Genomic DNA, 57,671 nt, shown 5'->3' on the forward strand with positions numbered 1-57,671 from the left:
TACATTGGTTGCGTTTGGCCAACACACTCAAAATGGCAATACGTGCAGGATGACTGATTGCTTTTGCAAAAGCCGCCAGGCTTTGCTCTTTGGTACTGAACTCTTCTTTTTTATGAACCGCCATTTTATTTATCGTTTTTTTACGATTAATCTAGTGAAAGAAAAAGACGAGTGACCCGTCTTTAAACTTATATCGCAAATATACGATTAATGATTTCGGATTTCCAAACAAAAAGCCGGAAAAATTTTTCCGGCTTTCGTTCTTTGTCATTTCGACGTAGGAGAAATCTGTTGAACTGTGGTAGTAATGTTGAGCAGTTCCCTCCTTCGTCGGGAAGACAACTCTTTTGAGCTTTTATCTAAATCCATCTCCATCCAATAAATTACCAATACCACCTAATAAGCTTCCTTCTTCTTTACGGTTGGTTGTACCGTAAGAAAGGATGCGGCTTGCCAAACGAGAAACAGGTAATGTTTGTATCCACACTTTACCCGGCCCACGCAAGGTTGCAAAGAACAAACCCTCGCCACCGAAGATGGTATTCTTAATACCGCCAACAAACTGAATATCGAAATCAACTGTATGTGTATAGGCTACCACACAACCGGTATCGATCTTTACCAATTCGCCGGGCTGCAGTTCACGTTCAAACACATGGCCACCTGCATGTACGAACGCCATTCCATCACCTTCCAGTTTTTGCATAATAAAACCTTCGCCGCCAAATAAACCTGTGCCTAATCTTCTTTGCAATGCAATACCTACACTTACACCTTTTGCTGCGCAGAGGAACGCATCTTTCTGACAAACAACCGGTCCACCTAAACGCAACAGATCAAGCGGAATGATTTTACCGGGATAAGGTGAAGCAAAGCTTACACGTTTTTTTCCATGTGCAATGTTGGTGTAAGCAGTCATGAATAAACTTTCGCCGGTGAGCAAACGTTTACCTGCACTGAAGAGTTTTCCCAACACACCTGTTGGAGCATTGGCGCTTCCATCTCCAAAAATGGTTTGCATTTGTATGCCTTCATCCATCAACATAAAACTGCCTGCTTCTGCAACAGCTGTTTCGTTGGGATCAAGTTCAATTTCTACGTATTGCATTTCTTCTCCTACAATACGATAATCAATTTCGTGTGCCTGTGCCATGATGATAATTTTTATGTGAAATTAGTTTGCTGTCATGATATCTGGCTGAATTATTTTGTTAAGCTGCTAAATAAAAAACCTCTCCGTTTGAGGGAGAGGTTTTGGTATTTGAAAAGGTGAGATATTAAATCTTCGAAGCAACTGTTTTGCGTTGCTGTCCAAGCCATACCCGTTTGCCCTGCAATCTTCTAACGAGGTACATAATTCCTACAAAGATGAAGAAGAACGGACCAAGGAAGCCAAACAATGCAATGTATTTTGTTCCATAGAATTGCTCCATTGGTCTTCTTAAACGTTCGGAAATGATGTACATACTTGGTACCATCATCAGTGTTAAGAAGAAAGCGAAGATCAAACCATAAATGATCGTCCAGCTTAATGGTCCCCAGAACACAACGCTGTCACCACCAAAGAAGATCTTTGGATTAAGGTGTTGGAAGAACGATACGAAATCGATATTGAAACCAACCGCCAGTGGTAACAAACCAAGCATGGTGGCTAATGCCGTAAGCAATACCGGAATGATCCTGATCTTACCTGCCTGAATGGCTGCTTCACGTGTTTTATAACCACGACCACGCAACTCATCGGTAAATTCAATCAACAGGATACCATTCTTAATTACAATACCTGCAAGACCTACAATACCTACCAGGAACATGATGGTGGCAATTGTTTGCCCGGTGATTACATAACCGATCAACACACCAATGATACTGAAGAAGATCTCCGTTGTAACGATGAACGGTTTACTCATACTGTTAAACTGCAGTACCAGAATGAGGAAGATCAATGCAATTGCAAGAATGAAAGCAGTTAAAAGGAATTGCGATGTTTCAGCTTCCTGTTCGCTTTGTCCGCTTTGACGAATGCTTACACCTTCGGGTAAACGTGTAAACGTTTTAAATGCATCGATCTTTGTTTTGAGCGCAGCATTAATAGGCACAGCCTGTGTAGGATCTGCAATGTTTGACTGCAACTGAATGGTGCGTTTAAAATTCTTACGTTTAACACCACCACTTGTACTGGTATAATCAAACTTTGCAATGGCCCCAATAGGCACTTGTTTGATCTGCCCTGTATTAAAATCACGGAAGGTGATCTTCATGTTCATCAGGTCGGTAATGTTATTACGCTGCAGATCACTGTAACGAAGCTGAATTTTGTATTCATCATCACCTTCTTTCAGTTTACTTATTTCACTACCGAACAATGCAGTACGTATTTCCATACCTACCTGCCCGGTGCTTACACCTTCAATTAAGGCACGCTCACGATCAATGCTGACAGTGATCTCCGGATTATGCAGATCAACATCCAGTTGCAGGTTTTCAATTCCTTCCACACGGTTCGTATCAAGATAGTTGTACAGGTTGGTGGCAACTTTTGCAATGGCATCAAAATCTTCACCTGTTACTTCAATGTTTACAGGTGGTTCAGTTGGAGGGCCGCCTTGTTCCTGCTCTACACTAATAGAAGCACCAGGAATATTTTTAATACTGTTTCTTATTTCTGCCAGGTAAGGAGCTGTTGATTTGCCATGCCGTTTTTCAAACTCAACAAATGAGATCTGTATACGACCAAGATGTGGTTGCGTACTACGGTTATTATCCATCGGGTTGTTAGCACTTACTGCAACGTTGGCAATAATACTTTCAACAATAGAACCTTCTGAGCCTGGTTTTTCTTTCTCCAGTATTTTAAACACCTTCTGCTCAAGCGAACGTGTAATGCTATCGGTATATTTTACATCGGTACCAATAGGCATCTTTAAATAAACATAAATAAAGTTTGGATCGCCGCTGGGGAAGAAGGTTGTTTTTGTACGACCGGATCCTACACTCATCACCAATGCAACAGCAGAGATGAGGAATAATACAAACAACGATACAAATGCCCACACCGGACGATAACCTTTTAATACCCAGCGTAACAGTTTTTCATAACGGTTCATGAGGCCGGGCAATACTCTTTCCTGGAAGAAGTAGATGGCATCACGCAATACAAAACGATTGAGTACACCAATGAGCGCCATAAAGAACAGGAGGTTACCGGTTCCATGATTTCCGATGACATGCATGAGGATACCAATACCCCAGAATGCCCACCAGTAAGGTTTGCGGAAGATGGCTTTCTTTTCATCATCATACTGTCTGCCTTCTGGCTTCATAAAGCTTACAGCAAATACAGGGTTGATGATAAAGGCAACGATCAATGATGCGGCAAGTGTAAGGATAAGCATTGTAGGTAAGTAGATCATGAACTTACCAATGATGCCTTTCCAGAACAGCAGCGGGAAGAAAGGTGCCAGCGTTGTTGCTGTACCTGCTAATACAGGAATAAATACTTCACCGGCTGCTTCTTTTGCACTTCTTACAATCGGTACACGTCCGTTGTGATAAATACGGTGTGTGTTTTCAATAACCACGATGGCATCATCCACAATAATACCGAGGCCAAAAAGCAATGCAAATAATACAATGAAGTTGAGTGTAACACTTGTGCCGATAATAAAATCAGCTACCGGTAAAAAGAGGAAGGCAACAAACACGCTCAACGGAACACTCAATGCCACAAAGAAGGCATTTGTTACACCCATGAAGAACATGAGAATGAGTAATACGAGAATGAAACCAATGATGATGGTGTTCACCAACTCGTTGAACGATGTTTTTGTTTGTTTACTCTGATCGCCGGTGATGGTTACTTTCAGGTCTTTGGGTAACTCATCATTTTCCTGCATTTGTGTAACCGTTGCTTTGATCTTATCGGCTGTATTGATCAGGTTTTCACCACTACGTTTTACAATGTTGAGCGTAATAACGTTCTTGCCATCTAAGCGTGCAAAACTTTCCAGATCCTTCATCGTGTCTTTCAGTGTAGCAATATCTTTCAGATATACCGGCGCACCGCTGATGTTCTTTACAATGATGTTGTTGAGATCATACACTGTTTTAAACTGTCCACGAATACGGATGGTCCGTTTCATTTCACCGCTTTCGATCTGGCCGGCAGTAATGTCGCTGTTTTCCCGTGCAATGGCATTTTGTATATCACCAAAAGTTACTTTAGCACCTGCCATGCGGTAAGGATCAACATTTACCTGTATTTCACGTTCAGGGGCACCCACAATATCAGCACGTGTAATTTCTTTCAATTCTTCAAATCGGTCCTGAATTTTATCGGCATAATGTTTCAGACGTACACCATCATACTCACCACTGATGTTTACAAACATGATGGGCATTTCGCTGAATGCAAACTCCTGCACATCGGGTTGCGAAGTAAGGTTCTGTGGCAGATCGGTCTTTGCCTTATCCACCGCATCTTTTACTTTTTGTTTGGCGAGGTCTGTTTTTACGTCTGTATCAAACTCAACCACAATCATGGAGTAATCCTGTTGTGAGGTGGATTGTACTTTAATAACACGTGCACCACTGATGCTTTTAATTTGTTTTTCAATGGGGCGTGTTACAAGGTTCTCAATATCGGCCGGAGAGTTACCTACATAAACTGTAACAACAGAAATAGTAGGTACTACAATATCCGGGTATTGTTCTTTTGGAAGTGTATTAAATTTAAACAGGCCATAAAGTGTTACAAGGATGGTAACGATATAAATAGCAGTGCGGTTATCAACACTCCAGCTCGTTGGTTTAAACTCCTTGAACTTTTTACTAAGCCCTTCTATTATGTTTGATTGCATATAATAAGATTATATAGTCAGCATTTGGTTATACAACAGCCCTGTTCCATTAGTATGGTCGCAACTAATTTGCTAAAGGCCGTTGTCATGTTTATTGTCCAATAGTTACAACCTGTTTGTCGTAAATTGATTGATAACCTTCAGAGATCAATTGCATGCCTGGCTGTAAGCCTGATTTGATCTCGATCTTATCACCATACGCTTCACCCACAACTACCGGCCGCTTAATTGCTACGCTGCGACCCTTGCTGTCTTTCTCCACGATATATACATACTTTCCTTTGTCATCTGTTTGTACAAGATTAACAGGAATCACCACAGCGCCTGGTGCACTGTAATCTTTAATACGTACAGCAGCTACTGAGTTTGGACGAACAGTACCACCTGGTATTGCAGCTTCAATAGTGAATGTGCGTGAGTTTGGATTAATGATCTGCGAAGAAAGCTTCACGGTTGAGTTGTACGTTTGATTCATATCAGGTACCGCTACAATAACGGGGCTGCCTATACGTACACGGCTCATGTAGTTTTCAGGAACTTCAACCACCGCTTTCAATGTGCTGTTGTTTACGATCCTGATCTGGAAACCTGCTGCATTTGCACCAATGAATAATTCACCTACTTTAATATTTACAATATCAGCAATACCGGCAACAGGTGAGTAAACAGTAAACAGTTTAATCTGTTCATTGGCTGTTGCAATCTGGCGTTCCAAACCTTCAACCTGTGCTTTTGCCTGCAGCAGTTGCACTTCTGTACCAATATTCTGATCCCACAGGTTTTTGGTACGGTTGTATAATTCTTTTGCAAGTCCTAATTGTGTTTCGTACACTTTTATTTGCTGGCGGAGAATTTTATCATCCATCTTCAACACCAACTGACCTTTCTTTACAAACTGTCCTTCTTTAATATAAATGTCTGTTACAACACCACCTTGTCCGTTAGGAGGAGCGATGTAAGAAATATTATCTGCATCAATTCTTCCCTGCAGATCGATGTAGTGCGAAAAGTCTTCTGTTGTTACCGGCAACACCGCAATCAGTTTTGCCTTATCATTTGCACCGGCAGCTGTATCAAGTTTCGCAATTTCTTCTTCCAGTGTTTTGATCTTTGTAGCAAGTGCTGTCTGTTCTTTTTTCAGGCTTTCCAACTGTACTTTTTTCTCTCCTAAAGAACCTTTCTTTTCTTTTGCACCAGCTCCGCAAGAAACCAGCAGCACTGCAAACCCTGCAATAATTGTGTATTGAAAAATCCGTTTCATAATCTTTTGTTTATAGTAATGGTTGATGATTAGTTTAATTGTCCGATGGCTTTAAAGTAGTTGATGCGTGCCACCACTGCATTGTACAAGGCATCGAAGTAGTTGCCTTGTGCACGTTGCAATTCTGTATCGGCCTGCAAAACTTCAAAACTGCTGCCAACACCCTGCTCATATTTTTTCTTAGTGGTGTTGTACACACGCTCTGCCAATTCAAGATTTTTTTGCTGTGCATCCATATTTAAAATGGCATTACGCAGGTTGATCTGTGCCGAAGTTTTTTCCAGATCGATGGCCTTCTTTACATTATCGAGTGTATTGGTTGTTTTATCCAGCGTGTACTTCGCCTGTTGAATTTTGTACTTGCGTTGCATACCATCGAAAATGGGAACGCTTAGGTTTAAACCAACAAGATTGGAATTAAACCAAAACCAGTTTTGCCCCGTAAAAGCAGAAAAGTTTTTGTTGAGCATTCCCTGTTGCTGAAACTGGTAGAAGAAAGCCAACGTTGGTAAATAACCCAGACGATGACGTTTTACATCAAGCTCCTGCAGCTTCTGTACAGTATTCAGTAAACGAACTTCGCCACGGTTGTTGTAGTTGAACGACCCATCATCGAGAATGTTTTCTTTTACTGTTTGGGTAGAAAGTTTTTCCGTCAACACGATTTTATCGCCCTGGCTTAAACCCATGCTGAATTTTAATGCAGCATAGCCAAGCTCGATCATATTCTTCAACTGTGTTTCGGTTGATTTGGTATTATTAAAGCTTACTGTTGTTTTATCAATATCCAGCTTTTCAATAAAACCGTTTTTAAAGAGTTGTTCCTGATCGCTGAGTAATTTTTGAAAACGCTGCAAACTTACCTGCAGTACTTCCAGTTGCTGTTCGGCAATCAATACCTGGTAGTAAGCTTTCTGTACCTGTTCACGTGTTTTATCTTCCTGTATCTTGATGTTTTCTGTTGCATACGCAATAGAAGTTTTGCGGGCAATCAAGCCCACAAATACATCGGGCTGAAACAACAGCTGGTTTAAGCTTACGCCTGCTGTTACGTTCCATGGTTGCACAAAGCTGAATTCCTGTACGCTGAACTCCTGCTTTGCAGCGATGGTATTACCGCTTCCGTCTTTAACACCTTCCTGGTTAAGTACAGTGTAAATATCTGTGCGGCCTGCACTGGGAAATAACACTTTGGGTAACGTAAGATAATGTGCTACCTGCGCACTGCCACTTACCTGTGGTAATGCCGAGCCAACAATTTCTTTGTTTTGTGCTTCCTGTTTTGCTGAATCGATGCGAAGGTTCTTAAGATCTGCTACATTCTTAAGAGCAAGATCAACTGCATCTTTTACGGTGAGCCTGTATTCTGTTTGCGCTTGTGTAGTTGTAAAACCAAGCAGCAGCAGTGCAAACACGAGCCACTTGTTCCTTGTTGTTTTTTTCTTCATCGCTTGTCTTTAGTTAGTGATAGCCATCTAACCGTTTGCCCGGCTTCTCAACAGCGAGAATGCATAAGCAGTGGGTTAGTTGAATGTTAAGGTTTGCTTTGTTGTTTCTTTTTATAATCTTCCCGGTATTTCATAATCAGTTTATGACCTTTTAATGTTGAAAGGCCAAACAGAAAATGTTCCATTGTTTCCCGGGTTAAATCAATCAAATTGAATTTGCCCGGAGTTGTAGCAGCCATTGCAAAAGGTATCATCATCGTTTCAACCCTGTAACGGCTCATAATTTCTACCGATATATCTTCTCTGTACAATTCTTCTTCAATGCCTCTGCGGATGTTGTGTGCAACAACTTCGTACAAAAACACTTCTTTCATCTTTCTGAATTTTTCAAATGCTTTTGGATGAAATTTTTCTGCATCGTACAACACCACAGGGTTCAGGTTGGCAAACTGTTCGTACATACGTTCCAGCGTAAGAAAAATTTCTTCAACAGCATTGCGGGCATTGATTTTACACGATTCGCATTTATGCTGGGTATAGCTTACCTCGTCGTCCATTACTGCCGTTACCAATTCGTCTTTCTCCGAAAAAAACTGGTAAATGGTTTTCTTGCTCATGCCCAATTGTGCAGCAATATCATCCATCGAAACCGAACGGATGCCGTACCGCAGAAACAGTTCATGCGCTTTTTTCTGTATTCTTTCTTTTGTTTCCATACCGAAAATCGGGGGCAAAACTATGGAAACTTTTATAGTTGCCAAAGTTTCCATCGGATTTTTTTACCATTGGTCACAAAAAATTAACCAAGGCGCACCGCAGCCGAAAGCTGTATTTTTGATACCGATAAATCAATGAACATGTTTAAATCCTTTAATTACAAGCGACTGTTTCAATATTTTCTGCAAGGCTTACTGGTGTTAGCCCCGGTTGTTGTTACAGCTTATGCCATTTACTGGATTGTTACGAGCATAGACGAACTGATACCTATTTTTACTTTTACGGATGAAGATGGAAAAGTAATTGTGCGCAATTTTGGTTTGGGTTTCCTGCTCATCATCGGTGCAATATGCCTGGTTGGTTACCTCAGTACCTTCTTTATCCAGAGCCGCATCTTTAATTTATTCGATCATTGGCTGGAGAAAGTGCCCGGCATCAAGTTTATTTATACCACGGTAAAAGATTTTTTTGAAGCCTTTGCCGGAGAGAAGAAGAAATTTAACCGGCCGGTGCTGGCCAACATCGACGATAACGATGTTTGGCGTGTTGGTTTTTTAACCCGTGATGAAGCTGATGAATTTGGACTTAAAGATTATGTGGCGGTATATGTACCCATGAGTTATTCCATTGCAGGTAATGTATACCTTATACCAGCTAGCAGAATTAAATCGCTTGAAGGCCATTTAACAGGAACAGAAGCTATGAAGTTTGCCATCAGCGGTGGTGTTACAAAAATGGATGAGGAAATTGAAGAGGAAATAATTAAGGAAGACGAAGCTGTTAAGAAATAACCCGCATGAAGAAAGCGTTGATTGTAGTTGTTCTCTTATGTATTTCGCAGCAATGTTTTTGCTGGGGCTTTTTCGGGCACCGTAAAATCAACTATCTCGCTGTATTTCTGTTGCCACCCGAAATGATCGGGTTTTATAAAACGCATATCGATTTTTTAACCGAACATTCTGTTGATCCGGATAAACGACGCTATGCAATACCGGAAGAAGGTCCACGACATTATATAGATATTGATCATTACGGCGAATATCCGTACAAAGATCTGCCACATAATTACGACAGTGCTGTTGCCAAATTTTCTGCTGATACAGTGAATGCTTATGGTATTGTTCCCTGGTGGGTGCAAACAATGCTGGGACGTTTAACCAATGCGTTTAAAGAAAAGAACCAGGTAAAAATTTTAAAGTTAAGTGCAGAAATCGGTCATTACATTGCCGATGCGCATGTGCCGTTGCATGCTTCGCATAATCACAATGGGCAGTTCACGAATCAAAATGGCATTCATGGGTTTTGGGAAAGTCGTGTACCGGAATTGTTAGCGGATAAGGAATTTGATTTCTGGATGGACAAAGCACAGCATATTAAAAACCCGGGACAATTTATGTGGGCAAGAGTATTGGAAAGTGCTGCAGCGGCCGATACTGTGTTGCGTTTAGAAAAAGAGTTAACGCAAACTACTCCTGCCGATCAGAAGTATTCATTTGAAAACAGGAACGGTATTACCATACGCACATACTCTACTTCGTTTACGACTGCCTATAATACAAAACTAAACGGCATGGTAGAACGCCGTATGCGGCAAAGCATTTTTGCTGTTGCCAGTTTTTGGTACACCGCATGGATCAATGCAGGGCAGCCCGATCTGAAAAAACTCAGTAACAAAGAATTTACTGCAGAAGAACTGAAAGAGTTTGAAGAATTAAATACAAACTGGCGCAACGGGAAAATTGTTGGGCGTGATCATGAGTAAAATTGCTGTGCAATCTTCTTATGCTGTACAGTGTGCGATAAATGATATCGAATGCCGGCATTCTTTTATCTGCATTAATCAGCAATGAACAAAGCTGTACATTTGAAGGCTCAACAGGCTGTTTATGTTCGAACTTCTTATTAAGAGTATACAGGATAAAGTACCTTCTACCGAAGAGGAACTGCATTTGTGTAAAACGCATTTCACTCCAAAGCGGCTAAGACGCAAACAATTTCTGTTACAGGAAGGTGATGTATGCAACCGTATGGCCTTTATTGAAAAAGGAGCCTTATATTCTTATACTACCGATGCAAAAGGCGGGCAACGTGTAATGCAGTTTGCTTTTGAAGGCTTCTGGATATCTGATCTGTATAGTTTTTTTACAAGAGAAGAATCGAAACTGAACATTGAAGCGCTGGAAGATTGTGAATTGTTACTGCTCGATCATGAACAACACGATTACCTGTTAAAAAACGTACGCCAGTACGAAACTTATATCCGCATTTTATACCAGAATGCATATGTTGCCTTACAGCAAAGAATTGAAGGCACTCTTGGTTTAACAGCCGAAGAAAAATATTCTCACCTGGTTGAACAATATGCTACTATTGTAAACCGTGTGCCGCAACATTTAATTGCATCGTACTTAGGTATTACTCCCGAAACACTCAGCCGCATACGCAAGCAAATGGCTTCCCGTTAATTTCTTCTTGACATATGTCAAGATTTCTCTTATCATATGTCAATACCTTTTCTTATCACATGTCATTGGAGCAGGGCCTGGACAGATGGTAGTTTTGCATTATCAAATTGATTGATATGCAAACAAAAAGAACCATCGCAATTTTAGGAGCTTCCGGTAACATGGGCTCTGCAATTGCAAAGGCGCTTGCAAAAGGCAACGATCGTTTACTGCTCATCAGCAAAGAAGAAGAAAAGTTAGAGGCGTTAAAAACAGTAATTACGAACGAATATCCTTTAGCAGATATTGAAGGAATGACCTGTGCGATGCATGGAAGTTGGGAAGCAGATATTATTATACTCGCCACACCTTACGAAGCACAAACCGATGTAGCAGAGAAGATACGTGAAGTTGCAAGTCAGAAAATTGTGATCAGTATTGCCAATCCGCTTAATGCAACATACGATGCGCTCGTAACCAATCCCGAAACAAGTGCTGCAGAAGAACTGCAGGCATTATTACCGCATTCGAAAGTGGTGAAAGCGTTTAATACAACCTACGCTGCAAATTTTGCACAAACAGTGATCGATGGTAAACAGGCCGATGCATTTATAGCAGGCAACAATGAATCTGCTTTGGAAACAACAGCTGAGCTTGTAAAAACAACTGGCTTCAATCCCATTATTGCAGGTAAACTTTCTGTAAGCCGCACATTGGAAGCAATGCAGTTGTTGCTGATACAACTTACCATGAAATACAAATATAACTGGCTGGCTGGTTGGAAAATTCTGCATCAATAGAAACGAAAACCCAAAACACAATATTCAAGACTTAAATCAAAAATCAAATAAACATAAACAAACAACAAACATGAAAAAGGTAGCAATTATTCTCTCGGTATTTTTTTTAGCAACTGCATTTACAACCGTTGCAGTATGGAAAAATGATAAAGCACACTCACAGCTTGCATTCACCGTAACACACTTAGGTGTTTCAGATGTATCAGGAACCTTCAACGATTTTGATGTGGAAGTAAAATCAGCAAAGCCCGATTTCAGCGATGCAGAGTTTACGCTGTCTGCAAAAGTTGCATCGATCGATACTAGAATTGAAATGCGTGACAACCATTTAAAGAGCCCTGATTTTTTTGACGCAACAAAATATCCTGAACTTACTTTCAAGAGCACCGGCATTAAAAACGTTGGTAAGAACAAATACAAACTCAGCGGTAACCTTACATTAAAAGGCATCAGCAAACCGGTTGTGTTAGACTTAGTGTACAGAGGTGTTGTTGAAAATCCAATGAGCAAAAAACAAACTGCAGGTTTCCAGTTATCTGGAGTTATTAAGCGTTCTGACTTTGCATTGGGTAGTGGTTTTCCTGCTCCAATGCTCAGCGATGAAGTAGTAATTAAAGCAGATGGCGAATTTGCACAATAATTAATTTAAAGAACTAAGTGTATGAAGAAGTTATTAAGTATTGAGGCCGGCGGAAACGCAGTAAACATTGCAGCATTGTTTGTACGTATTACAGCAGCAGCATTAATGTTATCACATGGATTACCTAAACTGGCTTATTTGTTTTCGGGCAGCCCGATACAGTTTCCTGAAGTGTTTGGTATGCGTTCGGATGTATCGTTGATGCTCACCGTATTTGCAGAAGTGATCTGTTCGTTTTTTATTCTGTTAGGATTGGGTACACGCCTTGCAGTTATTCCATTGATCGTTACAATGCTGGTGGCAGTGTTATTGATCCATTCGGCCGATCCGTTTGCAAAACAGGAACCGGGTATTCATTATCTCATTTTGTATGTAATACTTTTTATTACAGGCAGCGGTAAATATTCTGTCGATTATCTTTTACAACGTAAGCAACAGGCAGGAATGGTTTGGACAAACAGGTAAGGCAATCGTAAAAAGCAACGTAAGCAATCGTTCCATGCAACGAAAACATTTTATAACAACTATTTTAACAGGAGCAGCAGGTATGACAGGCTTGGCAGCGTTCAATCGCTTTACAGATGATCTTACGGAAGAAGACCAATTGATGCCGGTACTGTTCATTGGACATGGTTCGCCCATGAATGGAATTGAAAACAATGAGTTTAGCAGAAGATGGGCGAAGATGGCTACTGAAATTCCAACACCCAAAGCGGTGTTGGTGGTATCGGCACATTGGTTTACGAAAGGCACGCATATTACTGCAATGGATTTTCCTGAAACCATTCACGACTTTGGCGGTTTTCCACAAGCGTTGTTTGATGTTCAGTATCCGGCGCCCGGCGCTCCTGATTTAGCAAAAGAAACAAAGTCGTTGATCCATTCGGCAGATGTTGGATTGAGTCACGACTGGGGATTGGATCATGGTGCATGGACCATCATCCGTCATATGTATCCAAAAGCAAACATTCCGGTTTTGCAGTTGAGTATTGATTATACAAAAGGGCCGCAATACCATTATGATCTTGCAAAGGAGTTGTACAGTTTACGTAAGAAAGGCGTGTTGATCATTGGCAGTGGTAACATGGTTCATAATTTACGAATGGTGGCATGGGATAAATTGGATGCACCGGAATATGGTTACGATTGGGCATTGCAGATGAATAATACATTTAAAGAGCTGATCGCAAATAAAACACACGATAAACTCATTCACTATTCTTTGCTGGGAAGAGAAGCACAACTTTCTATTCCAACACCTGAACATTACCTGCCTTTGTTATATACGTTGGGTTTACAAAACAGTAAAGAAGATGTTTCATTCTTTAATGATAAAGCCGTTGGCGGATCGTTAACGATGACATCGGTTAAAATAGGTTGATGATGATAAGGTTTAATGAAAAGGAGTTGCAGTACTGCAACTCCTTTGTTTTTTAATGCTGTAATAGTTCAGTTTATCAATCCATATCGGGTAAATGAAAATCAAAAGGTTCATCACGGGTTGCTTCCAATGTACCATTTACAAATTTTAAAGGGGCTACCTGTATGCTTGTGCGATGGTTGGTATGAAACCATTGTCCATCAGGATCTGGTTTTGTTTCGCCATGAATTTTTCTGCCGGGATGTGTGAAGTAAAAGATGTAAGCTTTATCACCCACAACAACCACATCACCATGCGCACCACTTGGTGTATCATCTTCACGTTTACTTGGCTTGTCTAAAAGAAGTCCTTGTTTGTCCCAATGTTCCAGATCGGTTGAACGGTACAAACGCATGCCCTGCCACTCATCCGTTAACATCCAGTAATAATCTTTATAGCGAAAAACTTTTGGTCCTTCATGTGCTTTGCCACCAATAGCTGGCTCTCGTGCTGTTTCCCAATTTTTTAAGTCGCTCGATTCAGACATCATCGTAACAGAACCTCTTGTTTCATCTTTATACCAAATGCGGAAACGTCCATCCGGTTTTTTATAGATCGTTGCATCAATTACTTTATCCGATGAAAGTTTTAATGGCTGATCGTATTTCCAATCCCAAAGATCTTTGCTGGTAAAATGTACAATTTGTGAAGGGCCGCCCCAATGATTGCGTACTCCTTTTATATACACCACAAACATGTGGTACTCGTTATTGTGATAAATAATATCAGGAGCCCAGAATGTATTCATTCCTTTTTCAAACTCGAGATCAAGATAACCTCTGAACAACCATGTTTGCCCATGATTGGAAGAGGAAGCTACACCAATGCGTGTACCATAATAAGCGGCAACATCCTGTGTTGGCATATTTGCTCTTCTTGCAGAATAAAACATCCACCAGTTTTTTTCAATCTTATTCCAAACCAAAACAGGATCGGCAGCACCATCGTAAATAGGATCACGAAAAAGCGGAGCAGGTGCTTTGTGAAAAACAGAATCGGTTTTTTGTGCAAGACTGTTTACACTTGATAAAACAGATAAAGCTAAAAGAAGAATATGAATTTGTTTTCTCATAAAGAAAAGTTGTTGCTTTACCATCATTCTTTTTAACGCTGTTAAATTGAAATTAGTAATACAGCTATGTGCTCGTGTTAACAGTTAATTAAATCAACGGGTTTAATTCAGATGCAGCGAGGCTTCTCGGTTCTAAACCACAAAGCCATTTTTGTCTGTCGGCTTCCTGGTGTTCATTTTGTGGAGGAATAATTTTAGCACCATCAGCAAAATAAATAATGGTCATTACCTCTCTCGTGTTAGTAGATGTATTACCGGGAGCTGAGTGCAAAGTCCATCCATAATGCCAGGTAGCATCGCCTGCCTGCATTGCTGTTGCCCGTTCAATGGCAAACTGTTTATCGTGGATGTATTGTTCAAGTATTTTTTCTGATTGATCGGAGATCGCAATGTTTTCAACGAAACCTGCTTTATGCGAACCAGATGCAAACGTAAGCATACCCATCTCTTCGTTAATATCAATCAACGGCATCCACATGGTAATTGTTTGCGTTGTATCCAATGGCCAGTAATATTGATCCTGGTGCCAGGGAGTATAACCTCCGCCTGGTTCTTTATACAAAGCCTGGTCGTGGTAAATACGCACATGCTCAACACCTAACAAGTCGGCAGCAATTTTTGCAAAACGTTTTGCAAGTGTAAACTGTTTTACTTCTTCATCAACCATCCACAAATTCATGATCTGCAAAAAAGCTTTGCCATACGTATCTCTATCCTGCAACGCACGTTTTTCTGTATTGTATTGGTAAGCTGCTTTGTTAATGCTGTTGCGGTAAACAGCTATTTCATCTTTACTTACAATTGAAGGAGTGAGTGTGTGGCCTTTTCTTTGGAAATCGGCGATCTGTTCTTCACTGATGTTTATTTCAGTATCTAATGCAGGCAATTCGTTAATGAGCATAAAAAAATTGTTGAGTGATTGACAGGAATAGAATCATAGCAGAATTCTTTATAGCAACACAGGTTTATCTTTCTTCCAAACTACTTCACGTTTCGAAATAAACCAAGTTCTTCCTTTATCGTTATTTCCCTGGTAAAATAAATAGGTTCTTCCGTTAGTATCCGTAAAAATATCCGGGTGCCCCGATTCGCTTTCGTTCCAGCTTCCTTTTTCGCCATTTTTCAAAAAGGGTTCAGTAAAAACTCTTGTCCACTTAACACCATCTGTACTTCTTGCCAAACCAATTTGCTGTGGCTCGTTGTTGTAACCACCTGCGTAAAACATATAGAGATACTTTCCACGTTTTATACAGGCTGCTGCTTCAATACAATTCTTTTCCCATGGTAGTTCCGGTTTTAAAATGGAATAGTCGGTTAATTGCGTCCATTCATTTTGATTGAATGAAGTATTCAATGGTGTTGACGCTACACCCTGCATTTGAATTTTGTAGGAAGTATCACGTGTAGCGAAATAGAGAAAATATTTGTTGTTGAATTGTACCACTTCTGCATCAATGGCTCTGCCGCAGGTCCAATCACCTTTCGGACTGAAGATGGGGTTGGTTGTATTGCGGGTGAATGCTAATCCATCATCCGATACTGCATGACAAATGGCATCTTTCTTTCCATTGCCATAGGTTTGATAAAACAGATGCACTTTGCCATCTTTAATAATTGCACCGGCAGCACACAAACCATTCTTTTCATAATCTGCAGCAGGTTTCAGTTCGCCTACTTTTTTCCAGTGTGTCAGATCAGTGCTTGCTGCGATACCAATACTCCAATTCTGAAAACGTACACCCGGTACAGAATAGTACATGAGGTAACGATTTTGATGGAAAACAACTTTGGGATCTTTTGCATAAGGCACGCCAATAGTTGTGGTATCTGCAAAATACATTTCAGGTTTTTGTGCAGTAACATCAACATTGATCGTAGTTAGGAGAACAAGTAAACAAAGTTTCAAAACATGCTTACCCGTAATGCGGAAAAGGCCGGTAGAATTTACAGACATGTACACAATCGTTTTACCAAAGAAAGCAGTAATTGCAGGAAAATCTTGCTCTTTCAATATCAATCTTCATGCAATTTGTATCAAACAAATCGAAAAGCAGGGTTTTTCTAAAAGCAAAAAGATAGAATGATTACATTGTACGAAGAAACGACTCGGCTGAATGTTTGCTGCTCCGGAGGTATAAAAATTAGAACGAATGATCATGCTTGCAAGAAAACAACACTTGAAAAAAAGCGCTGCCACTTTTTTCTGCCTGATAATGTTTACATCTTTATTGGTGGCACAGGAAAATAAAACATACAAAAACATCAGTGTGTATTTTACTGCTGAAAAAAAGTTTTTGGTATTGCCTGTAAAGAACGGTACAGCTAAACGCAATTTTGAATTGTGGGTTGATGGCGTGCAAAAACGTTTTTGGGATATGGAGTTGGCAGAAGGCAAAGCAGACTGGTATGCCTATATGCAAATTGATGAATGGAAGGGGAAATCGATTGAGCTGAGAGTAGATAAAGTGAATACAACTTCAAAAGTATTTGATCCTGTTCAGCAGAGCGATCTTGATACAAACGCCAATGAATACAACGAATCGTTAAGAGCACAGTTTCATTTTTCACCAAAGCGTGGCTGGACGAATGATCCGAATGGAATGGTTTTTTTCAAAGGAGAATATCATCTTTTCTTTCAGCACAATCCTTATGGCTGCGAGTGGGGGAATATGACATGGGGGCATGCAGTAAGTAAAGACCTTGTGCATTGGAAAGAATTAGGTGAAGCACTTCATCCCGATCAGTTTGGCCCGGTTTACAGTGGGGGAGCAGTAGTGGATAGTAACAACACAAGTGGACTTGCTGCGAACGGAAACATGCCAATGCTGATGTTTCATACGGGTGCAAAAGCATGGGGACAATACCTGAGTTGGACGAATGATGGCAGAACATTCAAGAAGATGGATGAGAAAGCTGTTGTTCCAAGAATTAATAAAGACAACAGAGATCCGAAAGTTATCTGGCATGAACCAACAAAAAAATGGGTGATGGTATTTTGGGTGGAAAGAGGAAATGATGAACAGCATAGCATGCAATTTCTTACATCGCCTGATCTGATCAACTGGACACCTACTTCATCATTTAACGGAGGCAAAGGAGATGATCGTTATTTATTTGAATGCCCCGAGTTTTATGAATTGACAGTTGAAGGAACGAACGAAAAGAAATGGGTACTCACAGGTGCTAACAGTCAATATGCAATCGGAACATTTGATGGGAAAACATTTGTACCAACGCAGGAACGTTTACAAGGACAGTATGGAAGAGATTTTTATGCTTCACAAACATTCAGCGATGTGCCGGATGGCCGTCGTATCGAAATTGGTTGGTGGCGTACAAACACCAACAATGGTAAGATGTCTTTCAATCAATCGATGAGCATACCAATGGAGCATACGCTTATAAAAACCCCGGAAGGTATCAGGCTATCACGAAAGCCGGCGAAAGAGTTGGAAAGTCTGCGAACAAAAACATATCAGCAAAAACAGTTGACGATAAAGCCGAATGCTGTTAACCCGTTAAACAGTTTGAAAGTTGAATTGGCTGAAATACGTTTTACGTTAGAACCGGGAACAGCAAAAGAAATAATCTTAAACGTACGTGGTGTCGCTATTAAATACAATACAACTGCTCAGCAGTTAGAAGTAGATGGTGTGAAAGCACCTGCTCCATTAACAAATGGAAAAGTTGATGTGATCATTTTTGTTGATAAAGTTGGGTTTGAAATTTTTGCCAACAGTGGATTAACGTTTATGCCTGTTAACATTAATCTTTCTGCTGATGAGAATACGCTATCAATTTCTGCAAATGGCGGTACCGCTAAACTGCTGAATCTTTTTGTGTACGAATTAAAAAGTATCTGGAGATAGAGTAGGAAAAAATTTGACATAAAAAATCCCTGCCATTTTTTAATCGGCAGGGATTTTTAGTAGTAGCCTCGACAGGAATCGAACCTGTATCTGGAGCTTCGGAAACTCTTATACTATCCATTGTACTACGAGGCCGGGAAAGTTTGAAAATGGATCGATTTGAAAATTTGATAATTGTGAAAATTGCATTCTCAAATTATTTGATCAATCCACCTGCATTACCTGCAAATATTTTTACGGCAATAGCCAGCAATATTACGCCAAAAAATTTCCGCACAGCAAGTAAACCTGCAGGGCCAAGCAATTTTTCTATGTATTGCAATGATTTTAATACAATAAACACCACCACGAGGTTGAAAAGGATGGCTATTAGAATAACAAGGTTGGAATAGTTGGCACCAAGCGACATAATCGTAGTCAGCGTTCCACTCCCGGCAATGATCGGGAAGGCAATCGGAACCACTGTTCCGCTTTTTGCATTTTTATCGCTTTTGAAAAACTCATGACCTAATACCATTTCCAATCCCAGTACAAAGATCACGATGGAACCGGCCACTGCAAAGGAACGACGATCAACGCCGAGCATTTGTAAGAACGATTCGCCCACAAATAAAAACAGGATCATCAACGCACCGGAGATGAGCGTGGCTTTGAATTCACGGATAGCGCCCATCTTATCTTTCATGGCAATAAGCAAGGGGATAGAGCCGATGATATCAATTACAGCAAATAACGTAAACGAAACTGTAAGCAGTTGGCTGAGGCTGAAGTCGAAGTTCATGACGATTGTTTGCACAAAGATAACTTTTCTTTTGTGCCGCTTTGTTTAAGCAATCGTCAACTATTTAAAACTGGGTTTATGCTGCTCCGATGTGCTTTGAATATTGTGTAAAATTTCGTGTATAAACTGATCATCTTTTAAAGATAGTTTTACAACACAGCCGTACTGCAGCTTAAATACATTGAACGATTCGATTAAAGCAGTATTGGTAAGGTGGGAGAGAATGCTACGCAATACACCGCCATGCGATACAATGGCCGCATGTTCTTTCTGTGCAACAATTTTTTCAAAGATTGCCGTGGTGCGGGCCAATAGATCGAGATAGCTTTCGCCGCCGGGTATACGCACATTTACAAAATCATTCATCCAGGGCATTACGACTTCTTTCGGCAGATCATCCCATTTCTTTAATTCCCATTCACCACAATTGATCTCCTTTAATTCATCATGAAAAGAAATGCTGTGTGATGGAAATAAATGTTGTGCCAGTTTGCTGCAACGCTGTAACGGACTTGAATATACGTTTTGAATATGTGCAGGTAAATGTTCTTTGATGCGTGCAGCTTCGCTCAAAAAACTTTCTGTTACATCCAGATCGGCCTGGCCGTAACAGGTTCCTTTTTCTACATCGGGTGTGGTATGTCGTATTAAATAGATTTCTGTACTCATGTTAATTTTTTATCACCGCCAAGAAAAAAGAACGCTGAGGTGATCGCAGAGAAAACAACTCTTCAACAAACTCCTTTTCTTCATTCTCTGCGGTAAAGACTCTCACAAAAGTATGTATTCAATTTTCCAGTATGCTATCAGGCCAATGTAAAACAATACTTCAGTTACCTGCTGTGTTGCACCTAAACAATCGCCTGTATATCCACCGATCCATTTATGAAAATATCTTCTTAAGAAAAACGTGGCAAGTAAAGGAAGAATGAGTGCATATAAAATTTCAAAGCGCTGAAAAAACAATAAAGGCGCTAATCCAAACAGTACAGCCGGAATAATTTCATAAGCGGTGATTGATTTTGCCAATGGTTTTGCTTTGGCATCATCATTCTCCCGAACATATTTGCTTGTGACAACAATAAGCACTGCACACAAGCGGGAGAAACTATGTGCAGCCAATAATACCATCCACATTAAACTGAAAGGAATTGAACTCAACGAAGTGTACTTCAACAACAGAATCAGGATCATGCCAATAACACCGTAAGCCCCCACACGACTATCCTTCATAATGGTGAGGATCTTCTCTTTTGTCCAGCCACCACCGAAAGCATCACATACATCTGCAAAACCATCTTCGTGAAAAGCACCTGTTGTTAATACGCCTGCGATCATTGATAATAAAATGGCAATGGGTGCACCAAGAAAAAACTCTGTGCCCATGTACAGCAACGCACAAATGCCGCCAACGATCCAACCGATGAATGGAAAGAAACGTGTTGCTTTGTTGAGGTACTCCGGATCATGCGTTACCCATTCGGGGCAAGGAATCCTGGTGTAAAACATTAAGGCGGTGAAAAATATTTCGATCTGCTTTTTCATGTTGCTGCAAGATAAATGATTGTGCCGCTATTCGTATTAAACGCCGGGAAGACGGTAAGGCTGGAAGAAAAAATATAGATTCATCTTTCCGTCTCCTCGTCTTCCCGGCTAAGTAAATTATTCTTTTCCACTCACCCCTGCACTTTCAAAACTCGCCATTTCATTTAAGAATGCAACAGCACTTTGCAAGATGGGTATAGCCAATGCAGCACCGGTACCTTCTCCCAGTCGCATGCCTAACTGCAGTATAGGTTTTGCATAGAGATGCTCTAACATTTTACGATGACCGTTTTCATCGGAGCAATGTGCAAACACACAATGATCAGCAATCGATTTGTTGTATTGTTTGGCAACAAGCAATGCTGCGGTTGCAATAAAACCATCAACCACAATGATCATGTTTAACTCTGCTGCTTTGTGGTAAGCGCCGGCCATCATAGCAATTTCAAAGCCGCCAATGCGGCAAAGCAATTGATGCGGCGTAATATCATAACGATTGAGTTCATGCAACTTGCTTACATCTTCCAATGTATCCAGCTTGCGTTGCAGTTGTTCATCTGTTGAACCTGTTCCTCTTCCCACACAATCTTTCAATGGAAGATTTAATAAATGATGCATGATGAGTGAAGCAGAAGAAGTATTACCGATACCCATTTCGCCAAAGCCGATGGTATTGCATCCTTCATCAAACAATGTCTGCACAATGCTTCTGCCTTTTTCAATCGCTGCATTTACCTCATCAATACTCATGGCATTGTATTCACTGTAATCGGTAGTACCATGATTGATCTTTGCATGAATGATTGGGAGTGATACATCAAAATCAAAATTCACACCTGCATCAACAACTGTTAGACCAATGTTATGTTGTTTGGTAAATACATTAATAGCTGCACCACCGTTTACAAAATTCAAAACCATTTGTGCTGTTACAGCCTGCGGGTATGGATTTACTTTACCACTTGCTGCAATACCGTGATCACCTGCAAACACAACGATATGAGGTTTGCTGATGCGTGGTGATAAACTATGTTGTATTGTGCCGATTTTTAATGCCAGCTCTTCCAGCATACCCAATGCACCAACAGGTTTTGTTTTATTGTTGATCTTATGTTGCAGTTGTTGTTCAATTGTCATGATGATGGATTTTGTAAAACAAGATCGCAAAACCAGAAACCTTTCGTTCCAACATCTGCAATTGGAGTAGGATGATCGCTGGTTTTTATTTCTAAAGCTTTGTAGGTTTTTTCTCCGGTTGCAACAGGTATTGGTTGTTTAAAGACGGGGCCACTGAAACAAAAAGAATGAAACTCACCGTTCTCACCACACGGATCAACGTTTGATGGCAGTTCGTTGATGAATTGCTGATCGATGGTTCTGCCAACCCAGCTTTCATCTAAATAACCATCGTTGATGCAACACAAGACAGATTCAAATCCTTTTGTCACAAAATCGTTGATCATCCATTGTGTATCGGTTTTCCAGATGGGAAATACGCAATGCATATCGAGTTCTTTCATTTTGTTTTCACGGTAAGCACGCAGGTCTTCTAAAAAAAGATCGCCATACAACACATGGTTGATGCCTTCTGCTTTTGCCTGCAGCAAAATAGTTTTCATCTGTTGTTCATATTCAGCATTGCTTGCTTCGTACACGTATGCTTTCAGTAACGGAATACCAATGGATGCAGCCTGTGCTTCAATCAGCTCTTCCCGCACACCATGCATCGATAAACGTTTGTAATTGCCGTTGAAAGTGCTGAGCAAATATTTTACATCGTACACGCCTTCCTGCAACACTTTGTGCAACGCATAACTACTGTCTTTTCCTCCGCTCCAACAGAATATTGATGAGATCATTTTATGAGTGATGGATAATGAATGATGAGTTGTGAATGATGTATGATGAATAATGAGTGATGAGTGATGAATAATGAGTTGGTTGTCCGCACTGATCACTCATTACTCATCACTCATTTAATTTTCACTGGAATCCCGCTTACCATCAACACTACTTCCTCCGCTTTTGCTGCAATGTATTGATTGGCCCAGCCCTGCAGATCGGTGAACTTGCGACCGATCTCAGTATCGGCATGCACGCCCATTCCTATTTCATTGCTGATGATAAAAAAAGTGCCGGACTTTGTATGCAATGCATCAATTTCTTTCTTCAACAGTTCAAGCGATGCATGAATATCACTCTTTGTATCCACAAAAAAATTAGTGAGCCATAAGGTAACACAGTCGATCATAGCCACACGGTTATCGATGGGCAATGCACTTACGTTGCGTTGTTCTTCAAAGTTGGTCCAGCGTTCATCACGATCGTTTTGATGACGCTTTACACGTTGTTCAAAATCGTCGTCCCACACTTTGGCCGTTGCGACATACACAGGATTATTGCTGAGTGCCAATACACGTTCCTGCGCATACCTGCTTTTACCACTGCGTGCACCACCTGTAATAAAAATGATCATGCTGTTTGTTTTTTGAAACCGTAGGGACAATGCCTGCATCCGCTTTTGCAACAGTAACCTCTACGTAAATGATGCCAGGTTGTAAATACAAAATAACCGTTCTCCATATAATAATCGATTCCTTCCACCATCTGCTTGCCATTGCGTGGAAGATCTTTGGCTTTATTGTCGTTCAATGCTTTTTCAACCGTCATGTCTGCAACATACGCATCGATCTTTTCTTTTGTTGCCTGGTGAAGACATTGCGGACACATGCAATTGATCACCGGATCGGGAGTAAACAATGGCGGATAAGTATTGCACCAGCAACCTCCTTCGGATCCATCGGAACCACAACCAAACTCAACGCCACATTTGCTGCATGTTTTTACTCTTGTCATTTCAACGGTTACTGTATAGATCTTTCTGTTCTGTAAATAAAGTGTACCTGCTTTTTAATTGCTGCAGACAATTGCGGCATAAACAATCGGAAAATTGTTTGGTAATAAATGCTTCTTCATCCACACTCAATTCAATACCGTAGCATTGGCAGTTCGTAATATCGCCTACTCTGCATTCGAAAGGCGTATTACAACGTGGACAGTTTTTTTGTTCATGCTTGCACATGTTCCTGCGTGGTTGAAAAGTGAAAGTATTTTGTTTGCAAGTGTTTTGGTACTCGGAATAAGGAAGGATGAAACAATGCAGCTAATAATTCAATACCATCAACCAATGTAGATGCTGATGGTTGTGTAAACAGATCATAATCGCAGATGTACACCGCATTTGTTTTTACGGCTTCCAGTTGCTGCCATTCTTTTTTTGATGTAAGCAGGTGCAATTCTTCTTTTGTACGTTCAACAGTAAAACCACATGGAGCAATTACTAATACTTCAGGATTGTATTTCACAATTTTGTCCCACTGTGTAACTATGCTATCGCCACCGGGATTGCTGAGCATATCAATACCACCGGCCTGTGCAACCTGAAAAGGGATCCAGTGACCGCAATTGTAAATAGGTTGTATCCATTCCATCAGCAGCACACGTTTTAAGGGCATGTGATGGCGACGAAGTTTATCAAGAATATGTAAAGTACGTTTCTGTAAACCGGAGAGATAATGATAGGCTGCTGATTCATGACCGAGAGCTGTTGCAATGGTTACAGCTGTGTAATACACATCATCAAGTGTTTGCGGTGTAAGTGTAACCAGCTTTGGTTGTTTTTCAAGATTGGCAACCGCTGCAGCAGTACAGGCAGTATCGATCTGGCATACTTCACATACATCCTGTGTAAAGATCACATCGGGTTGTATGGTTTGAAGTATTTCTTCATCAACATAATACAGGCTTCTGCCTTCTGCTTTGCTGGCCGAAAATATTTTATCGATCTCATCGCTGCTGTAATTTTTTCCTTCCATGACACAACGCACTACTTTTTGTTTTTCTTCTAATGCAGTGTGAGGACATTCAAACGTTACGCCATGCAGTAAGTGTTGCAAACCCATGTCGTAGATCATTTGCGTAGCGGCCGGTAAAAAGGAACAAGCTTTCATGATGAGTGATGAATGATCAGTAATGAGTGTGAATACAATTAAGCTGTTTGCAACGATGGCTTGTTTGCTTTCATCCATTCAAATGCACCAAACATGATACCACTGTACACTAATGTGCCGATCAGAAAGTTTTTCATGTAAGGCGCACCTTGTGCATAGCATTTAATAAGACTTGCAAAACTGTGATCCATTGTTTGGCCCGTAGTAATATCGGTGCAGCCAAACAGGAAAACACCAAAATCAACAACCAACCAGTAAACCAATGTTCCTGCAATACCCGTAAGCACAACATTCTGTACACTTACTTTTTTCAGGAACAGTCTTGCCAATAAAACGATCAACACAAAACCACCATATACCCAATACCAGCTGCCATACATAATTCCATACTGTCCATCATAAACAAATATGTTAATGATGAGATCACTAAGCAATAAAGTAAGCAAGGGGAAACCAAATGCTTTCCAGTGTTTGCTGAAATAAGCACCGCCAAACAAGCCCATTGCACCAATAGGTGTAAAGTTGCTCAACGGTCCGAGTTGGGCTGCATTGGGAATACGTAAAGCCGCAACAGCAATCATAATGATTGCCAGGATTGCAAAACGGGGATTGATTTTTTGTGTTGACATATGATAATGAGTAATGAATGATGAGTAATGAGTGGGTTCAACTGATCACTCATTACTCATCATTGGTTATTAAAATTGAAAGCTTACGCCTCCTGTTACATTAAACTTGCGACTGTTATAGCCGGGAACATCATAATACACCTGATCTGTGATATTACGAAGATCAACAAATAAACGCAGGTTTTTTGTTGCCTGATAACCGGTGTAAAAATCGATCGTGTAATAAGACGGCATTTGCGCAGGTCCCGGATCATAAGCACCTTTTAATCTTGAGCTGATGAAACGGAACGAAGGCATTAAGGTTAATCCTTTTACAGGTTCAAGTGTAAGTACACTGTTAAAACTGAAATTAGGACGACGATACAGGTTCTTCACTTTTACATTATTGTTTTTTCCTTCGCCATCAATATAAGTGAAGTTGTTTGTCCATGTGCCGATCTTACCGAGACCAATACTACTTTCCACTTCAAAACCATAATCGTGTTGTTCATCACGGTTGATATAGTAACTTTCCCATGAAGGACTGGTATAGAAAATGATGAGGTTTTTAATGTCTCGTTTGAATGCAACAAAACGGATTGCGTTTTTCCTGTCTGCACTAAACGATTGCACACCCACTTCGTAGTTCTGTGTTGCTTCAGGTTTCAGTTCCTTGTTTCCATACTCACTATACAGTTGGTAAAGTGAAGGAATTTTATAACCCGAAGAAATGTTTACAAACACTCTTGTTTTATTATCAATGTTATAAGATGGATTGAATGTGTACGTTGCATTTGTTCCATAAATGCTGTGGCTGTTTACACGAAAACCGGCTTCCATATTAAACCCGGCAAGTTCAGTTGCCAGTAACGAGGCATAAAACGAAAAGTTATTTGCTTTTGCTGAATCGCCTAAAGCTGTTTCATAAGGGCCAAAGACACTGATGCTTTTGTACGATTGCGTTGTGTTTTGTGCAATGTTTTGTAAACCTGCTACTAACGACAACTGATCGATAAAGCGATAACTGCCGAATAACTCTGTAATACTGCTGTTACCTTCGTATGAACCTTTTGAATATTTAGCAAAGCCACCAACACTTGCGCTGTCATCTACATACAATCTTGTATTGTTAAGTAAATTTTGTGATAAAGTAAGATTCAGTTTATTGCCTTGGTACAGAAATGAAAGTCCGTTGTTCCTGTTCTTTTGTGTTACGTTATTATCTGCATCATCAGCATAAGCACCTGCATCAATACCATTTTTATATTGACCAAAATTGCTGAATCCTTTTACTGCAAAATGTTTATTGAAATCGTACCGAAGGTTGGCTACGAAGTTGTTTTGCTTAAATCCGTCTTTATCAAAATTCTTTGTACCGGTTGTATCCTGTGCAGCAGAGAATCCTTTACTGTCTGTAAAATTGTAATTGAGGTTGTAAGAAAATGCATTCAGCTTTCCACCAACACCGGCATTTGCACGGAGTGTGTTGTAGCTTCCATAACTCAGCAAACCATTTACTTCAGCTTTTTTGCTGCCGCCTTTTTTGGTAATGATATTAATAACACCTGCAACAGCATCGCTTCCCCATAAAGTACTTTGTGCGCCTTTTAAAATTTCGATACGTTCTACCATACCTGTGCTGATATGGTTCAGGTCAAATGCATTGTTCGATTGCGATGCATCACCTACAGGAACACCATCGATCAGAATCAACACATTTCCACTTGTTGCACCACGGAAATAAATATCCTGGTTGGTACCAAGTGTGTTGTTTGCACCATTGATGAATACACTGGCCTGTTGGTTGATAATTTCAGAAACGGTACGGCCTGCATTACGTTGAATGGTTGCCTGATCGATAATGGCTATCACTTTACCTGTGGCACGTTGTTTTTGTGCAATACGATTGGCGGTTACAAATACTTCGCCTAACGATTTTGCAGTTGTGTCCTGGGCATTTAGCTGACTGCTGAAAAATAATCCGGCAGCCACTACAAGAAAATTCTTTTTCATCTTTTTGAAAAAAGGGTTTTGTTGTGACTGCTTTCAGAAAAAGAATTAGAAAATATAAAAGCGATGTGCCGTTACATCTCCTGCCTTTCACCCGAAAGCAAATGATTAATGAAATAGTATCGGCAGGTCTTCTGGCTTGTTCGCTGTTGAGCACCTTCCCATTCATGCGCCAAACAGCTTGCATGAACAGTGGTCTGTAGAAATCAACAGGATGAGTGATGAATGAAGAATAATGAGTGCGGAACCGCTTTACTCATCATTCATTACTGATTACTCATCATTAGAACTTACAGCTACGGGGATAGCGCCGGATTTGCACCGGACTTCCCTTTTAATCCCGGCTATGACGCCGGAAACCGCTACGGCAGCAAAAGTAGGGTTGCGGGGCTGGAAACAGAAAAAAGATTTTGCACAGACCTGTTGATTTCGCAGGCCATTCATCTGGTCATTTTACCTGCTCACCGATACTCTGTACATTCCCTTTTTTTAACGAACTTCATTTGCACATGAACCGTTCTACAGCCGTTACAGCAGCAGTGCATGCCACCGGGTGGATTCTTTTTTACAGCATCATCTTTTTCTTTATTACCAATGGCAACCCCGATGGTACGGCTTCGTCCATTAACCTGTTTACGTTACCGGTTCTTTTTTTCTGCATCATTTTCCCTTCCATTTTTTATAGCAACAGGTTTGTATTTATTCCTTATCTGTTCGAGCGGAAACGATACATTTTGTATGCAGTTGTTTTTGCACTCCTTTTTTTACTGGTGTTTTGGTTAAAACCGTTTGATGCGGTGATGAGCGCTGCAAGAGAAACACATGCAGGTCCGCCACAGGGAATGATGGAGCAGGATTTTTTTACTGAGCCGCCACAGATGCCCGAACCGATGAAACGGGAGTCGCATTTCGATATTATGAGCATCATTCTCTTTATGCTGCTGTGGTTGCTTTCCTCGGCCATGTTTGTTTTCCGGCAGTGGCGATTAACCGAACAGCGGGCACTACTGGCCGAAGCAGAAAAAGCAAATGCAGAACTGTCGTTTTTAAAAGCGCAGGTGAATCCGCATTTTTTGTTTAACACACTCAACAATATTTATTCGCTGGCAGTAAGCAAAAGCGAACATACGGCCGACAGTATTATGAAGCTTTCGAACATTATGCGGTATATAACCGATGATGCAAGAGAAGATAAAGTAGACTTGCAGCAGGAAGTAGATTGTATTCGTGATTATATTGATCTGCAACAGTTGAGGCTTGGAAAAAATGCACAGGTAATGTTTACTGCAAACGGGCAGCTGCAATGGAAAAAAATTCCGCCGTTATTATTGATGACGTTTGTGGAGAATGCATTTAAATATGGGGTAAGCAATCACGAACCATCGCCAATTGTAATACGTATTGATGCAGGCGATAAAGAACTGCAGTTTGAAACAATGAATAAACTGTACGAAAAGAAAACACAGCTGGAACGTACAGGTATTGGGCAGCAAAACGCATTGAAACGTTTGCAACACATTTACCCGGCAAAACACGATATCAGTATCGACACTAACAGCGGGTTTTATACCGTTAAACTAACTTTACAATTCTGATCTAAATTAAACCGCATCTATGCCGTTAAAATGTGTAGCTATTGATGATGAGTTGCCGGCTTTGCAGTTAATGCAGAAGTATATTGGCGATCATCCGCAGCTGCAGTTGCTGCAAACCTTTACCGATGCGGTTTCTGCATCGGAATATCTTAAACAAACAACCGTCGATCTGTTGTTTGTTGATATTAATATGCCTGATATAACGGGGCTCGACCTGGTGCGTTCGCTCAGCAATCCGCCCATGATCATTTTCACCACTGCGTATAAAAAATTTGCCATTGACGGGTTTGAGCTTGATGCGGTTGATTATTTACTAAAGCCCATCAGCTTCGAGCGCTTTTCGAAAGCAGTACAAAAGGCAAACGATTATCATCAATACAAAAACAAACCAACCGAAATGGCCGACGAAGTGCTGATGGTTTTTTCGGAATACCAATTGGTGAAGATCAACTGCAGTACCATTGAATACATTGAAAGCCTCGACGATTATATCCGCATACATAGCAACAACAGCAAACCTGTAATGACGTTGATGACGCTGAAAGCTGTGCTGGAAAAACTTCCTGTTTCGTTTAAACGTATCCACCGTGGTTATATCGTAAACAGCAGTAAAATAAAATCGGCAGTAAACCGAAAGCTCAAACTCGAATCGGGTATTGAACTACCCGTTAGCGATTCGTACACCGATGTAATTAAAGAATGGAAGCAGGCCTAACTCATCGGTACAAAGAGCCTGTTCGCCGATTCTTCTTTTTGCTGGTTTAGTTGTTGCTGTAGTTTCAATACATAATTTTTCTGCAGATGACCCAATTCTAAAACATCCACACGGTTATACTTTTCTTTTTCCAATGCTTTAACAAAGCCTGTATAATGAAAACTTATTTTCAACGTTTACAGCAACACACCGTATAACCACCTCATTCGCATCCTTACCAAACTATTCTGCTTTCATTTTTCAAGATTAAACATTCATCGAATGAAAGCAACATTCCAACCATTGTCTTTCGTGTTGATGGTATTCGTTACAACCGAAACCAACGCACAGTTACGCACATCGAAGTACGAAGCAGGGGCCAACATCGGCACATACATTTACCAGGGCGATCTTACACCAAGCCGTTTCGGATCGTTTAAAACCATGCGGCCAGGATTAGGTTTGTATGGCACTCGTTATCTCAATTCATCGTGGGGTATAAGAGCGAATCTTTCTTTTGCAGGTTTAAGAGGCAATGATGCCAAATACAATACACCCGCATACAGGCAGCAACGCAATTTTAATTTCCGCACACCGGTGCTTGAGTTTTCAGCAGTTGCAGTTTGGAAACCATTTGCAGATAATTATTTGAAAGAAGGCAAGGGCACATTATCGCCTTACCTGTTTGCTGGCGCCGGCTTCAGTTTGTTACGGGTGAGAAGAGACGCCTCAAATTTTAATGCCGATTATTTTGCAGAGGAGCCGGATGTTATTGCAGGTCTTGCAACTGATCTTGCACGAAGAACACCCCGCTTACTGCCCGTTATTCCTGTTGGTGGAGGTATACAATACGGGCTCACCGATCAATGGTTTCTGCATCTGGAAACAACTTACCGTTACAGCTTCAGCGATTATATTGATGGGTTTAGCCGTGCCGCAAATCCGCAGCGGAAAGATAAATACTACAATATTTCCATTGGCGCCACTTTCAAATTCGGTAAAAGCAATAGCTGGAAATGCCCGCCGGTACGATAAAGCAGCCGGTTCACCGATGCTTTATACCTGCTGGTCGGCAGATAAAAAAAAGCATTAAACCACAGAAATAGTTTTACATCAGAAAAAGTGAACAACGATTTTCAATCACCAAAAAACGCATTATTATGGAACGCAAACACTTTTTAAAAAATATGTTCATCGGTGCTGCATCGGCCCCTGTTATTTTAGCCGCCTGCAAAAAAACAAGCACAACAGGCAGCAGCTCTTCTTCAGGTTCAGGCTCGGGCAGCGGCACCTGCACCGTTTCGCCCACAGAAACAGCAGGCCCTTTTCCAACCATCACGCCATCGTCGTTGGTGCGTACCGATATCCGTGACGACAGAACGGGTGTTGCACTTACGGTTAAAATAAATATTCTTAACACAAACGCAAGTTGTGCCGCATTGCAGGGCGCTATTGTTGATATCTGGCATTGCGATAAAGATGGTTATTATTCGGAGTACGGCGGCACAAGCATGCAATCGGTAAACTATACGGCAGTTCACTTTTTACGTGGAAGACAAACAACCGATGCAAACGGATTGGTACAGTTTACATCGATTTTCCCAGGTTGGTACTCTGGCCGTGCAACGCATATTCATGTGCATGTGTATAAGGCAAATGGCACATCGTTATTAATTACACAGATCGCTTTCCCCGAAGGAAGCGGAAGTGCAGTAGCAACGGTGAATGCTGCAACAACATACGGTTATACAAAAGGCATGACCGGTTATACCTACAATGCCAACGATAATATTTTCAGTGATGATACAGCAGGCAAACAGCTTGCTTCAATTACCGGAAGTGTATCGGCAGGTTATGTGTTAACGAATAATATTTATGTGGCGGGTTAAATCATGATCGTCATTGCGAGTTTACAACTCCGGCCGAAGCGTCTGAGGTACGAAGCAATCTTTTCTAAGAGTCAAAATTTAATTGAGATTGCTTCGCCAAACAGCAAGGCTCGCAATGACGCTTCGATTGAAAAATTCGTAACGAAGACGGCAGCACAACGGTTACCGTCATTGCGAGGAACGAAGCAATCTGGGTTTAACAACACGGATTGATCAAGAAAGTAAATAGAACGAAATAACGGAAAAATAAATCGTATCCTTTTTCTCATACTTGTTCTCTTTTCATGTGTACGCAAGGCGTCGGCGGAGCACGGCAGCAAAACCGGCGTCTTATTTTCTTTTACTATTATGCAGCAGAAATTAATTCGCATCAGTTATACAAAACAGATCAACAGCAGTAATACAGCGCTGTGGGATCAGCTTGTGTTTAACAGCAGCTGGCAGGAGTTAATGATGCAGGCACAGTTTTATAACCAGCAACAGCATACAACATTCAGGCAGCTCGTACAGCAGGTGCCGTCAGCAGAAAAGTTACATTTTCTGGTAAGTTCATCCGTGGTTGGATATCTCAGGCAGTTAAACGGTATTATACCCGATGTACAAAGCAAACGGGGTGTACCGTTGCTGCCTTTTAATGATTTTAAGTTTGAAATTATTGACAGCGATTTTAACGATAAAAGCAAACACAATATACAGCTCACCTTCTTCAGCGATCCTGTTCTGTGGCACGAAACAATCGGCGACAGTATTTTGATTTCGAATGCAACTGAGCCGCAAACAACAGATGGCGCATTAACGCATTTATTACAACTGCAACCGGCACTTGATATTTATTCATACAAAACAGTAACCGTATGATTGTACAGTCAACAGCAAAAATATTTTTAAGCGATGCGCATGCTGTAAACGAAACAGCAATGTTTCGCAACTCTTCTGTGTTTAATTATGGTGATGAGCAAAATGAAAACAGAACAGCATTTGGTCAACTGTATTTACTCAACGATTATACAATTGATGGTGCATGTTCGGTTTCGGTTGAAGTGGAAGCCAATTCGTTTGTTGTTGTGCTGCCGGTAGTGGGAGCGGTAGAATATAAAAACGGAACGAACAAAGAAAAGTTAGTGATAGCAGGACAAACACTAATGCTGGAAAAAACTGCAGCAACATCGTTTACACTCACAAATATTTTTGAAGATGCGTTGGTAAATATTGCTGTGATGGCGTTTAAAACAAAAGAAGAATACCAGTTGCCTTCGGGGTTTATTTATACATACGATGTTAATGAAAGACCCAACGGCCTGGTGCGTGCCCTCACCGGCCGTTATGAATTACCTGTTCAGCTGCATGTAGGAAAATTTGAAGGACGAGGTGAAACAGCATACACTGTATCGAAAGAAAGCAACCGTGTTTTTGTATTTGTATTGACAGGTGCTTTTGAAGTGGAAGGCCGGTTGCTGCATGCGAGAGATGGATTGGCATTGGAGAACATTGATGTATTGGAAATGGAAGCATTGAGTAATGATGCATTGATTGCCGTAGTTGAGTTCTGAGGGTTATAGTTTATAGTTTATTGTTTTTGGTTGAGCTGCCATTTTGCAGGAACATAGATTTCCTCTAACACAATCAGCATGTTCATCCCCTCTTGGGAGGGGCAGCGGAGTCTTAAGCTTACAGCAAAATAGAAAGGGGTGGGTCTACCGTAACCCATAACTCGTAACTGTTTTCAAATGATCACTCTCTAGCCAAAACCTGACCAACATCAGTCCCCTAAATTCAGGAAAGAAAGCAGCCGCAAATAATTTTGTTCCGTTTTAAAAACGGCAACTATGTTATTACTCACAAAAATCTTCGATTTTGAAACAGCACACGCCATTGATGGTTACAACGGTATGTGCAGAAACATTCACGGCCATTCGTACGAGCTGCATGTAACTGTTGGTTCGCTGGTAAACGAAAACATGTTCTTGCCTGCTCCCGGTTTTCTCCTCGACTTTAAAGACCTGAAACAGATTGTACAAAAAGCAGTGGTTGATCTCTTCGATCATAAACTGGTGCTTTCGCATAATTATATTGCACAACATCCCGAAGTGATGGACCAGGAAAATCTTGTGGCGTGGGATGCAGAACCTACAGCCGAAAATTTATTACTCTTTATTAAATGGGCCATCCAGGACGAACTGCCCGATGATATGAAGCTGGTGGAACTGCGTTTGTACGAAACAAAAAATTCGTACGCTACCTGGAAAGAAGAAGTGGAAGTATACCAGGGCGATATCTGGTAACCCTGTCTGGACGTCGCAGGTGTCAGGCATTTTTAACTGTACACCTGCAATTAAGCGATTGCAGAGATGTGTAACAACTCAACATAACTACTCCCCAAAACAGCTCCGGTCTGTCCGTTTCTTAGCAGAAACCGCTGTTCAACCGTTTGCGCCATTTTGTTTTTTTAGCGTTTCTCATTAATCTAAATGAGAACTTGCAGCTACAAAAAACAACAGCTGATTATGGCAACAGATCGTCGGAAATTTTTACGCAGCATTTCTATTGGTGGTGGTATGCTTGCTACAGGTTTGCCTGCATTTGCAGGTAATCTTGCAACTACAGATGATGAGATCGAACGTTCCAATCGTTCCGAATCGGGTAAACAACGTTTTAATATGTGTGGCTATGCTGCCCCCAAACTTCCTGTTGTACGGGTTGGTATTATTGGTGTGGGTATGCGTGGAAGCGGTGCGGTAGACCGTCTTAGTTATATTGAAGGTGTAGAAATAACAGCACTCTGCGATAAATCTGCCGACCGTGTAGCAAAAGCACAAAAAACATTAGAGAAAAAAGGACTTCCCAAAGCAAAAGAATACAGCGGCGAAGAAGGATGGAAAGCATTGTGCGAAAGCAATGATGTTGATCTTGTTTATAATGCAACACCCTGGCATTTGCATGCACCCATTTCGTTGCTTGCAATGAAAAACGGAAAGCATGCAGCAAGTGAAGTAAATGCAGCGTTAAGTGTGGATGGTTTGTGGGAGCTGGTAGAAACATCGGAAAACACCCGCAAGCACATGATGATGCTGGAAAACTGTTGTTACGATTTCTTTGAGTTGCTTACACTCAACATGGCACGCAATGGTTTGTTTGGCGATATTGTTCATGGCGAAGGCGCATACATTCATGATTTAAGCAGAAGCTACCTGTTCAATAAAAATGCTTACACCGATATGTGGCGTTTGAAACAAAACTATGCGTTACACGGTAACCTTTATCCTACGCATGGTCTTGGTCCTATTGCTCAGTGTATGGATATTAACCGTGGCGATAAACTGGATCACCTGGTAAGTATGAGCAGCAACGATTTTACATTGAATGCAATTGCAAAAGAAATGTCGGCGAAAGACAGCTTCTTTAATGAATATGTTGATAAACCATATCGTGGTAATATGAACACCAGCATCATCCGCACCAACAAAGGAAAGACGATCATGCTGCAGCACGATGTATCTACTGTACGTCCTTATTCCCGTTTGCATACACTCAGCGGTACAAAAGGTATTGCACAGAAATATCCCGGTCCTGAGAAAATTGCATTTGGACACAGCTGGATCAAAAAAGAAGAACTCGACGAATTATACAAAAAATATACGCCACCGATTGTAAAGCATATCGGCGAAATAGCGAAGGAAGTAGGCGGTCATGGAGGCATGGATTTTATTATGGATTGGCGCTTGATCGATTGTTTGCGTAACGGTTTACCACTCGACCAGGATGTGTACGATGCAGCTGCGTGGAGTGCGGTTATTCCGTTAAGCGGAAGATCGGTAGATAACAAATCAAGAACAGTTGACATTCCCGATTTTACGAGGGGTGCATGGAAAACCAACAAGCCCGTTGATCTTACTTTGAATGGTGGTGCCACCACTACCGTTCGGAAAGTAAGTAAATCGTAACCCTGAGTTTTAAAAATGCAGGCCGGAACAATTTTGTTCCGGCTTTTTATTTGTCAGAACGTCGCAGGCGTCAGACATTTTTCAACTATTAGTTTTAATGATTGCGCAAGCACAAGCGAGACGCTTGCGCTAAAGAGAGGTTGATACAATTGAAATGGAAGCACTGAGTAACGATGCGTTGATTGCGGTAGTTGAGTTTTGAGGTAAACACTACGATCAGCAGAGTTGTCTTTTCGACAAAGGAGAAATCTGATTGGTATTATAAATACTCAATTTCATCATCGTTTAGCTCCTTATTAAAGACAGCTTTATTTGGGAACTGCATCAACATCATGACAACATCAATCAGGGCAAAATAGAAGAAAGTTTTGTAGCCGATTATTACAAACAGAATGCATGCAAGCAAACAATTAAGAAAGCCCCATAAAATCCGTTTTCGATACAAGATAATATGAGTTGCAATTTTTAAATCATAATCCTCAATCGCCTGTAATTTTTCACGTTGCTTTTTTAAATAGTACCCGTAAACAAAAGATGCTGCTACAATGATGATGAAGAAAATATTTTTATAAAGCCGTGCATCTTCTAATGGCAGATGGACATACAGATCTGCCGCAACAAGTGAGTAACTTATCAAGGTTAGCACACAGGCAGTAAACAATAATAGAAAAAAGTAGGGTCTATAGTTTTTTAAGAAAACGGTTTTTACCATAGTCGAAGTTTTAAACAGGTTTTTTATTCAGATCAAATGGACTCTATTACTTCTTACAGCCCAAAAACATCGCCACACCAACAGCATAATTCCTTCCTGGTGCTACATTGTAAAAACGATTGGCTGCAGCATTAATATCATTACCCAAACTGTACACTTCGTTAAACAGGTTGTCGCCGCTAACAAAAAAATCGAAACGGTAACCTTTTGCATACACTTGTTTAAAACCAACACGTGCAGACAGTAAATGAAAATCGTTGCCGTAGAATGTATTGGCATCATTCAACGGTGTTTTGCTGTTGTAGGTATAGGTAAGGTTGGCATAAATACCAGGTTTCAAAACAACATCAACACCTGCTGCAAAAATATTATCGGGCACACTGGGTAAATGTTTGCCACTGAAATCTGTTGTTAACTGCTTGAAGGATGTGTACGTAAAATCATTCAGTGTATAACTCGCCCATGCAGAAAGGTTCGATACAAACTGCTTTGCATCATCCAATACAATATAACGTGCATTGGCTTCAATGCCCTGTTGTTTGGTGTTGCCGGCATTTACAAAATAATCGGCACCACCTGCATCTCTGCGCTGCACAATGGTGTTGTTAAGTTTGAAGTAAAAAGCATTCACATCCACAAACAGTTTTTGTTGATAGCTGTAACGTACACCTGCTTCATAGTTCCAGCCCTCTTCTGCATTTAAGTCAGTTGAGATAACACCTGTGCTTGGTAACACTTCCGCAGAGGTAGGTGCAGAAAAACCTTTCGCCACCGATGCATAAACCGACAAACTGTTGCGGAATTTTTTCAACAAAGAAAAACGTGGTGCCAGTTCATTCGCATACGTTCTGCGTTGCGGACTTAATGGAAATTTATTGAGTCGTGTAATTTCGATTCTGTTCTGGTTACTGCTGGCGCCGGCAGTAATGATCCAGTCGTTGGGTAATTTCCAATCGGCCTGTGCAAGCACACTCCACAAAAACGGGTTCACTTCATCTTCTGTTTGCAGGCTATCACTTTTGCCATTTACATTTTTATATACACGAATGTTGTACCAGCCACGTTGCAACTCTGCACCGGCAACAAATTTCAATTCACCAATACCAATTGTTGGCGTGTACGCAAAGCTTGTTCTTCCACCGGTATGTGGTTCGCTGCGGCGTTCGTAGTTACGTACGGTTGGATTTGCAAACTGAGAGAACGCACCATAAACCGATGTCGTGTTTTTAAAGTTGGATGCAATGTTGTAATCATAACTCACACCTGCTAAAAAACTATTCTGGTTCACACTTGCATTGGCCTGCGGACTTGATGGTGTTGCACCCACACGTGGACGAGCCTGTTTGGGATTAGCAGCAAATTCAGCAGCAGTTAAACCGCCGGGAGTTTGGTACGAAAGATCAGCATACATTAAATAGGTGCGGATGCTCTGCTTTTCATCAATGGCAAAACGACTGTCCCATGAAAACACGCTGCGATCAAGCCTTGTCCATTCACGGTAACCATCGCTGTACAGTTTGCTAAAGCTGATGGTTTGTTGTGCATTGCCTTCGCCAATGCGTGCATACACATTTGCATTGTGCAAACCAAAACTGCCGAATGTATAATCAACACCAACACCTGCCGGTTGATTGGCTGTATTTGTTTTCAATAACACTGCACCACCACTGCCTGCACCATATAAACTGCCCGATGGTCCTTTCAACACTTCAATAGAATGAATATTATAAAAGCCGAGCAGGTTCAAATACGTTGAGCCGCCGGGTTCTGTAAACGGAATATCGTTGAGATACACTTTTACATTACGCACACCAAACGGCGAACGCAACGAACTGCCACGGATATTCAACCGATAACTGCCAGGACTACGTTCTTCCATACGCACACCAGGCGCTGTGTTCATCGCCGGAACAATAGAAGCGGGTGTAAAACGGTTGAGTTGCTTATTACCGATATAACTGATAGCTGCCGGAACATCCATCAACTTACGGTTCTGTTCAAACGCTGTAATCACTACTTCGCCTAATTCTTTGGTTGAATCGGGTTGGGTTTGGGCAAAAGAAGAAACTGCAGATGAAGTTGCAGCAAGCAGGGCTAGTAATTGGTTCTTCATGCGATAAAGATAAGTACGAAATATGAAGTAAGAGTTATGAACCTCGTCGGCAACAAAAAACAAGAAACCAAAAACCAGAAACCTGCAACCGGAAACCTGCAACAAATCACAAATCAAACATCCTAAATCAACTATCCTTCGTTATCTTCAAAGCCGAACAAAAAGCATGAAGACAACCAACAACAAACTCAACCTGTTTTCTTTTACCATGATTGTGGTGGGACTGGTGATAGGCATGGGTATTTTCCGTACGGCAGCAACCAGTGCAAAAGATGCACTCGATCCAACTGTTTATTTCAGTGCATGGCTTATTGGTGGTTTGGTGGCGTTGTGTGGTGCGCTAACGTACGCAGAGATCGGCAGCCGGTTTCCTGTAACCGGTGGTTATTACAAAGTGTTTGCGCAAGCTTATCATCCCAGCATTGCCTTTGCCATTAATTGTTTGATACTGGTGAGCAATGCTGCCAGCTTAAGTGGTGTGGCATTGATCGGCAGTGGTTATTTATTAAAACTTTTTCCCGGCGATTGGAACGATACACATAAAGCATTGCTGAGTTGTGTGGCCATTCTCATTTTTTACCTCATCAATCTGCGGGGTTTGAAGCTGAGTTCAATGGCGCAGAATATTTTAATGATCATCAAGATCGGAATGATACTGGTGCTCATTGCTGCACTCTTCTTCCCTGATCAATATGCAGTGCAGGAAACAACAGCAACTGCAACAACAAGTTTCAGTACTATCGATTGGATAAAAAGTTTAGGTGTGAGTCTGATCGCTGTTTCGTTCACATACGGTGGTTATCAGCAAACCATCAACTTTGGTAACGAAGTACAAAACCCAACTAAAAATATTCCACGTGGTATTTTCATGGGTATTGCCATCATCATTGGTTTGTATTTGCTCGTGAACATGAGCTATTACAATCTTGTTGGCTTTAACCAGATGAAAGGCGAACGGGAAATTGCGTATGTGGTGATTGATAAGATATTTGGTACAACCGGCGCTACTGTTTTTTCTGCCTTTTTGTTTTTAGGTGTGCTGGCGTATGTAAATGGTTTGCTTATGAGTAACCCACGGGTGATGTATGCAATGGGTGATGATGGAAGTCTGCCGAAAATATTTGCCAAACAAAATGAGAAAACCAATGTGCTCACGTTTTCACTCACTGTGTTTGCTGCTATCTGTATTGTGATCCTGTTTTTTGCACAGGAGTTTGAAAAGATATTATCCTTTACCATCTTCCTCGATTGTTTTGGTATGATCTTAAGCAGTGCAACTATTTTCTGGTTCAGAAAAAAAACAAAGCACCTCGATGGTACTGGTATTTATAAAATGAAACTGTTTCCGATAATGCCGCTCATCTTTATGGCTGCTTATGTGTTTGTAGGAACGAGCATTGCGATTGATGATCCGTCGGCTGCCTTGACAGGCGTGGCGGTGTTGGCAGGGTTTGTATTGATCTATTTCATCCTGCATCGGAAAAAGAAAACAGTAAATCTTTGATGACTGTTCACCCAACGGGTGACTGTTCATCAAAAAAATAAATATTGTACAGTCATCCTGTGGATGAACAGACAATATTAACCTTGTTTCCGGATTTTTCTGTAACGACTTTTCATAACGGACGGCTTACGTCGATTATGAATAACAGCGCAGATAAGAATACTGTTTTCTTTCAGTTGAAAGAAAATGATGTAAGGAAATTTCTTCAGAAATGCTTTCCTGGTTTCATCAGTTGCTTTGTTATGTGCTGTAGGGTTCTTTTGAATGGCAGTTAAGGCAATTTCAAGTTGCAATGCAAACCTGTTACCAAGCCCTGCCAACTGCAGGTCGTACCATCGTGCAATTTCAAGAATATCTTCTGCAGCAAGTGCATGAATAGTTAAAGTGTATTCCAACGGTTAGCCAGTTTTTCTTTTAACTCATTTAAAGTTAAAGTTTGTGCGGGGCTGTTATTGATCTGTTGCATACGTTGCTGAATAAACTCAAGTTGCTCTTTACTGAGTGTGCGGTCTTCTGCAAAATCATCATCAAGATTATCCTGAATGGCTTCCATAATTTCCACTTGCTTTGCTTTTGGAAGTTTTAATATTTCTTCAATACTGAGCATATCATACATTTGATTACCCTAATTTACAATTTTATTCCCGTTTTCAGAATGGACTTATCATATATCCTCAACGAACTGGGCGAAGACCGTGAGCATTATTTCAATGCCATTGCTCCGCCTATTATGCAAACCAGCAATTTCCGTTTTAATAAGGTAGATGAATTGCGTGCTGCCTTTGCCGATGAAATGAGCACCTATATCTACAGTCGTGGATTAAACCCCACTGCAGATATTCTGCGCAAAAAATTAGCGGCATTGGATGGAGCCGAAGATTGTTTGGTATTCAACAATGGTGCAGCAGCCATCTTTGCTGCGGTATTGGCCAATGTAAAAGCAGGCGATCATATTGTAAGTGTAAGCAAACCTTACAGCTGGGTGCAACGTATGTTCGATATTATTCTTCCACGCTTTGCTGTAACAACCACTTATGTAGACGGGCGTGATGCAAACAATTATTTCAATGCAACTAAACCCAATACCACATTCTATTATTTAGAAAGTCCGAACAGCTGGGATTTTGCTTTGCAGGATATTGCAACAATTGCAGCTTACGCAAAACAGCACAACATCACCACACTTATCGATAACAGTTACTGTACACCGTTATACCAGCAGCCGATTGCAATGGGTATTGATCTGGCTATGCAAACAGCTACCAAGTATATCGGCGGGCATAGTGATACACTGGGTGGTGTACTCAGCGGCAGCAAAACAATCATCAAAAAAATATTCGACAGCGAGTACCTCAACATCGGCAGCGGTATTCAACCCTTCAATGCATGGTTGCTCATTCGTGGTTTGCGAACCTTGCCCACAAGGCTTGAACGTATTAACCGCACAATCAAAGAAGTGTTGGCTTTTGTAAAAATACATCCTGCTGTAAAACGCATTCTTTATCCGTTTGATGAAAGCTTTCCGCAATATGCGTTAGCAAAGCGGCAGATGAAAGAAGCTCCGGGTTTGTTTTCATTTTTTGTACAGGCCGAAAGCAGGCAGCAGATTGTAACATTCTGCGAAAGTCTGCAACATATACAGATGGCGGTGAGCTGGGGCGGGCACGAGAGTTTGCTCTTGCCCAAATGTGCAGGATTGCAGGATGCTGAGTTTGATGCAGCCAACCCCGAACACCAGATGATGCGGATCTATGTTGGTTTAGAAGAGGCGTCGTACATAATAGCTGATTTGGATCAGGCTTTTGAAAAAGCCGGTTTGAAATAGTTACAGAAGACGAAAACTTTATAACAGCGTCTCCCCGCTAATCAAAAATCAATAAATTCGTGGCCCAAGGTCATTATATTGTCATTAATTTGATATATGAAAAAAACGCTGCTTACAATCTTATCATCCATCTTTCTGTTAACCGGTACCCGGCTCCTCGCCCAGGAGAAGTGGGACTTGGTGCGTTGTGTGGATTATGCAATTGCTAATAATATTTCTGTTCGCCAGGCCGATGTACAGGCACGCATCTCCAATCTTACGTACGAGCAAAACAAGCTGAGCAGGTATCCCAATGCTAATTTCAGTACATCAACCGGTACCAACTTTGGCCGTGCGGTAAACCCAACAACCAACTTGTTCGAAACAACAACTTTGCTGTTTCAGAATTATGGTCTAAACGCCAATGTGCTTTTGTATAACTGGAATAGTGTAAAGAATGGTATCCTTAGTGCCAAATACAATCTTGAAGCATCGAAAGCAAGTGTGGAAAGTGCAAAGAATGATATTGCATTGAGCGTGGCAACAACATTCCTGCAGGCATTACTTGCAAAAGAACAGGCCCGTATAGCGCAGGTGCAGATGCAGCAAACGAGAGCCCGGTTGGTTGATACAAGAAAAAGGGTGGATGCGGGTTCTTTGCCTGAATTAAATGCGTTGGAACTGGAATCGCAATATGCAGCAGATAGTGCTACCTATATTAATGCAAGTACAACTGCACAGCAAACTTTACTTACGTTAAAAGCAACACTTAATCTTGATGCTGCACAACCCTTCGATATTTCGGAGCCTCCTGTTTCTCTGATTCCTGTTGAATCCATTGGCGATCTGCAGCCCGATGTTGTGTACAATCTTGCATTGCAAACACAACCCAAACAAAAAGTAAACGATCTGCGTATAAAAGGAATTGAAGCAAATATCAAATCAGTTCGTGGTCAACTATACCCGTCGATTTCTGCATTTGGGGGATTGTCAACAAGATTTGGTAGCTCAAACGTTAATACCATCATCCTGCCAGGTACATACGGGACACAACCACTAGGACCTCGGGTAAATGTTAACGGAACAAATTACCCGGTTGAATTTTATGGGTATGATGTGATACAATCAAAAAAGAATTTAGGCCAGATGTGGACAGGCTGGGGTAATCAGCTGAACGAAAACTTCAGTCAGAATATAGGTATCCAGATTTCGGTTCCTATTTTCAATGGTGCTTCTGTACGTACCAATTACAACCGCAGCAAGCTCGATCTTGTAAATGCGAAACTGGTAAAAGAACAGGCGGACATGCAGTTGAAGAACGATATTTACCAGGCATATAATGCGGCGGTAAATGCACTGCAACGTTACAACGCAAGTAAGAAAACGCTGGAAGTATCGGAACGTGCAAGTGTGCTTGCACAGAAACGTTACGAAGCCGGATTGTTGCAGACAATTGAATTAATTACAAACCAGAATAACCTGTTCCGTGCACGTATTCAAAACTTAGCCGATCAGTTCGATTATGTATTTCGTATGAAAGTGCTGGAGTTTTACAAAGGGCAGGGCTTGAAATTATAATTATCATCATTTACAACCGGAATAACAGAAATATATGAGTAAGAAAATATGGTGGATTCTTGGCATCCTCTTAGTACTGGCGATTGTATTGATTGTTCTTAAAAAGAAAGAAATAATCGGCAAGAAAGAAGCGGTAAAAGTTGCAACAGAAAAAGTTGAACGCAGAACAATTATAGAAACCGTAAGTGCAAGTGGTAAAGTTTATCCTGAAGATGAACGTAAGGTAAGCTCCGATGTAAGTGGTGAAGTTGTGGAGATGTATGTGGAAGAGGGCGACAGTGTTCGTAAAGGTCAGCTGCTGGCAAAAGTGTTTGCTGATGTATTAACATCAGACAGAGACCGTGCTGCATCGGTTGTAAATCAGCAGGAGGCACAGGTTGGTAATACAGAAGCTTCGCTCCGTGCATTTGAAGCAAGATTGAACCAGGCGAAACTTGCATACGATCGTCAGAAAAAACTCTTTGATGATAAAGTAATTTCAAGAGCAGAGTTTGAAACTGCAGAAAGCAGTTACCTCACAGCAAAGGCCGATCTGGATGCAGCAAGGCAAACCATCCGCAGTGGTAAGGCAAGTGTGCAAAGTGCACAGGCCAGCTTAACAGCAGCTAATAAAAATCTATCCCGTACAACTGTTGTTTCGCCAATGGATGGTATTGTATCATTGCTTGCAGTTAAAAAAGGTGAGCGTGTTGCAGGCAACAGCTTCAGTCTCGGTACAGAAATTATGCGTGTTGCCGATATGAGTAAAATTGAAGTGCGTGTAGATGTGGGTGAAAACGATATTCCGAAAGTAAAGATCGGCGACAGTGCAATTGTGGAAGTAGACGCATACAACGATCGTAAATTTAAAGGCGTTGTAACACAAATTTCCAGCAGCAGCACTTCTGCACAAACACAGGCCGCAGCAACATCAACCGATGTTACAAATTATAAAGTGTATATCCGTATCGATCCGGCATCATATGCCGATCTCATCGATCCTGCAAAAGGAAAAAATCTTCCTTTCCGTCCGGGCATGAGTGCAAGTGCAGATATTATGACGACCAAACAGGCCAATGTAATTGCAGTACCTATTCTTGCTGTTACAACAAGAGATAAGAATGAGCAGGTATCAAAAACAAAAGCCAAAGCAGAAGAAGATAAAAAGAAAGCGCAGGGTCAGGAAACTGCTGCTGCAGCCAATGCAGTGTTAACTGATGAGATGGAAGAAGTAGTATTTATTATGCAGAAAGATGGCACGGTAAAGAAAGTTGCAATTAAAACTCATATCCAGGATAATGAATATATCGAGGTGTTGAGTGGTGTAAAAGAAGGCGACGAAGTGATCAGTGCACCATACAATACCATCAGCAAAACACTGAAGGACGGAATGAAAGTGACCGTTGTTCCAAAAGACAAAGTATACGAAGAAAAATAAATCGTAAAAAAGCAACACGAAAAATCCCGCCGAGAGGCGGGATTCTTTATTTTAGTTGCTCTGAAATATCCGGAAAAATAATAAGTGCATTTATTACAACACTGATGTTTATTTTTATGGATATACTTGCGGCATTTAAATGTCCGTTCTGTTAAACAAGAGAAACTATTTGCTTGAAAAAGGAAGGGAATAATACAAAAGCGATTTCGGTTATTGGCAGTGGCAGTTTTGCTACCGCACTTGCAAAAATTCTTAACGGCAACGGTGTTGAGTTGCTTTGGTGTGTACGTAACCGGCACATCATCGATCATTTGCAGAAGTACGGGCATAACCCGAGTTACCTGCGTTCGGCAACATTTAATGTATCGTTGCTGCAGCTGAGTACAAACATGGAAGAAACCATCCGTGAAACAGAGTTTATTATTCTTACAGTTCCATCAGCCTATATTGAGGATGTGTTGGAAGCTTTGCCAAAAGATATTTTTAAAGGAAAGAAAATCGTTTCGGCAATTAAAGGTATTCTTCCAAAACGCAACATGTTGCTGAACGATTACCTGAAAGCAGAGTTTGATTTTGATGCCAATGATTATTACACCATCATGGGGCCCTGCCATGCAGAAGAAGTGGCATCGGAAAAATTATCGTACCTCACCTTTACCGGTTTAAATCAAACAACTACACAAAGGATTGCCGATCAGTTCCGCAATCATTACATCAACACTGTTACAAACGATGATGTGTACGGTGTGCAGTTTGCAGCCATTCTTAAAAATATTTATGCATTAGGCAGTGGTATTGCGCACGGGCTTGAATACGGGGATAATTTTTTAAGTGTATTGATCGCCAATGCAGCCGATGAAATGGCAGGTTTTTTACGCAAAGTAGGTATCCGTAATATTGAAGTGGGTGTGCATAAAGAACCCATACCCGGCGTACAGTTATTAAAAACATCGTTACGAAAATCGGCTAACTATGCAGCAAGTGTATACATGGGCGATCTGCTGGTAACCTGTTATTCGTTATACAGCCGCAACCGTACGTTTGGCAATATGATCGGTAAAGGATTTAGTGTAAAGGCAGCCCAACTTGAAATGAACATGGTGGCAGAAGGTTATAATGCAAGCAAATGTTTCTACCTCATCAATAAAGAACTTGGCGCCGATATGCCGATTGCCACAGCTGTATATAAAATTTTGTGGGAAGATGTGCAGCCTGCCGAAGCATTTGAACAATTGGAGCAGGTGTTGATCTGATGTTCGCCGGAACTTTTATAAAAATCCTCTTTTTATAGTTCGGTTGTCAGCGGTAATACTTTTTAGTTTTAATGTTGCAGCAGTTTCTGTTACATGAAACAAGATTTCTTATCCATTGTTTCATTACGGAAACGAACCACAGAATTTTTATCATATTAACCGGATAGCATGACACGAATCTTTGCGGCTGTTGTATTCTTTCTTTTTTTCAATGAAGTTTTTGCCCAGGACACTATTCATTTTACACAAGGCCTTGCTGTTGCAAGTGGCAGTCGCTATGGTCGTGAAGCAATTTATACTGATCTGCTAGCATGGAAAATGTATAATGGCACATTAGTAAAACCAGCAGCAAACGCAGAGTTCGCAACAAATGAAAAAGGCGATAAGATTTTGTGGCGTGAAATAACTGCTGACAGCACCGGACGCTTTCGTGTATTTGGCAGAAATTTTCAACGTACGACTAATCCTTTTTTAAATCCGGGTTCTGCCGATAGAGGAAGTGATTATTTATATCTCACTTACAACAGCAGCAAAGCGCAACCGGCATTGTTGAATATTGCAGGTAATAGTGCCGTATATATAAATGGTGCACCGCACATGGGTGATCCTTACAGCTCGGGTTATATGTATGTTCCTGTAATGCTCAAAAATGGATTGAACGAATTTTATGTACGTGCTGCAAATGTGTTACCGCTACTCATTTTAAATGTAAAGCCAGTACAAATTTTAACCAACGATCTTACATTGCCGATTGTTGTAGTTAATCAACAGAACAATAAACTGAAAGGCGCATTGGTTGTTGCCAATACATCATCAACAGATTTAAAAAACCTGCAACTGAAAACTTCAATCAATGGAAAAGAAACAACAGTTGAAATTGCTTCCATTCCTGCAGTTGGTACAAGAAAAGTAATATTTGAATTTGATGCATCAGGCATTACTGCAAAAGGAAAATATGATTGCAAAGTTTCTTTGTTGCAAAATGGAAAAGTTGTTGATGAAAAGATCATGACCATTGAAGCAGTTGATAACGGCAGTCACTACAGCAACACATTCATCAGTGCTATCGATGGCAGTTTACAATACTTTGCTGTTACACCACAACTCGGCGGATGGAAAAATAATGCAGCTTTGTTTCTTTCAGTGCATGGTGCAGGCGTTGAAGCAATAGGACAAGCTCGTGCATACAAACCAAAAGATTGGGGAACATTGGTAGCTGCTACCAATCGTCGGCCACGTGGTTTTAACTGGGAAGATTGGGGCAGACTTGATGCATTGGAAGTGCTGGCTATTGCTAAGCAAACATTTCAACCCGATCCTGCACATATTTATTTAACCGGACATTCAATGGGAGGGCATGGTACCTGGTTTCTTGGTGCAACGTATGCTGATAAATGGGCAGCCATTGCTCCCGCAGCAGGTTATGCTTCATTAAAAGATTATGGTTCTGCTGATGGCCGCATACCGGATAGCAGTCGTTCTTTATCGGAAAAAATATTATTGCGTTCCGGTAATCAAAGTGATGTGCCAAAACTTGCGTTCAATTACAAACCGCTTGGTGTTTATATTCTGCATGGCGATTCAGATAGAGTAGTTCCTGTAACGTATGCAAGGCAGATGCGCAAAGTGCTCGCCGATTTTCACAGCGATTATAATTATTATGAATATCCCGGTGGTGAACATTGGTTTGGCGATCAGAGTGTGGATTGGCCACATATCTTCAGTTTCTTTAAATGGCACAGCATCGCTCATGATACTGCAGTAAATACAATTGACTTTACTACATCAAGTCCGGGCATTTCATCAAGCTATCGATGGGCAACAGTCTATCAACAACAACATCCGTTGCAGTATAGTCGCATTCAGTTAAAAAGAAATCGCACATCAAAGACAATTACAGGTTCAACAGAAAATGTATTGTTACTTCAATTGGCTTTGAATGATTTTGGTGCAGAGGCAGATGTGAAAATTGTATTAGACAGTACTCAAGCTGTTTCGTACAAAACCATTTCAACCAACGACACGGTGTTCGTGTTGAAAGAAAATGGAAAATGGTCTGTTGCTGCAAAGCCTGGTGCTCATGAAAAAAATCCACAGCGTTATGGAACTTTCAAAGAAGCATTCAATCATCACATGTTATTTGTAGTGGCGACAGGCGGCAGCAGGGAAGAAAAAGAAGTGGTGATGAACAAGGCTGTGTACGATGCCGAAACCTGGTATTACCGTGGCAATGGTGCCGTTGATATTATTACCGATAAAGAATACACAGCAGAAAAATATAAAGGAAGAAATGTTATTCTTTATGGCAATGCAAATACAAACTCAGCCTGGAAAATTTTATTGAACGATTGCCCGATACAGGTAAGCAATAATGAAGTGAAAGCCGGCGATGCAAAATGGAATGGGAATGATCTGGCTGCTTATTTCATCTGGCCGCAGAAAGATTCGAAATTGCTCGTTGGAATAGTTGCAGCGTCAGGTGTAACAGGTATGAAAGCAGCCTATGCCAACCAGTATTTTGCTGGCGGTAGTGGGTTTCCGGACTTTATGATCTTTAACAACGATATGTTGAAGGGTGATGATAAAGCCATCAAGCTGGCAGGTTTTTTTGATAATCAATGGGAACTCACGTCAACGGAATATGTGTTACAGAAATAAAGGCCGGTAACTGTTAAAGTTGAAGATTGGTGTGCGGCAGCGGGCATCTCTTCGTAACTTTATACAAACAAAAAACAATGCCTCTTTCATTTACAGGTTTTGGCGCTTGGGCTCTCTTGCTGATGCTGTTGGTGGGTATTGTACATTACTTCATTACACAGCGTGCCGCTAAAAAGCATTTGGTTGATTAATGCTTAACCGGTTGGCGGTTTCTCATTTCCATACAATTTCAGTTTTAAAGCCATTTTGTAATAACAGAAAATAGATGCGGTCATAAACAAATGACTGATGTCGTTATAATTAAACCAGCGGTTAATGTTCAGCTTTAATGCATGGCAAAGCGCAGCGGCAAAACCCAAAACTGTTGCTGCAAGTAAATATTGAAAGGATGCCTGTTTTGTTTTAAGGTACACATACAATTCAAAACAGAATACTACCACAAACAAGCCGTAAGTGGCATGCAGTTCAACAAATAAAAAATTCAGCGTAAAAAGCGAGAGTAACATAAAGCTGCATATTTCTACAATGTTGAGTATTGAAAAAAAGCGACCAACTTTTTTATGCATAAATGGCCTGCCATGCGCAATAGCTGCTCGCTCAAAAGCAGCAACACCTGCCATGCTGATGTACCAGCCGGGAATTTTTCCGTACAATCCTGTGGCATACAAAAATGCATGCCCAATAACACCACCTATAATGGTTGCCCAACCAATTAAAACAAAAAAATACACAATGTAACGATGCGTGAATGATTGATTTAGCTTTCGCTTCTTTAAACTATAATAAGCATAAAAGCAAGCAAAGGCAATAAACAGATTGGTAAGCACTGTGAACGGCTCAAGTACGGTAATACCAAACAAACGAATGCGTGGCATCTCGGAAAGATTGGAAGCTACTTCGTACATACAGTGTGGTATTTGAGAAATACACTTGTAAAATAAAAAAACGTTCTTTCGAATAAAAGCTTATTCAAAAAATAAATCTGCAGCAATGCTATCAGCAAACAGTTTGCCTTCCTGTGTTAAAACAAGATGATTGTTTTGCAACAGCATTTGCTTGCGATTAATAAAAACAGCCGCCTCATTTTTTAACTGCAAGGCTTTTTCTATGCTAAATTGTCCTGCTATTGCATCAATGCTGCAACCTTCGAGCAGGCGAAGACTTGTCATAATGTATTCATTCAGCTGTTGTGCGGCCGTAAGTTCTTCCTTTTCGAATGGAATTATATTTTGCTGTAATGCCTGAATGTATTGCTGGTTATTGGCAATATTCCATTGGCGGCTTATACCATTGAATGAATGAGCTGATGGACCAAGGCCAAGATAGTGTACTCCCTTCCAGTAACTGCTGTTGTGTTTGCTCCTGTAGCCAGGTTTAGCAAAGTTGGAAATTTCGTAATGCTCAAAGCCGGCTTTCTGCAATTCGTTCATTAAAATAATAAACTGCCTGCTTTGCTGTTCTGCATCAACATCGGCTTTTTTATGTTGCCTGATAAGTTTATCCAACGGTGTTTTTTCTTCTACTGTTAATGCATAACAGGAAAGATGGGTAATGTTTTGCTGCAGCACCCAGTTGATATTGCTTAACCATTTTTCATCAGTTAAACCAGGTGTGCCATAAATAAGATCAACTGTAAAACTATCAAAGCCGGCTGCTCTTGCTTTGCTAATTACCTGTTTGGCTTCTTCGGCTGTATGCGCCCTGTTCATCCATTGCAGGTCTTCTTCAAACAACGATTGTATACCGATGCTGAGCCTGTTAATGCCCAGCGATCTCCAACCCGTAAGCTTTTCATCCGTTACATCGTCGGGATTAGCTTCAAGCGTTATCTCTGCATCTGCGGAAATAATATACTGCTGCTGTAATGTTTGGATGATCTGCTGCAGTTCTTCAATTGTTAAAAGGCTGGGCGTACCACCACCGAAATAAATTGTTTCGATCTGCTGACTTTGTAAATAGTTGGCAGCAGATTGTAACTGTATCTCTTTCAATAAAGCTGCAACAAAATCGTTCTTATAATGCAAGCTGGTACTGAAATGAAAATTACAGTAATTGCATGCCTGCCTGCAAAAGGGAATATGTATATAAATGCCCGCCATCATCAACCCGAAACCTTAATTTCGATTTTGCAAAACTAATTGTTCGTGCATCAACTTTGTTCAGCTGTTTATAAAACCGGGATTTTAATTGCATTATGTTGCTTGCTGTTGCTATGCGGTAATGCACAAACGAAGTATTTGCTCAACTATCGCTTTGTTGATACAACAGATGTATCAGCATCAATCGGTTTAAAGAACGAATTTGACGATAAAGCACTTTGCTCCCAATACATTTTTGAATTGCCAGCTGTTTTGCAGAAAAAAGGATTTGTTGCAGCATCTGTTGATTCGGTTAAAATGGATTCAGCATGGGCAACAGTTGTATTGTATCTCGGTAAGCCATGGCGCTGGGCAATGTTGAATACTTCATCGGTGCCGTTGGAACTACTGAATGCTGTGGGTTACAGAGACCGCAACTTTAATAAACAATCGCTCGATTATGCAGCTGTGCAGCAACTGCAGGTAAAAATGCTTGATAAACTCGAAAATACCGGCTATCCCTTTGCCAATGTGCATCTCGATAGTTTTGCAATACAGGATGGAAATGTTACTGCTGTGTTGAAAGTAGATAAAGGCCCGGAGTATAAAGTAGACAGTATTCGGATTTACGGTGATGTAAAGATCAGTAACCGTTTTCTGCAACGTTATCTTGAAATACCTGCAGGTTCTATTTATCAAAAGCAAAAGCTGTTGAATATTTCATCACGATTATTACAGCTGCCTTATCTGTTTGAAGAACAGAAATGGAATATGACCTATCTCGGTACAGGGTCAATCGTAAATCTTTATTTGAAAGAACGAAAAAGCAGCCAGGTAAACGGGCTGATTGGTTTTTTACCTGCTACCGACGAAGCCGGCCGAAACAAATTGCTGGTTACAGGCGATTTTAATCTCAATCTTAAAAACGGTTTTGGTTTAGGCGAATCGTTAACCATGCTGTTTCAGCAAATACAGGTGCAGAGCCCACGGTTACAGTTAGGTTATCAGCAGCCATTTCTTTTTGGTTCGCCGTTTGGTGTGGATGTAAGTTTTGATGGCTTGAAAAAAGACAGCAGCTTTCTCAACATTAATATGCAGGTGGGTGTGCAATATGCATTTGGCGGCAACAGAAGCGCAAAAATTTTTTATCAGCAATTTATCTCCAACCTGCTTACTGTAGATACGGTGGCAATACGAAACAGTAAAAGATTGCCCGATCAGATCGATCAAACAACATCAAATATTGGTATTGAGTACGAATGGTACAATACCGATTATCGCTTCAATCCACGAAAAGGATTTGATGTGAAGTTTACGGGTTCGGCTGGTATACGAAAAATACGAGCCAACAATAATATCACTTCATTAAAAGATCCGCTCAATCCTTCATTCAATTACCAATCACTTTACGATTCTGTTGGTACAAGAGCGTATACGTTTCGGTTAAAAGTTAGTGCGGCCCGCTATTTTAAAACAGGTAAGCAAACAACGTTTAAAACAGCAGTGAATGCAGGAATGATTCAAAGTCCACGCATTTTCCGTAACGAGCTATACCAGGTTGGTGGTTTTCGTTTGCTGCGTGGGTTCGATGAGGAAAGCATTTTTGCATCGGCCTATGCAGTGCTTACAACAGAGTATCGTATTCTTTTGGGTTTAAACAGTTATTTATACGCTTTTGCCGATGGTGGTTTGGTGCGCAACAACAGCCAGTCTGCCAATACAAGTAACAGGCTGATGGGTGCCGGCTTTGGTATGGCTTTCGAAACCAAAGCAGGCATTTTTAATATTGCATTTGCGGCAGGTAAACGAAACGATCTACCCTTTAACCTGCGGCAAAGTAAAATTCATTTTGGTTACGTGAATTTTTTCTGATGGATGATTGCGCTTAATTACTTTTGCAAACAACCCATGCGCTTTACATTACTATTCATTTCAATAATAGCTTGTTTGTTTACTACCGCACAGGATTCTGCTGCTGTTAAACAATCGGCCGATAGTGTATTGCAGGCCCATGCGCCGGTTGCAGACACACTTACAAAAACAACAGCTCTTGTTTCAATCGATTCCTGTTATAAAGCGGTTTTGTCAACATCAAAACTTAACCTGTTTACAAAAGCGGAGTTCCAGATCGAAAAAGAAAAGCAGGCAGAAAAAAGAGATTGGTTGTTTTATTATTTGCTGGGCATTGCATTAATGTTTGGACTGTTGCGCTTAAGTTACCTGCGTTACTTTAACGATATGTTCCGGGTGTTCTTCCGCACATCATTACGTGTAAATCAAATACGGGAGCAGCTGGTGCAATCGGGTCTTCAATCGTTGTTGTTTAACAGCCTGTTTGCTATTGTTGCCGGAGCATATGTTTATTTGCTTATCCGCTTTTTCAACGTATCTATTCAGTTGCCCGAAGTGTTTATTCCGTTAATTACGGCTGCAGTTGTTGCCGTTTTGTATATAGCCAAGTATCTTTTCCTGGAGTTCAGCGGGTGGTTGTTCAGTATTAAAAATGCAGCCGGAACCTATTCGTTCATCGTGTTTCTCATCAATAAGATCATCGGAATTCTGCTGTTGCCTTTCCTGTTTGTGATAGCTTTTGCCAACCGTGAGCTGGCCGGGGTGGCAATTACCATATCGTTGGTTATAGTGGGCGGGCTTTTCTTATATCGCTTTCTCAGAGCTTACAGCCCGGTTCAGTCTGATGTGAAAGTTGGGCGCTTTCATTTCTTTTTATTTTTTCTGGCGTTTGAAGTTGCCCCCTTAATGGTCATCTACAAACTGGTGCTTGGATTTTTGTAAAGAATTGTACTTACCTTTGCAGAAATTTTCCAAGTACGTATGGGAAAAACCGGTATGAAGCCACAAAAAGAAAAAGCTATCAAAAGCATCCTCATTACGCAGCCAAGGCCCGAATCCGACAAGTCACCATACTATGAACTTGCCCGGAAATATAATCTTGACCTTGCATTTCAGCCTTTTATTCGCATTGAAGGTGTTCCTGCTAAAGACTTCAGAAAACAAAAGATCGACATTACTGCTTTTTCAGCTGTAATTTTTACCAGTCGTAATGCTATCGATCATTTTTTCCGTACTTGCGAAGAGATGCGGATATCTGTTTCGCAGGAAACAAAATATTTCTGTATTACCGAAGCTGTGGCATTGTACCTGCAAAAGTTTATCCTTTACCGCAAACGCAAAGTATTTTATGGTGCAGACGGTACCAATAAAAGTTTGTTTGATGTTGTGAACAAACACAAAAGCAACGAAAAATTTTTATATCCCTGCAGCGAAAATGTAGATAACGAAATAACCACCTGGTTACGTAACCACAACTGCGAATTTGCGACACCTATTCTTTACAAAACAGTAAGTAACGATGTAAAGGAGCTTATTACAGAAGGCGATTTTGATGTGATTTGCTTTTTTACACCAAGTGGCGTTAAAAGCCTGTTTGAGAACCTGCCTAAGTATCAACAAAACGGAACATTTATCGGCGCCTTTGGAGCAAACACATTTAAAGCAGTTGAAGAAGCAGGTTTGCAGTTGCAAATAAAAGCACCCGAGCCACAAGCCCCAAGTATGGTTTCTGCATTAGATCGCTTTTTAGCCCAGCTTACAAAATAATTCCATTTATTCTTTAAGGAAAGAAACGAGCTTTGTTCATTCAAACATTGCTTAAATCGTTATGCTACATACCAACAGGCTATCGAAAGAAAACAGCCCTTATTTATTACAGCATGCTCACAATCCTGTCGATTGGTATCCATGGAGCGATGAGGCGTTGCAAAAAGCAAAAACGGAAGATAAGCCGGTACTGGTTAGTATTGGATATTCATCTTGTCATTGGTGTCATGTAATGGAGCGGGAGAGTTTTGAAGATGTTGCCACCGCAGACATTATGAACAGGCATTTTATTAATATCAAGATCGATCGGGAAGAACGCCCCGACCTTGATCATATTTACATGGATGCAGTACAGTCGATGACGGGTAGTGGTGGCTGGCCATTGAATGTTTTTCTTACACCCGATCTCAAACCTTTTTACGGCGGTACTTATTTTCCACCTGTAAGAGCGTATAACAGAAGTTCGTGGAAAGAAGTGTTGTACGGCATTGCCAATGCATTTAAAGAAAGGCGAGACGAAATTGAACAACAGGCAAATGAGTTGATACAGCATCTGCAAAACGCAAACTCGTTTGGTACACAAAACGTATTAAAGTTTGATTTGCCTGCCGAAGAATTATTTCCTGACAGGCAGAACGATTTGATGTTTGAAGCTATTCTGAAAACAGCAGATAAAGAGTGGGGCGGTTTTGGGCGTGCACCAAAATTTCCACAGACGTTTACCATCAGCTACCTGTTGAAATACCATCACTTTTCTTCAAACAAGGAAGCGTTGAGCCAGGCTTGTCTTAGTTTAAATAAAATGATCGAAGGTGGATTGTACGATCATATTGGAGGTGGTTTTGCACGCTACAGCACCGATACAGAATGGCTTGTTCCGCACTTTGAAAAAATGCTTTACGACAATGCTTTGCTGGTAGCCGTTTTGAGTGAGGCTTACCAGGTAACAAAAGATCCGTTGTATAAAAAAACAATTGAAGAAACACTTGCTTTTACCGAAAGGGAAATGACTTCGCCTGAAAACGGTTTTTATTCTGCATTGGATGCCGATAGTGAGGGAGTGGAAGGTAAATTTTATACCTGGAGTAAAAAGGAAGTTGCAGCAATACTGCAAGAACATGCTGAATTGTTTTGCAACTACTACAACATTTCCGAAGCAGGTAATTGGGAAGAAGTAAACATTCCGCACATACGAATAACGGCAAAAGCTTTTTGCCTGCAAAATGGTTTGGATGAAGTGGAGTTTAACAGCATTATTGAACAATGCAAAGCGAAGTTGCTTACGGTCCGTAATCAAAGAATAAGACCTTTGCTCGACGATAAAATTATCCTTGGCTGGAATGCATTGATGAATGCAGCATACAGCTCGGCCTTTGCAGCTCTGGGTATGGAAGTATACAGGCAAAAGGCAATAGCCAATATGGAATTTATTCTGCAAACATTTCGTAAAGAAGCTGGTTGTTGGCATGTGTACAAAGAAGGCGTACAAAAGTTCCCCGCTTTCTTAGACGATTATGCGTATCTGATTAAAGCTTTGTTGCAGCTGCAGGAAATAACCTCGAACCAGGATTACCTGCTTGCGGCGAAAGCATTAAGCAAATATGTAATTGCACAGTTTGGCGAAGAGAAAACCGGTTATTTCTACTTTACTGCACAAGGGCAGCAGGATATTGTGGTCCGTAAAAAGGAAGTATATGATGGTGCTGTGCCATCTGGTAATGCGGTTATGGCCGATAACTTAGCCCAGCTTGCAATCCTTTTCGACTTACCCGAATGGAAAGAGAGAAGTGCAAAAATGTTGCTTGGATTACAGGATACCATCGTTCACTACCCCGGTTCTTTTGCTGTTTGGGCATCGCTGTTGTTTAAAAAAAGCAAGGGTTTTACCGAGCTGGCAGTGGTGGGCCCCGATCATGAAGCTAAACGTGATGGAATTTTAAAGCTTTTTCGGCCACATGTAATTCTGCAGTCTTCCGCAGGAAACAATCGTACTTTCCCGCTATTATCGAATAGGGAAACACCCGAAGGAAATACACTTTTCTATCTATGCAAAGAGTACAATTGCTTACGGCCTACTGCTGAAATTGAGGAAATACGGGCACTTTTAAGTTCTATATCATAATAAAACAATAAAAAAATCAATTCCCCGTTATCGTTCTGATGCCTAAAAACATTTTGAATAATTAAAAATTAATTATTAGCATTGCGATGAATTTTAAGGTGATCTCCAAGGCCGGAGTACTTAAATTTGTCCAATACCTTAATCAAGAAAATTAAATTCTTAACAAATGAAGAACCAACTGTTAAGTTGCCTAACAATCGCCGCCCTATCCGTACTGGCAGTAAGCTGCGGTAAGTCTAAGTCTTCTTCCAAATCTGCAAACAACGGACAACTTGTTGGTGCTGCTTATGGAGCAAAGCAAAACAACAATACTCACTACGGTATGGTAATGATTCCGCAGGGAACCTTTCATATGGGCCCCAGCGATGAAGACATTAACTATGCTTATACAGCCCGTAACCGTCAGGTATCTATCAGCGGTTTCTGGATGGATGCAACAGAAGTAACCAACAGCGAGTACAAGCAGTTTGTGTTCTATGTAAGGGACTCTATTGCTGCAACGATCCTCGGCTACAAGGATGCTAAAACCAACAACATCGATAAAAAGAAAGCTGCTGGTATCTGGAAAGAAAAAAATGTATACGAAAAGCTGGGTCAAATGATGATGGCACCGGACGATCGTATTTTCGGTAAAATGGAAATCGATCCTGATAAATTAATTTACCAGGAAGAGTATGTAGATTACAAAGCTGCTGCTTACCGTAAGCCAAATGAACCCCGTTCTAAATTTATTATCAAAAACCCCGTAAAGGTTTATCCCGATACATTGGTATGGGTACGTGATTTCTCATACAGTTATAATGAACCAATGAGCCAACGTTATTTTGCGCATCCTGCATTTGCCAATTACCCCGTTGTAGGTGTAACATGGAAACAGGCTACTGCTTTCTGTAACTGGCGTTCACGCTATCTTAACGATTATAACGATTCAAAAGGTTACGCTACAGAATCGAGCTATCGTTTACCTTCTGAAGCAGAATGGGAATATGCAGCACGTGGCGGTCGCTCACAATCAATGTTCCCTTGGGGTAACTATTATCTCCGCAACCGCAAAGGTTGTTTAATGGCCAACTTTAAACCGGGCCGTGGTAACTATCCGGAGGATGGTGGTTTCTATACTGTGCGTGCCGATGCTTATTGGCCAAACGATTTCGGCTTATACAACATGGCCGGTAACGTTGCAGAATGGACAGGTTCTTTATACTACGAAG

Annotated in this window: 54 protein-coding genes, 1 tRNA gene and 1 riboswitch (2 of these 56 cut by a window edge); of the genes, 27 read left to right on the plus strand and 28 right to left on the minus strand. The window is 40.9% G+C overall.

Translation table 11 applies throughout. The annotated features are described in order from the left end of the window. The 6 genes from ESA94_RS11565 to ESA94_RS11590 form a co-directional block, all read right to left on the minus strand. Positions 1-124 carry the beginning of an ArsR/SmtB family transcription factor gene (locus ESA94_RS11565; protein ID WP_129131071.1) on the minus strand. 209 nt of this gene lie to the left of the window's left edge, so the window shows 124 of its 333 coding nt (coding positions 1-124); its start codon is at positions 122-124; the stop codon falls past the left edge of the window. A 231-nt stretch (positions 125-355) separates the two neighbouring features. Then, the gene (locus tag ESA94_RS11570; RefSeq protein WP_129131072.1) at positions 356-1,153 is read right to left on the minus strand and encodes a TIGR00266 family protein; all 798 of its coding nucleotides are present in this window, start codon (positions 1,151-1,153) and stop codon (positions 356-358) included. Positions 1,154-1,277: 124 nt separating this feature from the next. Beyond that, positions 1,278-4,859, minus strand: a complete 3,582-nt coding sequence (locus tag ESA94_RS11575) for an efflux RND transporter permease subunit (protein WP_129131073.1) — start codon at positions 4,857-4,859, stop codon at positions 1,278-1,280. 91 nt (positions 4,860-4,950) lie between these two features. Beyond that, positions 4,951-6,120, minus strand: coding sequence for an efflux RND transporter periplasmic adaptor subunit (locus tag ESA94_RS11580; protein WP_129131074.1), 1,170 nt, complete (start codon positions 6,118-6,120; stop codon positions 4,951-4,953). A gap of 29 nt (positions 6,121-6,149) precedes the next feature. After that, the gene (locus tag ESA94_RS11585) at positions 6,150-7,568 is read right to left on the minus strand and encodes a TolC family protein (protein ID WP_129131075.1); all 1,419 of its coding nucleotides are present in this window, start codon (positions 7,566-7,568) and stop codon (positions 6,150-6,152) included. Between the two features lie 86 nt (positions 7,569-7,654). After that, positions 7,655-8,302, minus strand: coding sequence for a TetR/AcrR family transcriptional regulator (locus ESA94_RS11590; RefSeq protein ID WP_164972718.1), 648 nt, complete (start codon positions 8,300-8,302; stop codon positions 7,655-7,657). Positions 8,303-8,425: 123 nt separating this feature from the next. Here ESA94_RS11590 and ESA94_RS11595 point away from each other — a divergent pair, with 123 nt between their 5' ends. The 7 genes from ESA94_RS11595 to ygiD all read left to right on the plus strand — a co-directional run bounded on the left by ESA94_RS11595 (position 8,426) and on the right by ygiD (position 13,550). Then, the gene (locus ESA94_RS11595) at positions 8,426-9,076 is read left to right on the plus strand and encodes a DUF502 domain-containing protein (protein ID WP_164972719.1); all 651 of its coding nucleotides are present in this window, start codon (positions 8,426-8,428) and stop codon (positions 9,074-9,076) included. 5 nt (positions 9,077-9,081) lie between these two features. After that, positions 9,082-10,047 (plus strand): zinc dependent phospholipase C family protein, encoded by a 966-nt coding sequence (locus ESA94_RS11600; RefSeq protein ID WP_129131078.1) that lies wholly within the window; start codon positions 9,082-9,084, stop codon positions 10,045-10,047. Positions 10,048-10,171: 124 nt separating this feature from the next. After that, positions 10,172-10,750 (plus strand): Crp/Fnr family transcriptional regulator, encoded by a 579-nt coding sequence (locus ESA94_RS11605; protein WP_129131079.1) that lies wholly within the window; start codon positions 10,172-10,174, stop codon positions 10,748-10,750. Between the two features lie 116 nt (positions 10,751-10,866). Beyond that, complete coding sequence (locus ESA94_RS11610; protein ID WP_129131080.1) at positions 10,867-11,529, plus strand: NADPH-dependent F420 reductase; 663 nt, start codon at positions 10,867-10,869, stop codon at positions 11,527-11,529. Between the two features lie 70 nt (positions 11,530-11,599). Beyond that, on the plus strand, positions 11,600-12,169 hold the full coding sequence (locus tag ESA94_RS11615) for a YceI family protein (protein ID WP_129131081.1): 570 nt from the start codon (positions 11,600-11,602) through the stop codon (positions 12,167-12,169). A gap of 21 nt (positions 12,170-12,190) precedes the next feature. Continuing rightward, positions 12,191-12,634: a DoxX family protein gene (locus tag ESA94_RS11620; protein ID WP_129131082.1), complete on the plus strand. Its 444-nt coding sequence runs from the start codon at positions 12,191-12,193 to the stop codon at positions 12,632-12,634. Positions 12,635-12,668: 34 nt separating this feature from the next. Continuing rightward, positions 12,669-13,550, plus strand: coding sequence for a 4,5-DOPA-extradiol-dioxygenase (gene ygiD / locus ESA94_RS11625; protein WP_240671039.1), 882 nt, complete (start codon positions 12,669-12,671; stop codon positions 13,548-13,550). Between the two features lie 76 nt (positions 13,551-13,626). Here the strand turns inward: ygiD and ESA94_RS11630 are convergent, their stop codons facing one another. The 3 genes from ESA94_RS11630 to ESA94_RS11640 all read right to left on the minus strand — a co-directional run bounded on the left by ESA94_RS11630 (position 13,627) and on the right by ESA94_RS11640 (position 16,615). Then, positions 13,627-14,661, minus strand: a complete 1,035-nt coding sequence (locus ESA94_RS11630) for a family 43 glycosylhydrolase (protein ID WP_240671040.1) — start codon at positions 14,659-14,661, stop codon at positions 13,627-13,629. An 88-nt stretch (positions 14,662-14,749) separates the two neighbouring features. Next, entirely contained in the window at positions 14,750-15,562 is an 813-nt protein-coding gene (locus ESA94_RS11635; RefSeq protein ID WP_129131083.1) for a phytanoyl-CoA dioxygenase family protein, read from the minus strand. 48 nt (positions 15,563-15,610) lie between these two features. Next, positions 15,611-16,615 (minus strand): family 43 glycosylhydrolase, encoded by a 1,005-nt coding sequence (locus ESA94_RS11640; RefSeq protein ID WP_205755968.1) that lies wholly within the window; start codon positions 16,613-16,615, stop codon positions 15,611-15,613. Between the two features lie 259 nt (positions 16,616-16,874). On the opposite strand from ESA94_RS11640, the gene ESA94_RS11645 reads away from it, so the two are divergent. Continuing rightward, complete coding sequence (locus ESA94_RS11645) at positions 16,875-18,530, plus strand: glycoside hydrolase family 32 protein (protein ID WP_164972720.1); 1,656 nt, start codon at positions 16,875-16,877, stop codon at positions 18,528-18,530. 63 nt (positions 18,531-18,593) lie between these two features. Here ESA94_RS11645 and ESA94_RS11650 read toward each other — a convergent pair. The 12 genes from ESA94_RS11650 to ESA94_RS11705 all read right to left on the minus strand — a co-directional run bounded on the left by ESA94_RS11650 (position 18,594) and on the right by ESA94_RS11705 (position 27,487). After that, positions 18,594-18,665 (minus strand) — tRNA-Arg (locus tag ESA94_RS11650). A 61-nt stretch (positions 18,666-18,726) separates the two neighbouring features. Next, entirely contained in the window at positions 18,727-19,311 is a 585-nt protein-coding gene (locus tag ESA94_RS11655) for a MarC family protein (RefSeq protein ID WP_129131085.1), read from the minus strand. Between the two features lie 60 nt (positions 19,312-19,371). Next, positions 19,372-19,980 (minus strand): alpha-ribazole phosphatase, encoded by a 609-nt coding sequence (gene cobC, locus ESA94_RS11660; protein WP_129131086.1) that lies wholly within the window; start codon positions 19,978-19,980, stop codon positions 19,372-19,374. Between the two features lie 102 nt (positions 19,981-20,082). Continuing rightward, the gene (locus ESA94_RS11665) at positions 20,083-20,856 is read right to left on the minus strand and encodes an adenosylcobinamide-GDP ribazoletransferase (protein WP_129131087.1); all 774 of its coding nucleotides are present in this window, start codon (positions 20,854-20,856) and stop codon (positions 20,083-20,085) included. Positions 20,857-20,973: 117 nt separating this feature from the next. Further along, positions 20,974-21,993 (minus strand): nicotinate-nucleotide--dimethylbenzimidazole phosphoribosyltransferase, encoded by a 1,020-nt coding sequence (gene cobT, locus ESA94_RS11670; RefSeq protein ID WP_129131088.1) that lies wholly within the window; start codon positions 21,991-21,993, stop codon positions 20,974-20,976. Further along, complete coding sequence (locus ESA94_RS11675) at positions 21,990-22,814, minus strand: Dph6-related ATP pyrophosphatase (protein WP_205755969.1); 825 nt, start codon at positions 22,812-22,814, stop codon at positions 21,990-21,992. Before ESA94_RS11675 ends, cobT begins: the two co-directional genes overlap by 4 nt. A gap of 14 nt (positions 22,815-22,828) precedes the next feature. Beyond that, a complete protein-coding gene (locus tag ESA94_RS11680) occupies positions 22,829-23,332 on the minus strand; it encodes a bifunctional adenosylcobinamide kinase/adenosylcobinamide-phosphate guanylyltransferase (RefSeq protein WP_129131089.1) in 504 nt (167 codons plus the stop codon). Next, positions 23,329-23,712: a DUF5522 domain-containing protein gene (locus ESA94_RS21685; protein WP_129131090.1), complete on the minus strand. Its 384-nt coding sequence runs from the start codon at positions 23,710-23,712 to the stop codon at positions 23,329-23,331. Before ESA94_RS21685 ends, ESA94_RS11680 begins: the two co-directional genes overlap by 4 nt. A 1-nt stretch (position 23,713) precedes the next feature. After that, positions 23,714-23,938, minus strand: coding sequence for a cysteine-rich CWC family protein (locus tag ESA94_RS11690; RefSeq protein ID WP_129131091.1), 225 nt, complete (start codon positions 23,936-23,938; stop codon positions 23,714-23,716). Then, on the minus strand, positions 23,925-24,944 hold the full coding sequence (locus tag ESA94_RS11695; RefSeq protein ID WP_240671041.1) for an ABC transporter substrate-binding protein: 1,020 nt from the start codon (positions 24,942-24,944) through the stop codon (positions 23,925-23,927). Before ESA94_RS11695 ends, ESA94_RS11690 begins: the two co-directional genes overlap by 14 nt. Beyond that, entirely contained in the window at positions 24,905-25,495 is a 591-nt protein-coding gene (locus ESA94_RS11700) for a DUF6580 family putative transport protein (protein WP_129131092.1), read from the minus strand. The genes ESA94_RS11695 and ESA94_RS11700 overlap by 40 nt, the downstream gene beginning before the upstream one ends. 69 nt (positions 25,496-25,564) lie before the next feature. Then, complete coding sequence (locus ESA94_RS11705; protein WP_129131093.1) at positions 25,565-27,487, minus strand: TonB-dependent receptor plug domain-containing protein; 1,923 nt, start codon at positions 27,485-27,487, stop codon at positions 25,565-25,567. Between the two features lie 104 nt (positions 27,488-27,591). Next, positions 27,592-27,863: riboswitch (cobalamin riboswitch) on the minus strand. A 130-nt stretch (positions 27,864-27,993) separates the two neighbouring features. Between ESA94_RS11705 and ESA94_RS11710 the strand changes: the two genes are divergently transcribed. Further along, positions 27,994-29,079 carry a sensor histidine kinase gene (locus ESA94_RS11710; RefSeq protein WP_129131094.1) on the plus strand — a complete coding sequence of 362 codons (1,086 nt, stop codon included), beginning with the start codon at positions 27,994-27,996 and terminating at the stop codon, positions 29,077-29,079. A 19-nt stretch (positions 29,080-29,098) separates the two neighbouring features. Beyond that, a complete protein-coding gene (locus tag ESA94_RS11715; RefSeq protein ID WP_129131095.1) occupies positions 29,099-29,794 on the plus strand; it encodes a LytR/AlgR family response regulator transcription factor in 696 nt (231 codons plus the stop codon). Here ESA94_RS11715 and ESA94_RS21440 read toward each other — a convergent pair. Continuing rightward, on the minus strand, positions 29,791-29,967 hold the full coding sequence (locus ESA94_RS21440) for a hypothetical protein (protein WP_164972721.1): 177 nt from the start codon (positions 29,965-29,967) through the stop codon (positions 29,791-29,793). The genes ESA94_RS11715 and ESA94_RS21440 overlap by 4 nt on opposite strands. Positions 29,968-30,055: 88 nt before the next feature. Between ESA94_RS21440 and ESA94_RS11720 the strand changes: the two genes are divergently transcribed. From ESA94_RS11720 to ESA94_RS11745, 6 genes are all read left to right on the plus strand, one after another. Further along, on the plus strand, positions 30,056-30,808 hold the full coding sequence (locus tag ESA94_RS11720; RefSeq protein ID WP_129131096.1) for a DUF6089 family protein: 753 nt from the start codon (positions 30,056-30,058) through the stop codon (positions 30,806-30,808). A 125-nt stretch (positions 30,809-30,933) separates the two neighbouring features. Continuing rightward, positions 30,934-31,662 carry a dioxygenase family protein gene (locus tag ESA94_RS11725; protein ID WP_129131097.1) on the plus strand — a complete coding sequence of 243 codons (729 nt, stop codon included), beginning with the start codon at positions 30,934-30,936 and terminating at the stop codon, positions 31,660-31,662. A 348-nt stretch (positions 31,663-32,010) separates the two neighbouring features. Beyond that, the gene (locus ESA94_RS11730) at positions 32,011-32,520 is read left to right on the plus strand and encodes a hypothetical protein (protein WP_129131098.1); all 510 of its coding nucleotides are present in this window, start codon (positions 32,011-32,013) and stop codon (positions 32,518-32,520) included. Further along, positions 32,517-33,212 (plus strand): pirin family protein, encoded by a 696-nt coding sequence (locus ESA94_RS11735; RefSeq protein ID WP_129131099.1) that lies wholly within the window; start codon positions 32,517-32,519, stop codon positions 33,210-33,212. Before ESA94_RS11730 ends, ESA94_RS11735 begins: the two co-directional genes overlap by 4 nt. A gap of 276 nt (positions 33,213-33,488) precedes the next feature. Further along, the gene (locus tag ESA94_RS11740) at positions 33,489-33,944 is read left to right on the plus strand and encodes a 6-pyruvoyl trahydropterin synthase family protein (RefSeq protein WP_129131100.1); all 456 of its coding nucleotides are present in this window, start codon (positions 33,489-33,491) and stop codon (positions 33,942-33,944) included. 222 nt (positions 33,945-34,166) lie between these two features. Beyond that, positions 34,167-35,603 (plus strand): Gfo/Idh/MocA family protein, encoded by a 1,437-nt coding sequence (locus ESA94_RS11745; protein ID WP_129131101.1) that lies wholly within the window; start codon positions 34,167-34,169, stop codon positions 35,601-35,603. A 259-nt stretch (positions 35,604-35,862) separates the two neighbouring features. Here the strand turns inward: ESA94_RS11745 and ESA94_RS11750 are convergent, their stop codons facing one another. After that, positions 35,863-36,315: a hypothetical protein gene (locus tag ESA94_RS11750; RefSeq protein ID WP_129131102.1), complete on the minus strand. Its 453-nt coding sequence runs from the start codon at positions 36,313-36,315 to the stop codon at positions 35,863-35,865. 46 nt (positions 36,316-36,361) lie between these two features. Further along, a complete protein-coding gene (locus ESA94_RS11755; RefSeq protein WP_129131103.1) occupies positions 36,362-38,428 on the minus strand; it encodes a TonB-dependent receptor family protein in 2,067 nt (688 codons plus the stop codon). A gap of 166 nt (positions 38,429-38,594) precedes the next feature. On the opposite strand from ESA94_RS11755, the gene ESA94_RS11760 reads away from it, so the two are divergent. Further along, the gene (locus ESA94_RS11760) at positions 38,595-39,932 is read left to right on the plus strand and encodes an APC family permease (protein WP_129131104.1); all 1,338 of its coding nucleotides are present in this window, start codon (positions 38,595-38,597) and stop codon (positions 39,930-39,932) included. A 77-nt stretch (positions 39,933-40,009) separates the two neighbouring features. Here ESA94_RS11760 and ESA94_RS11765 read toward each other — a convergent pair whose 3' ends face one another. Continuing rightward, positions 40,010-40,327, minus strand: coding sequence for a type II toxin-antitoxin system RelE/ParE family toxin (locus ESA94_RS11765; RefSeq protein ID WP_129131105.1), 318 nt, complete (start codon positions 40,325-40,327; stop codon positions 40,010-40,012). Continuing rightward, positions 40,312-40,539 carry an addiction module protein gene (locus tag ESA94_RS11770; protein ID WP_164972722.1) on the minus strand — a complete coding sequence of 76 codons (228 nt, stop codon included), beginning with the start codon at positions 40,537-40,539 and terminating at the stop codon, positions 40,312-40,314. Before ESA94_RS11770 ends, ESA94_RS11765 begins: the two co-directional genes overlap by 16 nt. A 48-nt stretch (positions 40,540-40,587) precedes the next feature. On the opposite strand from ESA94_RS11770, the gene ESA94_RS11775 reads away from it, so the two are divergent. From ESA94_RS11775 to ESA94_RS11795, 5 genes are all read left to right on the plus strand, one after another. Next, entirely contained in the window at positions 40,588-41,757 is a 1,170-nt protein-coding gene (locus ESA94_RS11775; protein ID WP_129131107.1) for a trans-sulfuration enzyme family protein, read from the plus strand. Between the two features lie 96 nt (positions 41,758-41,853). Then, on the plus strand, positions 41,854-43,314 hold the full coding sequence (locus ESA94_RS11780) for a TolC family protein (protein ID WP_129131108.1): 1,461 nt from the start codon (positions 41,854-41,856) through the stop codon (positions 43,312-43,314). A 34-nt stretch (positions 43,315-43,348) separates the two neighbouring features. Next, a complete protein-coding gene (locus ESA94_RS11785; protein ID WP_129131109.1) occupies positions 43,349-44,731 on the plus strand; it encodes an efflux RND transporter periplasmic adaptor subunit in 1,383 nt (460 codons plus the stop codon). 173 nt (positions 44,732-44,904) lie between these two features. Continuing rightward, positions 44,905-45,984: an NAD(P)H-dependent glycerol-3-phosphate dehydrogenase gene (locus ESA94_RS11790; RefSeq protein WP_129131110.1), complete on the plus strand. Its 1,080-nt coding sequence runs from the start codon at positions 44,905-44,907 to the stop codon at positions 45,982-45,984. Positions 45,985-46,152: 168 nt separating this feature from the next. After that, on the plus strand, positions 46,153-48,642 hold the full coding sequence (locus tag ESA94_RS11795; protein WP_129131111.1) for a prolyl oligopeptidase family serine peptidase: 2,490 nt from the start codon (positions 46,153-46,155) through the stop codon (positions 48,640-48,642). A 194-nt stretch (positions 48,643-48,836) separates the two neighbouring features. On the opposite strand, the gene ESA94_RS11800 is transcribed toward ESA94_RS11795, so the two are convergent. Further along, positions 48,837-49,547 (minus strand): DUF6962 family protein, encoded by a 711-nt coding sequence (locus ESA94_RS11800; protein WP_129131112.1) that lies wholly within the window; start codon positions 49,545-49,547, stop codon positions 48,837-48,839. Between the two features lie 60 nt (positions 49,548-49,607). Next, positions 49,608-50,744: a radical SAM family heme chaperone HemW gene (gene hemW / locus ESA94_RS11805; RefSeq protein ID WP_317127872.1), complete on the minus strand. Its 1,137-nt coding sequence runs from the start codon at positions 50,742-50,744 to the stop codon at positions 49,608-49,610. 42 nt (positions 50,745-50,786) lie between these two features. On the opposite strand from hemW, the gene ESA94_RS11810 reads away from it, so the two are divergent. From ESA94_RS11810 to porK, 5 genes are all read left to right on the plus strand, one after another. Beyond that, positions 50,787-52,592, plus strand: a complete 1,806-nt coding sequence (locus tag ESA94_RS11810; RefSeq protein WP_129131113.1) for a ShlB/FhaC/HecB family hemolysin secretion/activation protein — start codon at positions 50,787-50,789, stop codon at positions 52,590-52,592. A gap of 36 nt (positions 52,593-52,628) precedes the next feature. Then, positions 52,629-53,513 carry a DUF4271 domain-containing protein gene (locus tag ESA94_RS11815; RefSeq protein WP_164972723.1) on the plus strand — a complete coding sequence of 295 codons (885 nt, stop codon included), beginning with the start codon at positions 52,629-52,631 and terminating at the stop codon, positions 53,511-53,513. 54 nt (positions 53,514-53,567) lie between these two features. Then, positions 53,568-54,338: a uroporphyrinogen-III synthase gene (locus ESA94_RS11820; RefSeq protein ID WP_129131115.1), complete on the plus strand. Its 771-nt coding sequence runs from the start codon at positions 53,568-53,570 to the stop codon at positions 54,336-54,338. A gap of 61 nt (positions 54,339-54,399) precedes the next feature. Beyond that, positions 54,400-56,460: a thioredoxin domain-containing protein gene (locus tag ESA94_RS11825; RefSeq protein WP_129131116.1), complete on the plus strand. Its 2,061-nt coding sequence runs from the start codon at positions 54,400-54,402 to the stop codon at positions 56,458-56,460. Positions 56,461-56,626: 166 nt separating this feature from the next. After that, positions 56,627-57,671: the 5' portion of a T9SS ring complex lipoprotein PorK/GldK gene (porK, locus tag ESA94_RS11830; protein ID WP_129131117.1), read on the plus strand. Its footprint extends 224 nt past the window's final position; 1,045 of the gene's 1,269 nt are visible here — the first part of the coding sequence; its start codon is at positions 56,627-56,629; its stop codon lies beyond the right edge, outside the window.

The organism is Lacibacter luteus (genome assembly GCF_004118265.1).
In the GTDB taxonomy this organism is placed as follows: domain Bacteria; phylum Bacteroidota; class Bacteroidia; order Chitinophagales; family Chitinophagaceae; genus Lacibacter; species Lacibacter luteus.

Excerpts from the sequence above, each read along its gene's own strand:
- ESA94_RS11570 (WP_129131072.1), bottom strand. The coding sequence starts at position 1,153 with ATGGCACAGGCACACGAAATTGATTATCGTATTGTAGGAGAAGAAATG.
- ESA94_RS11575 (WP_129131073.1), bottom strand. The coding sequence starts at position 4,859 with ATGCAATCAAACATAATAGAAGGGCTTAGTAAAAAGTTCAAGGAGTTT.
- ESA94_RS11580 (WP_129131074.1), bottom strand. The coding sequence starts at position 6,120 with ATGAAACGGATTTTTCAATACACAATTATTGCAGGGTTTGCAGTGCTG.
- ESA94_RS11585 (WP_129131075.1), bottom strand. The coding sequence starts at position 7,568 with ATGAAGAAAAAAACAACAAGGAACAAGTGGCTCGTGTTTGCACTGCTG.
- ESA94_RS11595 (WP_164972719.1), top strand. The coding sequence starts at position 8,426 with ATGTTTAAATCCTTTAATTACAAGCGACTGTTTCAATATTTTCTGCAA.
- ESA94_RS11600 (WP_129131078.1), top strand. The coding sequence starts at position 9,082 with ATGAAGAAAGCGTTGATTGTAGTTGTTCTCTTATGTATTTCGCAGCAA.
- ESA94_RS11605 (WP_129131079.1), top strand. The coding sequence starts at position 10,172 with ATGTTCGAACTTCTTATTAAGAGTATACAGGATAAAGTACCTTCTACC.
- ESA94_RS11610 (WP_129131080.1), top strand. The coding sequence starts at position 10,867 with ATGCAAACAAAAAGAACCATCGCAATTTTAGGAGCTTCCGGTAACATG.
- ESA94_RS11615 (WP_129131081.1), top strand. The coding sequence starts at position 11,600 with ATGAAAAAGGTAGCAATTATTCTCTCGGTATTTTTTTTAGCAACTGCA.
- ESA94_RS11620 (WP_129131082.1), top strand. The coding sequence starts at position 12,191 with ATGAAGAAGTTATTAAGTATTGAGGCCGGCGGAAACGCAGTAAACATT.
- ygiD (WP_240671039.1), top strand. The coding sequence starts at position 12,669 with ATGCAACGAAAACATTTTATAACAACTATTTTAACAGGAGCAGCAGGT.
- ESA94_RS11630 (WP_240671040.1), bottom strand. The coding sequence starts at position 14,661 with ATGAGAAAACAAATTCATATTCTTCTTTTAGCTTTATCTGTTTTATCA.
- ESA94_RS11635 (WP_129131083.1), bottom strand. The coding sequence starts at position 15,562 with ATGCTCATTAACGAATTGCCTGCATTAGATACTGAAATAAACATCAGT.
- ESA94_RS11640 (WP_205755968.1), bottom strand. The coding sequence starts at position 16,615 with ATGTCTGTAAATTCTACCGGCCTTTTCCGCATTACGGGTAAGCATGTT.
- ESA94_RS11645 (WP_164972720.1), top strand. The coding sequence starts at position 16,875 with ATGTTTACATCTTTATTGGTGGCACAGGAAAATAAAACATACAAAAAC.
- ESA94_RS11655 (WP_129131085.1), bottom strand. The coding sequence starts at position 19,311 with ATGAACTTCGACTTCAGCCTCAGCCAACTGCTTACAGTTTCGTTTACG.
- cobC (WP_129131086.1), bottom strand. The coding sequence starts at position 19,980 with ATGAGTACAGAAATCTATTTAATACGACATACCACACCCGATGTAGAA.
- ESA94_RS11665 (WP_129131087.1), bottom strand. The coding sequence starts at position 20,856 with ATGAAAAAGCAGATCGAAATATTTTTCACCGCCTTAATGTTTTACACC.
- cobT (WP_129131088.1), bottom strand. The coding sequence starts at position 21,993 with ATGACAATTGAACAACAACTGCAACATAAGATCAACAATAAAACAAAA.
- ESA94_RS11680 (WP_129131089.1), bottom strand. The coding sequence starts at position 23,332 with ATGATCATTTTTATTACAGGTGGTGCACGCAGTGGTAAAAGCAGGTAT.
- ESA94_RS21685 (WP_129131090.1), bottom strand. The coding sequence starts at position 23,712 with ATGACAAGAGTAAAAACATGCAGCAAATGTGGCGTTGAGTTTGGTTGT.
- ESA94_RS11690 (WP_129131091.1), bottom strand. The coding sequence starts at position 23,938 with ATGTGCAAGCATGAACAAAAAAACTGTCCACGTTGTAATACGCCTTTC.
- ESA94_RS11695 (WP_240671041.1), bottom strand. The coding sequence starts at position 24,944 with ATGGATGAAAGCAAACAAGCCATCGTTGCAAACAGCTTAATTGTATTC.
- ESA94_RS11700 (WP_129131092.1), bottom strand. The coding sequence starts at position 25,495 with ATGTCAACACAAAAAATCAATCCCCGTTTTGCAATCCTGGCAATCATT.
- ESA94_RS11705 (WP_129131093.1), bottom strand. The coding sequence starts at position 27,487 with ATGAAAAAGAATTTTCTTGTAGTGGCTGCCGGATTATTTTTCAGCAGT.
- ESA94_RS11710 (WP_129131094.1), top strand. The coding sequence starts at position 27,994 with ATGAACCGTTCTACAGCCGTTACAGCAGCAGTGCATGCCACCGGGTGG.
- ESA94_RS11715 (WP_129131095.1), top strand. The coding sequence starts at position 29,099 with ATGCCGTTAAAATGTGTAGCTATTGATGATGAGTTGCCGGCTTTGCAG.
- ESA94_RS11720 (WP_129131096.1), top strand. The coding sequence starts at position 30,056 with ATGAAAGCAACATTCCAACCATTGTCTTTCGTGTTGATGGTATTCGTT.
- ESA94_RS11725 (WP_129131097.1), top strand. The coding sequence starts at position 30,934 with ATGGAACGCAAACACTTTTTAAAAAATATGTTCATCGGTGCTGCATCG.
- ESA94_RS11730 (WP_129131098.1), top strand. The coding sequence starts at position 32,011 with ATGCAGCAGAAATTAATTCGCATCAGTTATACAAAACAGATCAACAGC.
- ESA94_RS11735 (WP_129131099.1), top strand. The coding sequence starts at position 32,517 with ATGATTGTACAGTCAACAGCAAAAATATTTTTAAGCGATGCGCATGCT.
- ESA94_RS11740 (WP_129131100.1), top strand. The coding sequence starts at position 33,489 with ATGTTATTACTCACAAAAATCTTCGATTTTGAAACAGCACACGCCATT.
- ESA94_RS11745 (WP_129131101.1), top strand. The coding sequence starts at position 34,167 with ATGGCAACAGATCGTCGGAAATTTTTACGCAGCATTTCTATTGGTGGT.
- ESA94_RS11750 (WP_129131102.1), bottom strand. The coding sequence starts at position 36,315 with ATGGTAAAAACCGTTTTCTTAAAAAACTATAGACCCTACTTTTTTCTA.
- ESA94_RS11755 (WP_129131103.1), bottom strand. The coding sequence starts at position 38,428 with ATGAAGAACCAATTACTAGCCCTGCTTGCTGCAACTTCATCTGCAGTT.
- ESA94_RS11760 (WP_129131104.1), top strand. The coding sequence starts at position 38,595 with ATGAAGACAACCAACAACAAACTCAACCTGTTTTCTTTTACCATGATT.
- ESA94_RS11770 (WP_164972722.1), bottom strand. The coding sequence starts at position 40,539 with ATGCTCAGTATTGAAGAAATATTAAAACTTCCAAAAGCAAAGCAAGTG.
- ESA94_RS11775 (WP_129131107.1), top strand. The coding sequence starts at position 40,588 with ATGGACTTATCATATATCCTCAACGAACTGGGCGAAGACCGTGAGCAT.
- ESA94_RS11780 (WP_129131108.1), top strand. The coding sequence starts at position 41,854 with ATGAAAAAAACGCTGCTTACAATCTTATCATCCATCTTTCTGTTAACC.
- ESA94_RS11785 (WP_129131109.1), top strand. The coding sequence starts at position 43,349 with ATGAGTAAGAAAATATGGTGGATTCTTGGCATCCTCTTAGTACTGGCG.
- ESA94_RS11795 (WP_129131111.1), top strand. The coding sequence starts at position 46,153 with ATGACACGAATCTTTGCGGCTGTTGTATTCTTTCTTTTTTTCAATGAA.
- ESA94_RS11800 (WP_129131112.1), bottom strand. The coding sequence starts at position 49,547 with ATGTACGAAGTAGCTTCCAATCTTTCCGAGATGCCACGCATTCGTTTG.
- hemW (WP_317127872.1), bottom strand. The coding sequence starts at position 50,744 with ATGATGGCGGGCATTTATATACATATTCCCTTTTGCAGGCAGGCATGC.
- ESA94_RS11815 (WP_164972723.1), top strand. The coding sequence starts at position 52,629 with ATGCGCTTTACATTACTATTCATTTCAATAATAGCTTGTTTGTTTACT.
- ESA94_RS11820 (WP_129131115.1), top strand. The coding sequence starts at position 53,568 with ATGAAGCCACAAAAAGAAAAAGCTATCAAAAGCATCCTCATTACGCAG.
- ESA94_RS11825 (WP_129131116.1), top strand. The coding sequence starts at position 54,400 with ATGCTACATACCAACAGGCTATCGAAAGAAAACAGCCCTTATTTATTA.